This is a genomic window from Roseovarius faecimaris, assembly GCF_009762325.1.
GTDB classification, from domain to species: domain Bacteria; phylum Pseudomonadota; class Alphaproteobacteria; order Rhodobacterales; family Rhodobacteraceae; genus Roseovarius; species Roseovarius faecimaris.
Map to the genome: position 1 here is coordinate 1,486,959 of NZ_CP034348.1, position 54,970 is coordinate 1,541,928.

Annotated in this window: 59 protein-coding genes and 1 pseudogene (2 of these 60 only partly in view); 25 read left to right on the plus strand and 35 right to left on the minus strand. The window is 63.5% G+C overall.

Features of this window, described 5'->3' with window-relative positions; genetic code table 11:
• A protein-coding gene (locus EI983_RS07690) for a beta-ketoacyl-[acyl-carrier-protein] synthase family protein (RefSeq protein WP_157706791.1) crosses the window boundary here: on the plus strand, window positions 1–289 show its end. It extends 920 nt beyond the left edge of the window; 289 of the gene's 1,209 nt are visible here — the last part of the coding sequence; its start codon lies beyond the left edge, outside the window; the stop codon is at window positions 287–289.
• Window positions 290–488: 199 nt separating this feature from the next.
• The gene (locus tag EI983_RS07695) at window positions 489–1,085 is read left to right on the plus strand and encodes a hypothetical protein (protein WP_198389395.1); all 597 of its coding nucleotides are present in this window, start codon (window positions 489–491) and stop codon (window positions 1,083–1,085) included.
• Window positions 1,086–1,438: 353 nt separating this feature from the next.
• On the opposite strand, the gene EI983_RS07700 is transcribed toward EI983_RS07695, so the two are convergent.
• The gene (locus EI983_RS07700; protein ID WP_157706793.1) at window positions 1,439–2,053 is read right to left on the minus strand and encodes an invasion associated locus B family protein; all 615 of its coding nucleotides are present in this window, start codon (window positions 2,051–2,053) and stop codon (window positions 1,439–1,441) included.
• 489 nt (window positions 2,054–2,542) lie between these two features.
• Between EI983_RS07700 and EI983_RS07705 the strand changes: the two genes are divergently transcribed.
• Entirely contained in the window at window positions 2,543–4,096 is a 1,554-nt protein-coding gene (locus EI983_RS07705; RefSeq protein WP_157706794.1) for a helicase HerA-like domain-containing protein, read from the plus strand.
• A gap of 40 nt (window positions 4,097–4,136) precedes the next feature.
• On the opposite strand, the gene EI983_RS07710 is transcribed toward EI983_RS07705, so the two are convergent.
• Window positions 4,137–5,093 (minus strand): phosphotransferase, encoded by a 957-nt coding sequence (locus tag EI983_RS07710; protein ID WP_157706795.1) that lies wholly within the window; start codon window positions 5,091–5,093, stop codon window positions 4,137–4,139.
• Between the two features lie 103 nt (window positions 5,094–5,196).
• On the opposite strand from EI983_RS07710, the gene EI983_RS07715 reads away from it, so the two are divergent.
• Genes EI983_RS07715 through dxs form a run of 3 tightly spaced genes read left to right on the plus strand, consistent with a single transcriptional unit; the run spans window position 5,197 to window position 8,264 of the window.
• Window positions 5,197–5,439, plus strand: coding sequence for an exodeoxyribonuclease VII small subunit (locus EI983_RS07715; RefSeq protein ID WP_157706796.1), 243 nt, complete (start codon window positions 5,197–5,199; stop codon window positions 5,437–5,439).
• Window positions 5,440–5,444: 5 nt separating this feature from the next.
• Window positions 5,445–6,311, plus strand: coding sequence for a polyprenyl synthetase family protein (locus EI983_RS07720; RefSeq protein WP_425500900.1), 867 nt, complete (start codon window positions 5,445–5,447; stop codon window positions 6,309–6,311).
• 24 nt (window positions 6,312–6,335) lie between these two features.
• A complete protein-coding gene (gene dxs / locus EI983_RS07725; protein ID WP_157706797.1) occupies window positions 6,336–8,264 on the plus strand; it encodes a 1-deoxy-D-xylulose-5-phosphate synthase in 1,929 nt (642 codons plus the stop codon).
• A gap of 65 nt (window positions 8,265–8,329) precedes the next feature.
• Here dxs and mnmA read toward each other — a convergent pair whose 3' ends face one another.
• Window positions 8,330–9,469: a tRNA 2-thiouridine(34) synthase MnmA gene (gene mnmA / locus EI983_RS07730; RefSeq protein ID WP_157706798.1), complete on the minus strand. Its 1,140-nt coding sequence runs from the start codon at window positions 9,467–9,469 to the stop codon at window positions 8,330–8,332.
• A 174-nt stretch (window positions 9,470–9,643) separates the two neighbouring features.
• Between mnmA and sciP the strand changes: the two genes are divergently transcribed.
• The 5 genes and pseudogenes from sciP (at window position 9,644) to EI983_RS19430 (ending at window position 15,533) form a co-directional block, all read left to right on the plus strand.
• Entirely contained in the window at window positions 9,644–9,922 is a 279-nt protein-coding gene (sciP, locus tag EI983_RS07735; protein WP_157706799.1) for a CtrA inhibitor SciP, read from the plus strand.
• A gap of 93 nt (window positions 9,923–10,015) precedes the next feature.
• Window positions 10,016–10,731: pseudogene (ctrA, locus tag EI983_RS07740) on the plus strand (response regulator transcription factor CtrA).
• A gap of 128 nt (window positions 10,732–10,859) precedes the next feature.
• Window positions 10,860–13,121 carry an NAD-dependent DNA ligase LigA gene (gene ligA, locus EI983_RS07745; protein WP_246162340.1) on the plus strand — a complete coding sequence of 754 codons (2,262 nt, stop codon included), beginning with the start codon at window positions 10,860–10,862 and terminating at the stop codon, window positions 13,119–13,121.
• Entirely contained in the window at window positions 13,118–15,208 is a 2,091-nt protein-coding gene (gene recG, locus EI983_RS07750; protein ID WP_157706801.1) for an ATP-dependent DNA helicase RecG, read from the plus strand. The genes ligA and recG overlap by 4 nt, the downstream gene beginning before the upstream one ends.
• A 202-nt stretch (window positions 15,209–15,410) precedes the next feature.
• Window positions 15,411–15,533: a hypothetical protein gene (locus tag EI983_RS19430; RefSeq protein ID WP_281356458.1), complete on the plus strand. Its 123-nt coding sequence runs from the start codon at window positions 15,411–15,413 to the stop codon at window positions 15,531–15,533.
• A gap of 210 nt (window positions 15,534–15,743) precedes the next feature.
• Here the strand turns inward: EI983_RS19430 and EI983_RS07755 are convergent, their stop codons facing one another.
• Entirely contained in the window at window positions 15,744–15,944 is a 201-nt protein-coding gene (locus tag EI983_RS07755) for a hypothetical protein (protein ID WP_157706802.1), read from the minus strand.
• Window positions 15,945–15,960: 16 nt separating this feature from the next.
• The gene (locus EI983_RS07760; RefSeq protein WP_157706803.1) at window positions 15,961–16,416 is read right to left on the minus strand and encodes an iron-sulfur cluster assembly scaffold protein; all 456 of its coding nucleotides are present in this window, start codon (window positions 16,414–16,416) and stop codon (window positions 15,961–15,963) included.
• 66 nt (window positions 16,417–16,482) lie between these two features.
• Here EI983_RS07760 and hisI point away from each other — a divergent pair, with 66 nt between their 5' ends.
• Complete coding sequence (hisI, locus tag EI983_RS07765; protein WP_198389396.1) at window positions 16,483–16,845, plus strand: phosphoribosyl-AMP cyclohydrolase; 363 nt, start codon at window positions 16,483–16,485, stop codon at window positions 16,843–16,845.
• Between the two features lie 23 nt (window positions 16,846–16,868).
• Here hisI and gluQRS read toward each other — a convergent pair whose 3' ends face one another.
• From gluQRS to EI983_RS07790, 5 genes are all read right to left on the minus strand, one after another.
• Window positions 16,869–17,723: a tRNA glutamyl-Q(34) synthetase GluQRS gene (gluQRS, locus tag EI983_RS07770; protein ID WP_157706805.1), complete on the minus strand. Its 855-nt coding sequence runs from the start codon at window positions 17,721–17,723 to the stop codon at window positions 16,869–16,871.
• A complete protein-coding gene (locus EI983_RS07775; protein WP_157706806.1) occupies window positions 17,720–18,334 on the minus strand; it encodes a class I SAM-dependent DNA methyltransferase in 615 nt (204 codons plus the stop codon). The genes gluQRS and EI983_RS07775 overlap by 4 nt, the downstream gene beginning before the upstream one ends.
• Before the next feature lie 13 nt (window positions 18,335–18,347).
• Complete coding sequence (gene trmFO, locus EI983_RS07780) at window positions 18,348–19,712, minus strand: methylenetetrahydrofolate--tRNA-(uracil(54)-C(5))-methyltransferase (FADH(2)-oxidizing) TrmFO (RefSeq protein ID WP_157706807.1); 1,365 nt, start codon at window positions 19,710–19,712, stop codon at window positions 18,348–18,350.
• An 80-nt stretch (window positions 19,713–19,792) separates the two neighbouring features.
• On the minus strand, window positions 19,793–21,106 hold the full coding sequence (locus EI983_RS07785) for a cytochrome-c peroxidase (RefSeq protein ID WP_157706808.1): 1,314 nt from the start codon (window positions 21,104–21,106) through the stop codon (window positions 19,793–19,795).
• A gap of 150 nt (window positions 21,107–21,256) precedes the next feature.
• Window positions 21,257–22,042: an enoyl-CoA hydratase gene (locus tag EI983_RS07790; RefSeq protein WP_157706809.1), complete on the minus strand. Its 786-nt coding sequence runs from the start codon at window positions 22,040–22,042 to the stop codon at window positions 21,257–21,259.
• Window positions 22,043–22,099: 57 nt separating this feature from the next.
• On the opposite strand from EI983_RS07790, the gene EI983_RS07795 reads away from it, so the two are divergent.
• Both EI983_RS07795 and EI983_RS07800 read left to right on the plus strand, forming a co-directional pair.
• Window positions 22,100–22,522, plus strand: a complete 423-nt coding sequence (locus EI983_RS07795; RefSeq protein WP_157706810.1) for a PaaI family thioesterase — start codon at window positions 22,100–22,102, stop codon at window positions 22,520–22,522.
• A complete protein-coding gene (locus tag EI983_RS07800; protein WP_157706811.1) occupies window positions 22,519–23,088 on the plus strand; it encodes a hypothetical protein in 570 nt (189 codons plus the stop codon). The genes EI983_RS07795 and EI983_RS07800 overlap by 4 nt, the downstream gene beginning before the upstream one ends.
• Here EI983_RS07800 and EI983_RS07805 read toward each other — a convergent pair.
• Both EI983_RS07805 and EI983_RS07810 read right to left on the minus strand, forming a co-directional pair.
• On the minus strand, window positions 23,075–23,623 hold the full coding sequence (locus EI983_RS07805; protein ID WP_157706812.1) for a GNAT family N-acetyltransferase: 549 nt from the start codon (window positions 23,621–23,623) through the stop codon (window positions 23,075–23,077). The two genes, EI983_RS07800 and EI983_RS07805, sit on opposite strands and share 14 nt — an antisense overlap.
• 70 nt (window positions 23,624–23,693) lie before the next feature.
• Window positions 23,694–23,930 (minus strand): DUF1127 domain-containing protein, encoded by a 237-nt coding sequence (locus EI983_RS07810; protein ID WP_157706813.1) that lies wholly within the window; start codon window positions 23,928–23,930, stop codon window positions 23,694–23,696.
• A 154-nt stretch (window positions 23,931–24,084) separates the two neighbouring features.
• Between EI983_RS07810 and EI983_RS07815 the strand changes: the two genes are divergently transcribed.
• Window positions 24,085–25,419: an aminotransferase-like domain-containing protein gene (locus EI983_RS07815; RefSeq protein ID WP_246162342.1), complete on the plus strand. Its 1,335-nt coding sequence runs from the start codon at window positions 24,085–24,087 to the stop codon at window positions 25,417–25,419.
• Window positions 25,420–25,425: 6 nt separating this feature from the next.
• Here the strand turns inward: EI983_RS07815 and EI983_RS07820 are convergent, their stop codons facing one another.
• Window positions 25,426–26,481 (minus strand): hypothetical protein, encoded by a 1,056-nt coding sequence (locus EI983_RS07820; protein WP_157706815.1) that lies wholly within the window; start codon window positions 26,479–26,481, stop codon window positions 25,426–25,428.
• Entirely contained in the window at window positions 26,481–26,795 is a 315-nt protein-coding gene (locus EI983_RS07825) for a hypothetical protein (RefSeq protein ID WP_157706816.1), read from the minus strand. Before EI983_RS07825 ends, EI983_RS07820 begins: the two co-directional genes overlap by 1 nt.
• 195 nt (window positions 26,796–26,990) lie before the next feature.
• On the opposite strand from EI983_RS07825, the gene rplM reads away from it, so the two are divergent.
• The 3 genes from rplM to EI983_RS07840 all read left to right on the plus strand — a co-directional run bounded on the left by rplM (window position 26,991) and on the right by EI983_RS07840 (window position 28,697).
• The gene (gene rplM, locus EI983_RS07830) at window positions 26,991–27,455 is read left to right on the plus strand and encodes a 50S ribosomal protein L13 (protein WP_157706817.1); all 465 of its coding nucleotides are present in this window, start codon (window positions 26,991–26,993) and stop codon (window positions 27,453–27,455) included.
• Window positions 27,455–27,949 (plus strand): 30S ribosomal protein S9, encoded by a 495-nt coding sequence (gene rpsI / locus EI983_RS07835; protein ID WP_157706818.1) that lies wholly within the window; start codon window positions 27,455–27,457, stop codon window positions 27,947–27,949. Before rplM ends, rpsI begins: the two co-directional genes overlap by 1 nt.
• A 124-nt stretch (window positions 27,950–28,073) precedes the next feature.
• Window positions 28,074–28,697: a CatB-related O-acetyltransferase gene (locus EI983_RS07840; RefSeq protein WP_157706819.1), complete on the plus strand. Its 624-nt coding sequence runs from the start codon at window positions 28,074–28,076 to the stop codon at window positions 28,695–28,697.
• Between the two features lie 3 nt (window positions 28,698–28,700).
• Here the strand turns inward: EI983_RS07840 and EI983_RS07845 are convergent, their stop codons facing one another.
• The 13 genes from EI983_RS07845 to EI983_RS07905 form a co-directional block, all read right to left on the minus strand.
• A complete protein-coding gene (locus EI983_RS07845) occupies window positions 28,701–29,033 on the minus strand; it encodes a hypothetical protein (RefSeq protein WP_157706820.1) in 333 nt (110 codons plus the stop codon).
• 42 nt (window positions 29,034–29,075) lie between these two features.
• Entirely contained in the window at window positions 29,076–29,693 is a 618-nt protein-coding gene (locus EI983_RS07850) for a TetR/AcrR family transcriptional regulator (RefSeq protein WP_157706821.1), read from the minus strand.
• The gene (gene ppk2, locus EI983_RS07855) at window positions 29,686–30,555 is read right to left on the minus strand and encodes a polyphosphate kinase 2 (protein ID WP_157706822.1); all 870 of its coding nucleotides are present in this window, start codon (window positions 30,553–30,555) and stop codon (window positions 29,686–29,688) included. The genes EI983_RS07850 and ppk2 overlap by 8 nt, the downstream gene beginning before the upstream one ends.
• A gap of 37 nt (window positions 30,556–30,592) precedes the next feature.
• Window positions 30,593–31,549 (minus strand): alpha/beta fold hydrolase, encoded by a 957-nt coding sequence (locus EI983_RS07860; protein ID WP_157706823.1) that lies wholly within the window; start codon window positions 31,547–31,549, stop codon window positions 30,593–30,595.
• Window positions 31,542–32,465 (minus strand): homoserine O-acetyltransferase MetA, encoded by a 924-nt coding sequence (gene metA / locus EI983_RS07865; RefSeq protein ID WP_157706824.1) that lies wholly within the window; start codon window positions 32,463–32,465, stop codon window positions 31,542–31,544. Before metA ends, EI983_RS07860 begins: the two co-directional genes overlap by 8 nt.
• Window positions 32,466–32,501: 36 nt before the next feature.
• Window positions 32,502–33,362 carry an ATPase gene (locus tag EI983_RS07870; protein ID WP_157706825.1) on the minus strand — a complete coding sequence of 287 codons (861 nt, stop codon included), beginning with the start codon at window positions 33,360–33,362 and terminating at the stop codon, window positions 32,502–32,504.
• A 100-nt stretch (window positions 33,363–33,462) separates the two neighbouring features.
• A complete protein-coding gene (locus EI983_RS07875) occupies window positions 33,463–33,954 on the minus strand; it encodes a P-loop nucleotide/nucleoside kinase family protein (RefSeq protein WP_157706826.1) in 492 nt (163 codons plus the stop codon).
• Window positions 33,955–33,966: 12 nt separating this feature from the next.
• On the minus strand, window positions 33,967–34,179 hold the full coding sequence (locus EI983_RS07880) for a hypothetical protein (RefSeq protein ID WP_157706827.1): 213 nt from the start codon (window positions 34,177–34,179) through the stop codon (window positions 33,967–33,969).
• Window positions 34,176–35,333: an aromatic ring-hydroxylating oxygenase subunit alpha gene (locus EI983_RS07885; protein WP_157706828.1), complete on the minus strand. Its 1,158-nt coding sequence runs from the start codon at window positions 35,331–35,333 to the stop codon at window positions 34,176–34,178. The genes EI983_RS07880 and EI983_RS07885 overlap by 4 nt, the downstream gene beginning before the upstream one ends.
• Window positions 35,334–35,524: 191 nt before the next feature.
• Entirely contained in the window at window positions 35,525–36,082 is a 558-nt protein-coding gene (gene ilvN, locus EI983_RS07890; RefSeq protein ID WP_157706829.1) for an acetolactate synthase small subunit, read from the minus strand.
• A 79-nt stretch (window positions 36,083–36,161) separates the two neighbouring features.
• Window positions 36,162–36,662: an OpgC domain-containing protein gene (gene opgC / locus EI983_RS07895; RefSeq protein WP_157706830.1), complete on the minus strand. Its 501-nt coding sequence runs from the start codon at window positions 36,660–36,662 to the stop codon at window positions 36,162–36,164.
• Between the two features lie 12 nt (window positions 36,663–36,674).
• Window positions 36,675–37,148 carry an acyltransferase family protein gene (locus tag EI983_RS07900; RefSeq protein WP_198389397.1) on the minus strand — a complete coding sequence of 158 codons (474 nt, stop codon included), beginning with the start codon at window positions 37,146–37,148 and terminating at the stop codon, window positions 36,675–36,677.
• 81 nt (window positions 37,149–37,229) lie between these two features.
• Window positions 37,230–38,984 (minus strand): acetolactate synthase 3 large subunit, encoded by a 1,755-nt coding sequence (locus tag EI983_RS07905; RefSeq protein ID WP_157706832.1) that lies wholly within the window; start codon window positions 38,982–38,984, stop codon window positions 37,230–37,232.
• A gap of 369 nt (window positions 38,985–39,353) precedes the next feature.
• On the opposite strand from EI983_RS07905, the gene EI983_RS07910 reads away from it, so the two are divergent.
• Window positions 39,354–41,243, plus strand: coding sequence for a PhoX family protein (locus EI983_RS07910; RefSeq protein ID WP_157706833.1), 1,890 nt, complete (start codon window positions 39,354–39,356; stop codon window positions 41,241–41,243).
• Window positions 41,244–41,255: 12 nt separating this feature from the next.
• On the opposite strand, the gene EI983_RS07915 is transcribed toward EI983_RS07910, so the two are convergent.
• The gene (locus EI983_RS07915; RefSeq protein WP_157706834.1) at window positions 41,256–42,035 is read right to left on the minus strand and encodes an ankyrin repeat domain-containing protein; all 780 of its coding nucleotides are present in this window, start codon (window positions 42,033–42,035) and stop codon (window positions 41,256–41,258) included.
• Window positions 42,036–42,268: 233 nt separating this feature from the next.
• On the opposite strand from EI983_RS07915, the gene EI983_RS07920 reads away from it, so the two are divergent.
• Window positions 42,269–43,096: a phytanoyl-CoA dioxygenase family protein gene (locus EI983_RS07920; RefSeq protein ID WP_157706835.1), complete on the plus strand. Its 828-nt coding sequence runs from the start codon at window positions 42,269–42,271 to the stop codon at window positions 43,094–43,096.
• Between the two features lie 39 nt (window positions 43,097–43,135).
• Here the strand turns inward: EI983_RS07920 and EI983_RS07925 are convergent, their stop codons facing one another.
• Entirely contained in the window at window positions 43,136–43,780 is a 645-nt protein-coding gene (locus EI983_RS07925; RefSeq protein ID WP_157706836.1) for a response regulator transcription factor, read from the minus strand.
• Window positions 43,777–45,210, minus strand: coding sequence for a cache domain-containing protein (locus EI983_RS07930; RefSeq protein ID WP_157706837.1), 1,434 nt, complete (start codon window positions 45,208–45,210; stop codon window positions 43,777–43,779). Before EI983_RS07930 ends, EI983_RS07925 begins: the two co-directional genes overlap by 4 nt.
• Before the next feature lie 250 nt (window positions 45,211–45,460).
• Here EI983_RS07930 and EI983_RS07935 point away from each other — a divergent pair, with 250 nt between their 5' ends.
• The 3 genes from EI983_RS07935 (at window position 45,461) to EI983_RS07945 (ending at window position 49,918) form a co-directional block, all read left to right on the plus strand.
• Window positions 45,461–46,543, plus strand: a complete 1,083-nt coding sequence (locus EI983_RS07935) for a TRAP transporter substrate-binding protein (protein WP_157706838.1) — start codon at window positions 45,461–45,463, stop codon at window positions 46,541–46,543.
• 109 nt (window positions 46,544–46,652) lie between these two features.
• Window positions 46,653–47,564, plus strand: a complete 912-nt coding sequence (locus EI983_RS07940; protein ID WP_157706839.1) for a TRAP transporter small permease subunit — start codon at window positions 46,653–46,655, stop codon at window positions 47,562–47,564.
• Complete coding sequence (locus tag EI983_RS07945) at window positions 47,564–49,918, plus strand: TRAP transporter large permease (protein ID WP_157706840.1); 2,355 nt, start codon at window positions 47,564–47,566, stop codon at window positions 49,916–49,918. Before EI983_RS07940 ends, EI983_RS07945 begins: the two co-directional genes overlap by 1 nt.
• A gap of 140 nt (window positions 49,919–50,058) precedes the next feature.
• On the opposite strand, the gene EI983_RS07950 is transcribed toward EI983_RS07945, so the two are convergent.
• From EI983_RS07950 to EI983_RS07970, 5 genes are all read right to left on the minus strand, one after another.
• Window positions 50,059–51,198 (minus strand): aromatic ring-hydroxylating oxygenase subunit alpha, encoded by a 1,140-nt coding sequence (locus EI983_RS07950; protein WP_157706841.1) that lies wholly within the window; start codon window positions 51,196–51,198, stop codon window positions 50,059–50,061.
• A gap of 111 nt (window positions 51,199–51,309) precedes the next feature.
• Entirely contained in the window at window positions 51,310–52,140 is an 831-nt protein-coding gene (locus EI983_RS07955) for an arginyltransferase (protein WP_157706842.1), read from the minus strand.
• 99 nt (window positions 52,141–52,239) lie between these two features.
• The gene (locus tag EI983_RS07960) at window positions 52,240–52,689 is read right to left on the minus strand and encodes an RDD family protein (RefSeq protein WP_157706843.1); all 450 of its coding nucleotides are present in this window, start codon (window positions 52,687–52,689) and stop codon (window positions 52,240–52,242) included.
• Between the two features lie 73 nt (window positions 52,690–52,762).
• Entirely contained in the window at window positions 52,763–53,200 is a 438-nt protein-coding gene (locus EI983_RS07965; protein WP_157706844.1) for a DUF2852 domain-containing protein, read from the minus strand.
• A 121-nt stretch (window positions 53,201–53,321) separates the two neighbouring features.
• The gene (locus EI983_RS07970; RefSeq protein WP_157706845.1) at window positions 53,322–53,789 is read right to left on the minus strand and encodes a YbaK/EbsC family protein; all 468 of its coding nucleotides are present in this window, start codon (window positions 53,787–53,789) and stop codon (window positions 53,322–53,324) included.
• A gap of 48 nt (window positions 53,790–53,837) precedes the next feature.
• Between EI983_RS07970 and EI983_RS07975 the strand changes: the two genes are divergently transcribed.
• Window positions 53,838–54,230: a nuclear transport factor 2 family protein gene (locus EI983_RS07975; RefSeq protein WP_157706846.1), complete on the plus strand. Its 393-nt coding sequence runs from the start codon at window positions 53,838–53,840 to the stop codon at window positions 54,228–54,230.
• 44 nt (window positions 54,231–54,274) lie between these two features.
• Window positions 54,275–54,970 carry the 5' end (the start) of a bifunctional [glutamine synthetase] adenylyltransferase/[glutamine synthetase]-adenylyl-L-tyrosine phosphorylase gene (locus tag EI983_RS07980; RefSeq protein WP_157706847.1) on the plus strand. 2,109 nt of this gene lie beyond the right edge of the window, so 696 of the gene's 2,805 nt are visible here — the first part of the coding sequence; it begins with the start codon at window positions 54,275–54,277; its stop codon lies off the right edge, out of view.

Sequence of the window (54,970 nt, forward strand, 5' to 3'; positions counted from 1 at the left end):
CGCCGTGGCGGATGTGTTCGGGGCGCATGCGGACAAGCTGATGATGTCGTCCACGAAGTCGATGCACGGGCATCTCATTGGCGGCACCGGGGCGGTGGAGCTGCTGGCCTGTATCATGGCGCTGCGCGACGGCGTGATCGCACCCACCATCGGCTATGAGGAGCCGGACCCGGAATGCGCGCTCGACGTGGTGCCCAACGAGGCGCGCGAGGCGCATGTCGAGGTGGCGCTGAGCAACGCCTTTGCCTTTGGCGGGCTCAATGCGGTTCTGGCGCTGAAGCGGGTTTGATGACCGGGTGACTGGCGGTTTTGAGCCCGACCCGGTCAGATGAGGCGGCTCATCAGAAATGCCTGAAGCCGGTCATCGCTGCGCGAGCAATACGCGGCTGCGAGCCCATTTCGCAGTTTTCTACTTTGCCGCCGATGTCAGCTTTTTGCGTCCTCAGAAAGTGGTTATACATACGGAAATCAATTTTCGGAGGCAGATCTTGTCGAAGACCGAACTGAGCCAATTGGCTGTCGCCAAAAAGCTGGCGGACGACAGCGGTCGCCATTTGACCGAGTGTATGGAAGACGCCGCGGAGATTGTCATTCGCAAACAACGCGAGCCCCGGCTTCCCAAGGTGCGGGCGCTTTATATAGCGTTGGCTTGCGGGTGTTCGGTTCTGGTTTTGAATGCCATTTTTGACATTTTGAATGTCGGAAGCGTGTTATCCCCTGTGCTCTCTTCTTGCCTGCTGGTTTTCGTGCTGGCGAGCTTGTTTTGGATCACACCGGAACTGCCGCTGATGTCGAAGCTTTGGACGCGCTGGAACACCCCGGCATTCATCGCGATGACGGTATTTTTCCTTTTCAGCAACCATCACCTTGTGCCTCTGGTGTACGATCTAGCACTCGTGTTGTTTTTCGGTGTTGCGATTGTGGCGGCTGTGAATGGATCAAGACACCCCGATCAGGCATTGGAAAAACGGCTCTACACAACGAAATATCTGTTTCACAGGCTCTCGGCCAACGATCAGGGCCGCATCTTTTTCTTGGCTCCCTGGCTCTCTCCTTTCGGTTTTCGTGCCAACCAACGGCGCTGATTCAGTTGGTTGGCAATACTCAAAACGGACATTCCTGTGATGGATTTCAACGGCTGCAAAACCCCGCGTTGCTGCCGGTGAAGGCACCCAGACCGTGCAGCTGCTCTCATTCAGACCGGACGTTCATGCGTATTGCAGCGATTGGCGGCAACGAGCCTTTGGCGGACCTTCGAGCGATGCACAACAGGCCGGTTAACAGCGCGAAGCGCCCGGCCCATCGCCAGCCCAGGTAGGGGGCTGGTCATGGGCCGCCTGTGGCGCGACGCTTGAACGGCAGCAAAGCCCCGCAAACCCGACATAAAAAAACCGCCCCGAAGAGGGGCGGCTCTTTCATGTCCGGCGATGGGAAAAATTCAGTTTTCCAGCACCGAGGCGTTTTCGAACGCGGCGGTGAAGCCCTTCAGCGATGCCTTGATCGTCACCTGCTGGTCAGGGGCCTGCGCCGGGACGATGGTCAGGTTGGCCGCGATACCGCGCCGGAAGGCGTCGAGGTCGGCCTTGGTCAGGCCGATGCGCGCGTAACAGCCCACAAGGCTGCAGAAGGAATAGGAATACCCCTTGGCCTTGCCGCTATCGACAGCGATCTTGAGCTGTTCGGTCAGAAGCGTGCCCAGCGGCACCACGATGGTGGCCCCGGCCACGGCCTGGCTGCCTTCGGGCAGGCGGAACAGGGAAAACTCGGCAATCGGGTTGCCGCTCTCTTCGCGCAGAAGCTGGAACATCTGGCAGGGGTCTTCCTCGGCCTCCGAGCGGAAGCATTTGAGTTGCCAGTCGCCGTACTCCGCTTTGATATAGGTCGGGTCTTCGACGACCTCCTGACCCATGTCGAGCCCGGTATCGGCCCCGGAGGTCTCAGTGCCTTCGGCAGCGGGTTCTTCGGTGGTTGCGGCGGTGTTGTCTTGCGCCTGCACGGCACCGGCGAGGCCCAGCAGGGCCAGCATCGGCAGGGTGTAAAGTAGTTTGGACATGGTCCCCTAATCCTATCGGTTCTGGTCAAATCGCGCTCTAACATGGCGCAGCAATTGAGTCAGGAGATAATCGCAGCCCCGCCCGGGGTTCAAGGCGGAATTCCGCTTTTCTTTGAGTCAGGTGGCGGCAACGCGCTGCGCCCCCAAAGCAAAAGAGGCCCAAGGGCCTCTTTCAATGAAGCGTTTGAAAACGCCGATGTTATCTCCCTGCCGGACTGGCCGACTTAGTCTTTGTATGCCGGACGCTATGACAGTTACCGGTAACCGTCAACAGGCAAAATTGGAAAAAGTCAGAAAAAGAATCATGAGCCTAAGATGCATGTAAACAAAGCAAAAAAAAGGCCGCACCCAGGGGCGCGGCCAGTCTGACAGGGAGGAAGTCACTTCAGGGCAAGAGGACATGCGCCCCGAAGCGATATTCATACTGGCGCGGAAATCTTAACTTTGTATGTTCAGACCGTGGAAAAAGTGAGACAGCGGAGCAAGCCCTTGGAAAATCAGGTATTTATTGGCGGCGGTGGGCCAGATTATGGTGAAAAGCAGGGGCTCAGGCTGAAATATGCCAATCGGCACGGGCTGATTGCGGGGGCCACGGGCACCGGCAAGACTGTGACCCTGCAGATTTTGGCCGAAGGGTTCTCGAAGGCGGGGGTGCCGGTGTTTCTGTCGGATGTGAAGGGCGATCTGTCGGGGCTGGCGGCCTCGGGCAGTGTCGGCTTCAAGCTGCATGACGCCTTCACCAAGCGCGCGGCCACCATCGGGTTCGACGATTACAGCTATGAGGCGTTTCCGGTCACCTTCTGGGATCTTTTCGGCGATCAGGGCCATCCGGTCCGCACCACGGTGGCCGAGATGGGCCCGCTTCTGCTGAGCCGCCTGATGGGGCTGACCGACGCGCAGGAGGGGGTGCTGAACATCGCCTTCCGCGTGGCCGATGAGGAGGGCATGCCGCTTCTGGATCTGAAGGATCTGCAGGCGCTGCTGGTCTGGGTCGGAGAGAACAACAAGGCGCTGGGGCTGCGCTATGGCAATGTCTCGGCGCAATCGGTGGGGGCCATTCAACGGCAGCTTCTGGTGCTGGAGAACCAGGGCGGCACGGAGATTTTCGGCGAGCCCGCACTGGCGCTGGACGACCTGATGCGCACCGCCGAGGACGGGCGCGGGATGGTCAACATCCTGGCCGCGGACAAGCTGATGGGCAGTCCGCGGCTTTACGCGACCTTCCTGTTGTGGCTTCTGAGCGAGCTTTTCGAGAACCTGCCGGAGGTGGGCGACCCGGACAAGCCCAAGCTGGTCTTCTTCTTCGACGAGGCGCATCTTCTGTTTGACGATGCGCCCGATGCGCTGGTCGACAAGGTCGAGCAGGTGGCGCGACTGATCCGGTCGAAGGGGGTCGGGGTCTTTTTCATCACCCAGAACCCCGATGACGTGCCCGAAGACATTCTCGGGCAGCTTGGCAACCGGGTGCAGCACGCCTTGCGCGCCTTCACCGCGCGGGATCAGAAGGCGCTGGCGCGGGCGGCCGAGACCTACCGTCCGAACCCGAGCTTCGACACGGCGCAGGCCATTCGCGAGGTGGGCGTAGGCGAGGCGGTAACCTCGATGCTGGAAGACAAGGGCGTGCCCGGCGTGGTGGAGCGCACGTTGATCCGGCCCCCGTCGTCGCAGCTTGGCCCGATCAGCCTGGCCGAGCGCCGCGCGGTGATGGCGGCCTCGCCCATGGCGGGGAAATATGACGAGGTGCTGGACCGCAGATCGGCCTATGAGATCCTGGCGGCACGGGCCGAGGAGGCGGCACGGCAGGCCGAGGCGGAAGAGGCGCGTATCGAAGAGGATGAGAGCCTGACCCCGGCGGAGCGCGAGTTCAATGCCGGGCGGCGCTACAGCGGCAAGAAGGTGACCCGCTCAACCTCGCGCAGCACGCGGCGGCGCGGCGACAGCTTTGGTGAGGCGATGACCAAGGTGGTGATCAAGGAGCTGAAGGGCACCACCGGGCGCCGGATCGTGCGGGGCATTCTGGGCGGTCTTTTCAAAGGCCGGTGAGCTTGGCGGAGAAAATTCGTACGAATTTTCTTGGCCCCGCTCAAAGCGTGTCGAGATCGGCAATCAGCCTGTCCGACATCTCCGCGGCGCGGCGCACCCGGCCGCGTTTGATCCCGGCATGTTCGACACGGATGAGCGCCTCGACCCCCAGCATGAAGGGCAGGATCAGGTCACGCTCTTGCGCGCTGAGCGAGAAGGCGCCGGCAAAGGCGTCGATCCCGCGTGCATCCACCCCGAACCGGGCCTCGCCCGAGGGGATCAGCCCGCGCCGGCCCATATGCATCAGGAACCGGGCCATGTCCTTGTAGATCGGGATCGTGGCGGAGCCGCCGAGATCGATGCCGGTCAGACGGTCCTCGCCGACGATCAGGTTGTTGGGGTGGAAATCGCCATGGCTGATCGCGTGGCGCCAGGGCAGGTCATCGCAAAGCGGGGCAAGGCGCTTAAGGTGCCGCAGGATCTTGCGCTCGCGGCGTTGCAGCTTGGGGTGGGGCTGTGTCGCGGCGGCGGCCGCGGCCTTCTGCAGCCAGACAGCGGCGCGCGGCTTGGCGGTGATCTCGGAATTCGCTGTATAGGCGCGCAGCCAGGCGGCGGCCTGCGGCAGGCAGGGCGCGCGGTCGGCGGGGTCCAGATGCCACATATGCTGCATCAGCGGCGTGCCGGGAATGTCCTCGATCACCAGCAGGCCGAACTCTTCGTTGACATGCAGCGGCTCGGCGATGCGCAGGGTCTTGCCCTGCATATGCGGCCAGGCGCGGGTCATCTCGGCCCATTCGTTTCCGGGGGCGTGTGAGGCGGGATCGAGATGCATGCGGAAGATCGCGGCGCGGCCCTGCCACCGGCCTGACAGCATCGCGCGCTTGCCCGGCACGAGGCGTTTGAGCTCATCAAGCTCGGCCTCGGCCAGCGCGGGATCGGCGGCGCGGGCCTCCTCGAAGCGGGCGACGATCTGCATCGTGCCGTCAAGCTCGGACAAGGGAGGGGTGGGGCCGGACATGCGGGGATGTTTAAGCAAGGGCGGACGGGCGTCAACCGAATTGAACCTCCCCGGCGGGGCGGTTAGGGTGGCCCCGTGCAACCGAGCTGAAGGACCGCCTGCGATGAGTGATGCCGCCATTTCCGAGATGTCGTTTGAAGAGGCCATGCGCGAGCTGGAGGCCGTGGTCGGCAAGCTGGAGCGGGGCGATGTGGCGCTGGAGGACAGCATCAAGCTGTATGAACGCGGGGCCGAGCTGAAGGCGCGGTGCGAGGCCAAGCTGAAAGAGGCCGAAGAGAAGGTCGCCGCGATCACGCTGGGCGCCGACGGCCAGCCGACGGGAACCACCCCGGTCGAGGGGATGTAACCCGCGTGCAGGAGAGACAGGCCGAGATCCGCCGCGCGGTCGACGCGCAGTTCGAGCGTGTGCTGGCCCCGTTCGGTGCAGGCGATGTGGCGCAGGCGATGCGCTATGCCACGCGCGGGGGCAAACGGGTTCGGGCGTTTCTGGTGATGGAGAGCGCGCGTCTGCACGACATCGCGCAGGCGCAGTCCATCTGGCCGGCCTGTGCGATCGAGGCGATGCACGCCTATTCCCTTGTCCACGACGATCTGCCCTGCATGGACGATGACGACATGCGCCGGGGCCAGCCGACGGTGCACCGCAAATGGGACGAGGCGACGGCGGTGCTGACGGGTGATGCCTTGCAGGCGCTGGCGTTCGAAATGGTGGCGCATCCGGACGTGTCCGCAAGCGGCGACGTGCGCGCGCATCTGGGCCTGACGCTGGCGCAGGCGGCGGGCGGGCAGGGGATGGTTCTGGGTCAGGCGCTAGATATCGCGGCGGAGACGGCGGACAGCCCCCTGACCCTGGACGAGATCACAACCCTGCAGGCGGGCAAGACCGGCGCTCTGATCCGCTGGGCCGCGCTGGCCGGGCCGCGCCTGGCCGAGGCCGACGAGAGCGCGCTTGCTTCCTATGCCGAGGCGCTGGGGCTGGCCTTCCAGATCCAGGATGACATCATCGACGTGACCGGCGATGCGCAGGCCGCGGGCAAGGCCGTGGGCAAGGATGCCGCCGCCGGCAAGGCCACATTCGTGTCGCTTCTGGGGTTGGAGGCGGCGAAACGCCGGGCGCAATCCCTTGTGGATCAGGCCTGTGACGCTATCTCTTGTTACGGAGACAAGGCCCAGAGCTTGCAGCGGCTGGCGCAGTTCGTTATCGCTCGCCAGACCTGAGAGGATCCCCGGGGAGGGGAAAATATGACCGACCGCCCAGAGACACCGCTTTTGGACCGGGTGACGACCCCTGCCGATCTCAAACAGTTCAGCGATGCAGAGCTGGTGCAGCTTGCCCATGAGCTGCGCGCCGAGACGATCTCGGCCGTTTCAGAGACGGGCGGGCATCTGGGGGCCGGGCTGGGCGTGGTCGAGCTGACCGTGGCGCTGCATCATGTCTGGGACGCCCCGCGCGACAAGATTATCTGGGATGTGAGCCACCAGTGCTATCCACACAAGATCCTGACCGGGCGGCGGGACCGCATCCGCACCTTGCGGCAGAAGGACGGGCTGAGCGGGTTCACCAAACGCTCGGAAAGCCCATATGACCCGTTCGGGGCGGCCCATAGCTCGACCTCGATCAGCGCCGCATTGGGATTTGCCGTTGCGCGCGATCTGGGTGGGCTGTGCGACACGGGCCACGGCGATGCGATTGCGGTGATCGGCGACGGGGCGATGTCAGCGGGCATGGCCTTTGAGGCGATGAACAACGCAGGCCATCTGAAAAAACGGCTGATCGTCATTCTGAACGACAATGAGATGAGCATTGCGCCGCCCGTGGGCGCGTTGTCATCGTATCTGTCGCGGCTTTACGCGGGCGAGCCGTTCCAGGAGCTGAAGGCCGCGGCCAAGGGGGCGGTGTCGCTGTTGCCGGGGCCGTTCCAGGAGGGGGCGAAACGGGCCAAGGAAATGCTCAAGGGCATGACCGTGGGCGGCACGCTGTTCGAGGAGCTGGGCTTTTCCTATGTCGGCCCGATCGACGGGCATGACATGGACCAGCTTCTGCCGGTGCTGCGCACGGTGAAGGCGCGGGCGACCGGGCCGATCCTCATTCACGTGACCACGACCAAGGGCAAGGGCTATGCGCCGGCCGAGGCCGCGCGCGACGGCGGCCATGCAACGGCGCGGTTCGACGTGCTGACCGGCAAGCAGATCAAGGCGCCGAGCAACGCGCCGAGCTATACCCGTGTCTTTGCCGATGCGCTGCTGGAAGAGGCCGCAAGGGATGACAAGATTTGCGCCATCACCGCCGCGATGCCGGATGGGACGGGGCTGAACCTTTTTGCCGAGCGCTATCCGAGCCGCTGCTTTGACGTGGGCATCGCCGAGCAGCACGCAGTGACCTTTTCCGCAGGGCTCGCGGCGGGCGGGATGAAGCCGTTTTGTGCGCTTTACTCCACCTTCCTGCAGCGCGGCTATGATCAGGTGGTGCATGATGTGGCGCTGCAGCGCCTGCCGGTGCGTTTTCCGATTGACCGGGCGGGTCTGGTGGGCGCCGATGGGGCAACCCATGCGGGGGCCTACGACATTGCCTATCTGGCGAACCTGCCGGGCTTTGTGGTCATGGCCGCCGCTGATGAGGCCGAGCTGAAGCATATGGTCGCCACCGCCGCCGCCCATGACGAGGGGCCGATTGCCTTCCGCTTCCCGCGTGGCGAGGGGCAGGGGGTAGAGATGCCCGAGCGCGGGCAGGTGCTTGATATCGGCAAGGGACGCATGGTGCAGGAGGGCGCGCGCGTCGCGATCCTGAGCTTCGGGACACGTCTGGGCGAGGTGCTGCGCGCCAGCGAGGCGCTGCGCGCACGCGGCGTGACACCCACGGTCGCGGATGCGCGTTTTGCCAAGCCGCTCGATGAGGCGCTGATCCTGGAGCTGGCCGCCAGTCACGAAGCGCTGATCACCATCGAAGAGGGGGCAGTGGGCGGCTTCGGCTCTCACGTGGCGCAGCTGCTGTCCGACCATGCGGTGTTCGACCGGGGGCTCAAATTCCGCTCCATGGTGCTGCCCGACATCTTTATCGACCAGGCGAGCCCGGCAGATATGTATGCGGTGGCAGGCATGAATGCCGCCGATATCGAGGCAAAGGTGCTAGACGTGCTGGGCGTGGCGCAGATCGGCGACAAGCGGGCGTGATGGTGCGTGAAATCACGCACCCTACGGGATAGGATGTAGGGTGTGTGCTTGCACGCACCTGCCGCTCAGTATCCGCGCCAGATCCAGCCGCCGCCATAGATGCGGGTGCCGCCGGTTTCGTAGAACACGCAGGCCTGTCCCGGAGAAACGCCCTCTTCGGGGGTGAGCAGTTCCACCTCGGCTTCGGTCGCCGAGAGCGGCCGGATGATGGCCTCGCGCGGGGGGCGGGTGGAGCGGACCTTGACCGAGACATGCCATTCGCTCTGGCTGTCGAACGGCGCGTCGCCCAGCCAGTTGATTTCGCGCACGGGGATGGTGCGCGTGCTGAGCATCTCCTTTGGTCCGACAATGACCTGCTTGGCGTCCACGTCGAGCTTGACCACATAGAGAGGGTCGGCCAGCCCGCCGATGCCAAGGCCGCGCCGCTGGCCGATCGTGTAGTGGATCACGCCGTCATGTTTGCCCAGTACGTTGCCGTCCACATCCACGATCTCGCCCGGCTCCGCCGCCCCGGGGCGCAGCTTTTCGATCACCGACGCATAGTTCCCGTTCGGCACGAAACAGATGTCCTGGCTGTCCGGCTTGTCGGCGACAACCAGCCCGTATTTGGCGGCAAGCACCCGGGTGGCGTCCTTCGATGGCAGGTGCCCCAGCGGGAAGCGCAGGAACGCCAGTTGCTCGGGCGTGGTCGAGAACAGGAAATAGGACTGGTCGCGGTTCGCATCCTCGGCGCAGTGCAGTTCGGGGCCGTTCGGGCCCTCCTTGCGCTGAATATAGTGCCCGGTGGCCATGCAATCGGCGTCCAGATCCCTCGCCGTCTCCAGCAGGTCCTTGAATTTCACCCGCTCGTTGCAGCGGATGCAGGGCACCGGCGTGGCCCCGGCCAGGTAGCTGTCGGCAAACTCGTCGATCACGGCATCCTTGAAGATGTTTTCGTAATCCAGCACGTAATGCGGAAAGCCCATATCCTCAGCCACGCGGCGCGCGTCATGGATATCGACACCCGCACAGCACGCGCCTTTCTTGGCCAGCGCCGCGCCATGATCGTAAAGCTGCAGGGTCACACCCACAACGTCATAGCCTTCCTCGGCCAGTTGCGCGGCCACGACAGAGCTGTCCACGCCACCCGACATCGCCACGACGACACGCGTCTCGGCGGGGGGCTTGGGCAGGCCAAGCGAGTTAAGGCTCTGATCCAGCGACATGCTGCGGCTCCTGCGGTTGCGAGGGGTATATAGGGCTTTCATCGCGGCGGGGAAAGTCATGGCGCGTGGATTATGGGCAGGGTTTAGGAAAATCCGAGATATCTAGGCGCCACGGTTTCACCCGGCGTTAAACTGATCCGCGCAGTCTGACGGCATCTTGAGAGGGTGAGAGCAATGTATCTCAAAAAAGTTCATGGGCCGCGCACCGTAACCCTGCCGGATGGAACGAGCTTCAGTCAGGCCGATCTGCCAGGCGCCGACACCGGGCGTTGGGTGGCCTCGCGCAAACTGGCGGTTGTGCGCGGGGTGCTCTACGGGCTGATCAGCCAGGAAGAGGCGCTGATGCGCTATCAGATCAGCCAGGATGAATTTCATGAATGGTTGCGTGCCGTTAGCCTGCATGGAGAGGAGGCGCTGAAGGTCACTGCGCTAAAAAACTATAAACAACCCTGAGTAGAAATCACAAAATGTTCTTCAGCGGTAACCAGTGATTAACCAATTTTCGCCAGTTTGATCGGCAACAGTATGCTCAAGCGGAGATTTCTAATGCGCGTTCTCTTGGTGGAAGACGATCCGACCACATCGAAAAGCATCGAACTGATGCTGACCCATGCCAATCTGAACGTGTATACCACGGACCTTGGTGAAGAAGGGATCGACCTCGCAAAGCTCTATGACTACGACCTGATCCTACTCGATCTTGGCCTGCCGGATATGAACGGGCATGACGTGCTGCGGCAGCTGCGCATGGCACGTGTGGAGACGCCGGTGCTGATCCTGTCGGGCTCGGACGACAACGAAAATAAGCTCAAGGGCTTTGGCTTTGGCGCGGATGATTACCTGACCAAGCCGTTCCACCGCGATGAGCTGGTGGCGCGCATTCACGCGATCATCCGGCGCTCGAAAGGGCATTCGCAATCGATCATCAAAACCGGGATGATCACGTCAATCTCGATGCCAAGACGGTGGATGTCGGCGGCAAGGCTGTGCACCTGACCGGCAAGGAATACCAGATGCTGGAGCTGCTCAGCCTGCGCAAGGGCACGACCCTCACCAAGGAGATGTTCCTCAACCATCTCTATGGCGGCATGGATGAGCCGGAACTGAAGATCATCGATGTGTTCATCTGCAAGCTGCGCAAGAAGCTGAGCGAGGCCACGGGTGGCAACAACTACATCGAGACGGTCTGGGGCCGGGGCTATGTCCTGCGCGACCCCACTCCGGAAGAACAGGATGAACAGCGGTTGGCCATCGGCGCCTGAACCTGGCATCTGCCGCTTCGCGAGGGCGCGGGCATGTGCTGCCTGCTCTGGACCTTGGCCCGTGTCGGCCCTATCACTCTGAGAGGTGACGGGGCCATGCGGGCCTCTGGCGTTTTGGGGGCATGCCGGTGTCGGAGAGCGATTTCAGCAAACTGGATGTGGCGGCTCTGACCGAGGCGCAGGCCGAGGCGGAACTGGCGCGGCTTGCGCAGGTTCTGGAGGCGGCCAATACCGCCTATCACCGCGACGACGCGCCCGACATATCCGATGCCGAGTATGATGCCCTCAAGGCCCGGAACCTGGCCATCGAGGCCCGGTTTCCCGCGCTCAAACGGGCCGACAGCCCAAGCGAACAGGTGGGCGGGGCGGTGGCCGAAGGGTTTTCCAAAGTGGCCCATGCGGTGCGCATGCTGTCGCTGGCCAACGCGTTTGACGACGCCGATATCACCGAGTTCGACGAGCGGATTCGCCGCTATCTCGGCCTCGCCCCGGACGCGCCGCTGGCCTATACATCGGAGCCCAAGATCGACGGGCTGAGCCTGAGCCTGCGCTACGAGAACGGTCAGCTCGTGCAGGCCGCCACGCGCGGCGACGGCTCGGTGGGCGAAAACGTGACCGCCAATGCGCGCACCATCGACGATATTCCGCAGCGCCTGACCGGCGCGCCCGATATTCTGGAGGTGCGCGGCGAGGTCTATATGAGCCACCCGGATTTCGAGGCGCTCAATGCGCGGCAGGCCGAAAGGGCTGACAAGCAATTCGCCAACCCGCGCAATGCCGCGGCAGGGTCGCTGCGCCAGCTTGATGCTTCGATCACGAAGGCGCGTCCGCTCCGGTTTTTCGCCTATGCCTGGGGCGAAACCTCCGAAGCGTTGTCCGACACCCAGATGGGCGCGATCGAACGGCTTGCCGCGCTGGGCTTTCAGACCAATCCGCTGACCGCCCTTTGCGACGGGCCGGACGACCTTTTAAAACAATACCTGCGTATCGAGCAGGCGCGGGCCACGCTGGGCTATGACATCGATGGCGTGGTCTACAAGGTCAATGACCTGGCGCTGCAGGCGCGGCTCGGGTTCCGGTCGACCACGCCGCGCTGGGCGATTGCGCATAAATTCCCGGCCGAGCTTGCCTGGACCCGGCTCGATGCGATCGACATTCAGGTGGGCCGCACCGGCGCGCTCAGCCCCGTGGCGCGGCTCAGCCCGGTCACGGTGGGCGGCGTGGTCGTCTCCAACGCGACGCTGCACAATGAGGATTACATCGCCGGGCGGGGCAATGACGGCGAGGTGATCCGCGACGGCAAGGACCTGCGCGTGGGCGATTGGGTGCAGGTCTACCGCGCGGGGGATGTGATCCCGAAAGTGGCGGATGTGGACCTGAGCAAACGGCCCGCCGATGCCGTACCCTATACCTTCCCCGAGACCTGCCCCGATTGCGGCTCGGACGCCATCCGCGAGGAAGGTGACGCCGTGCGCCGCTGCACCGGCGGGCTGATCTGCCCGGCGCAGGCGGTGGAAAAGCTCAAGCATTTCGTGTCGCGCGCGGCGTTTGACATCGAGGGGCTGGGGGCCAAACAGGTCGAGATGTTCTATCATGATGACCAGTTGCCGGTGCATGAACCTGCGGAGATTTTCACGCTGAAGCAGCGCGATGCCAAAAATCTCACCAGGCTGGCCAATCGCGATGGCTGGGGCGAGACCTCGGCGGGCAATCTGTTTCAGGCGATCGATGACAAGCGCCGGATCCCGCTGAAGCGGTTCCTCTTTTCGCTGGGGATCCGCCATGTGGGTGAGGTGGCCGCCGCCGATCTGGCGCGGCATTTCGGCCGCTATGAGACCCTGAGCGCCACGCTGGACGCCGCAGCCCCTGCCGCCGACCGGCATTTGCAGGCCGATGCGGCCGAGGCTGAAGAGCGCCGAAGCGCCATGGCCGAGGGCCGCCGTGCCCGGATCAAACCGGCACGCGATGCGGTCTGGGAGGGGCTGGATCCGGCCGCGAAGTCGGCCTGGGAGGAGCTGATCGGTATTGACGGGATCGGCGCGACCGTGGCGGTGGCACTGGTCACGAGCTTTCAGCAGGAGGCCGAGCGTGCCTCGATCAACCGGCTGATTGCCGAGCTGGAGATCGAGCCCGACGACACGCCTGCCGCCGCCGATAGCCCCGTGGCAGGCAAGACGGTGGTCTTTACCGGCACGCTGGAGAAGATGACCCGCGCCGAGGCCAAGGCGCGGGCCGAGGCACTGGGGGCCAAGGTGTCGGGCAGTGTGTCGGCCAAGACCGACCTTCTGGTCGCCGGGCCAGGAGCGGGCTCGAAGGCCAAGAAGGCCGCCGACCTGGGGGTCGAGACCATCGACGAGGATGCCTGGCTTGCCCTGATCGGTGACGCATGAGCACCCGGCCCGAAATCCTTTTTCCGCTTTTTGCGGATCTGGAAACGCTGGAGGGCGTGGGGCCGAAAACCGCCAAGACCCTGGCCGCACTCGATATCGAAAAGCCGCGCGACCTGCTCTTTACCCTGCCGCATTCCGGCGTGGACCGGCGCAAGCGCGCAACCGTGCAGGGGGCGGAACTGCCGGGGGTGGTGACGGTGGAAGTGACCGTGGGCCAGCACCGCGCGCCAAGCCGGAAAGGCGGGGCGTATCGCGTCAATGTGGAGGATGCGGCGACGAGCTTTGAACTCGTCTTTTTCCATGCGCGCGACGACTATCTGCGGCGTATCCTGCCCACCGGTGCGCGGCGGGTGGTGTCGGGCAAGGTGGAGCTGTTCGACGGGATCGCCAACATGGTCCATCCCGATCACATTCTGGAGCCCGCCGAGGCGGACGACATCCCCGATTTTGAGCCGACCTATCCCCTGACCGCCGGGGTGACGCAAAAGACCATGCGCAAGGCGGCAACGTCTGCCGTGGCCCGTGCGCCCGAGCTGGCGGAATGGATCGACCCGGTGCAGAAGGCCCAGGCGGGCTGGCCCGATTGGCAGGAGGCCGTGCGGGTCGCCCATGCGCCGGACGACACGCAGGATCTGGCGGCATCGCACCCGGCGCGGGCGCGGCTGGCCTATGACGAGTTCATGGCGCATCAGCTGACCCTGGCGCTCGCGCGCTCGAAGCTGCGCCGTGCCAAGGGCCGGGTGACGGTGGGCACGGGGGCGTTGCAGGCAAAGGTTCTGGAGGCGCTGCCCTATGCGCTGACCGGGGCGCAGACCCGCGCGATCGCCGAGATCGCCGCCGACATGGCCGAGCCGCACAAGATGTCCCGCCTGTTGCAGGGCGATGTGGGCGCGGGCAAGACGCTGGTCGCGTTCAAGGCGCTGCTGATTGCCGTGGAGGCGGGCGGGCAGGGGGTGATGATGGCCCCGACCGAAATCCTCGCACGGCAGCATCTGGAAGGGCTCAGGCCGCTGGCGGAAAGCGCGGGCGTGGTCCTCGAAATTCTGACCGGGCGCGACAAGGGCCGCGAGCGGCAGGCCAAGCTGGCAGCGTTGGCGGCGGGCAAGATCCAGATCCTCGTGGGCACCCATGCGGTGTTCCAGAAGGACGTGGAGTTTGCTGATCTGAGGCTGGCCATTGTCGATGAACAACACCGGTTCGGCGTGCGCCAGCGGCTGGAGCTGGGGCAGAAGGGCGACCGGGCCGATATGCTGGTGATGACGGCGACGCCGATCCCGCGCAGCCTGGAGCTGGCACAATATGGCGATCTGGATGTCAGCGTGCTGGATGAAAAGCCGCCGGGGCGCTTGCCGATCAAGACCGCGCTGGTCAACATGGACCGGATCGACGAGGTGGTGGACCATCTGCGCCGCGCCATTGACGAGGGGCGGCAGGCCTATTGGGTCTGTCCGCTGGTCGAGGACAGCGAGGCCGTGGACCTGAGCAGCGCCACAGACCGGTTCAAAAGGCTGCGCGCGGCCCTGGGCGAAGCCAAGGTGGGGCTGGTCCACGGGCAGATGCCACCCGACGAAAAAGACGCCGCGATGGCTGCGTTTCAGCGCGGAGAGACCTCCGTTCTGGTGGCGACGACGGTGATAGAGGTGGGTGTGGATGTGCCCAACGCGTCGATCATGGTGATCGAACGGGCCGAGCATTTCGGGCTGGCGCAACTGCACCAGCTCAGGGGCCGGGTGGGGCGCGGGGCCGAAGCCTCTACCTGCCTGCTGATGTATCAGGCCCCGCTGAGCGACGGCGGCACAAGGCGGCTGGAGACGATGCGCGAGACCGAGGACGGGTTCCGCATTGCCGAGGTCGATCTGCAGATGCGCGGGGCGGGCGACCTGATCGGTACGGCGCAATCGGGTCTGCCGCGGTTCCGGGTAGGCGATCTGGAAAGCCAGGCGGCGCTGATGGCGGTGGCGCAATCGGATGCGCGCAAATTGCTAGCCGAGGATGCGGAGCTGAAAAGCGCGCGGGGCCAGGCCGCGCGGGTGCTGTTGTGGCTGATGGAGCAGGATCGCGCGATCCGGCTGATCGGCGTCGGATAGAGCATGGTGCGTGAACCTGACGGCTTGCACCGTCAGAACCACGGCACCCTACGGAGAGTTCATAAAACAATCGTTTGTTGTCAGAGGGTTGCGGTAGATCAGCGCGTTTTGTTCACGAATGTTCTCAAAAAGTTCTTTACAGAACGTGAATAAAATGAGAACAAATAAGCAACAAGACAAGTCAAACCGAGGACGAGCCGCCATGCTGAACCAGATCAAAACCGCCGCCATCCGCAGCCAGGACACGATTCTTGCCGATGCTCTTGGCGCTGTGGTCCTGATGGGCACGCTGGTGGTTGGCCTCTACCTGCCCAGTCTTTTCTGACCCGTTTCTGCCTGCGACGTTCGCCGTGCCTCATGCGCGCCCACATCTCCTGTCCCCTTGATGTGATGCGACTTTGACACTGCCTGTCCCGCCTGTCCCCCGGGGCTCTGCCTCTTGCCCCGACTGGCACATGAGGACATCACGGCAACCGAGCATTTCCTGCCGCCGCCATCCCTGACCGGATGTGCGGCGGATTTTTTTGGAGGGGGATCAGTCGTCGTGGCCGGAGCGGTCGGGGCGGTGGACCCAGACCGGAATGAGAAAGACGATGCAGGCCACGAGGAAGGCGAGGCTGGCCAGAATACCAACCAGATCGCCCGCGTGCCAGGTTGTCCAGAGAAAGAGGCAGGCGGAGACGGTGAACAACAGCCAGCCGGTGAAGTTGAGCCGCCAGACGGTGCGCGCAGTCATTCGGGGCCTCGCCGGATCAGGCGCAGGAACTGGCGGCGGCGATCATGTCGAGCGCCTCGACCGAGGCGTCGAGCGTCAGCAGGATCGAGGCATGCCGGTTCTTGTAGTCGCGCGCGGGGCGCAGCACTTCGAGCCCGTCGAAGGGCGCGGGCGGGGTCGGGCCGTCGGATTTGAGCATGGCCTTGAGCGCATCGCGCGCGGTGCGGACCTCATCGGGTGTGCAGCCGACGATATTGGCGCCGACGATGCTGGCCGCGGCCTGGCCAAGCGCGCAGGCCTTGACCTCTTGGCCGTAACCGGTGACGCGCCCGTCGGCCACGGTCAGATCAACCGTCACGGTGGAGCCACAGAGCGGCGCGCGTTTCTTGACGGTGGCATCTGGGGCCTCCAGCCGTTCAAGCGCGGGCATATCGGCGGCCAGCGCCAGAATGCGCGAGGAATAGAGCTTGATCAGGTCGTTGTCGCCGCTCATGGCTTTTCCTTTCCGGTCCAGCCTCATAAATAGAGGCATGAGACAGGGATGCAAAGGGGGCATGTCATGGGGTTTGATCCATCCACGCTGCGCTATAATGAAGCGGGGCTGATCCCGGCGATCGCGCAGGAGGCGGAGACGGGCGAGGTGCTGATGATGGCCTGGATGAACGCCGAGGCCGTGGTGCGCACCCTGGAGACGGGGCGGGTGACCTATTGGAGCCGCTCGCGACAGGCCTTCTGGGTGAAGGGCGAAAGCTCGGGCCATGTGCAGGCGCTGGTCGAATTGCGGGTGGATTGTGACCGGGATTGCCTGTTGTGCCTGGTCCGCCAGACCGGGCCGGCCTGCCATACGAACCGCCGTAGCTGTTTTTACACGGCGGTCCAGGACGGGGTCGAAGTCGAGCTGATGGCGCCGATGGAAGATTGAGTATTTATAGAAAAATGAATAGGTTATAGGCCGATCTTCATGCGAATATCGGCTTGCGTGCAGCCTTCGGCGCGATAGGTGGCGATGGCGCGGGCGTCGTCACGTTTGGCCAGGCGCTTGCCTGTGTCGTCACGGATCAGGCGATGATGGTGATAGGCCGGTGTGGGCTGGTTCAGCAGGCGTTGCAGCAGCACGTGGATTTGCGTGGCGTCAAAGAGATCCCGGCCCCGGATCACATGGGTGATGGCCTGATCGGCATCGTCGATCACGACCGACAGGTGATAGGACGCGCCCATGTCGCGCCGGGCGAGCACGACATCGCCAACGGTTTGAAGCATGTCCAGCGGGTGGATCTCGCCGGTGGTGCCGTCTGGGCCTGCGCCGGTTTCATGAAAGCAAAGCGGATGGGTGAGCCGGGCGAGGGCGCGCGCCATGTCGAGGCGCATAACCGCATCGGGCATGGGCCCGGAAGGCGGTGAAGCCGGACGGCAGGTGCCGGGGTAGACCAGCCCGTCGGGCCCATGCAGCGGCGCACCCTCCTGGGGGGCGGAGGCGGCGGCACGGATATCGGCGCGGCTGCAGGAACACGGGTAGAGAAGGCCCTGATCCCAAAGGGTTTTCAGCGCATCACGATAGCGCGGTACCCGGTCGGACTGGCGCAGGACGGGGCTGGGCCAGGAGAGGCCGAGCCAGCTCAGATCATCAAAGATCTGCGCCTCCCATTCGGGGCGCGCGCGGCTTTGATCGATATCGTCGATACGCAGGTGAAAAACCCCGTTCGCCGCGCGGGCCATGTCATAGGCAAGCAGCGCCGAATAGGCATGACCCAGATGCAAAGGGCCGGTGGGCGACGGGGCGAATCGGGTCGTGAAAGTCACGCTTTTTCAATGATGTAGACGTTGGACTTGATGTTCTGAGCGGGCAGGTGCGGGCCATACTCCTTGACCAGCAGCCGCGCGGCGCCGGTGTCGAGCCATTGGCAAAGTGCCGCCTCATAAACCTTTTCGCGGAGCGCGTGGTCATTGAGGCTCAGCCCCAAGAGGCCACCCCTGGGCAAGGCGCGCAGCAACATGTCGATGGTAGAGGCGGGGGCGGCCCCGATGCCGATGACGCCAATCGCCGTGATCAGATCATAGGCGCCCTTCGGCACCGGTGAAGGATCGGCGATGTCGATCTCGGTCAGGGTGCGGTAGGTGCTCTTTTCGCGGGCGATATTGAGCATCTGCGCGCTGGGGTCCATCCCGTCGAGCGTGGTGAACCCCGCGAGTTGCAGGGCGAGTCCCGACAGCCCGGTGCCGCAGCCGAAATCGAGCAGGGGGCGGGAGGTGTCCGACACATGTTTGGCCATCGCCTTGGCCAGGCGGCCCGGCGTGGCATAGCCGTTTTCCGAAATCTCGGCCTCGTAGGTCGCTGCCCAGGCATCATAGAGCGCCTGCGTTTCGGCGGGCGCCATCTTGCCATAGACTCGGTTCAGAAATTTTTCTCCCATGCGGAAAAGCAAATCACGAGGACTGCGTTCCGTCCAGCGAAGAATGCGACAGCCAGCCCTGCCAGGCCTCCTTGGCACGGTCGGTATAGGCCTTGTAACGGTCGCGGCGGCCCCGGCGGCCCCCTTTCAGGCCGTCAACCGGGCGAAAGAGGCCGAAATTGACGTTCATCGGCTGGAAGGTCTTGGCCTCGGCGCCGCCGGTGATGTGGTGAATGAGCGCGCCCATGGCGCTGTCCTGTGGCACCTCCGGCAAGGAGCGGCCCAGGATTTCGGCGGCGGCGAGGCGTCCGGCAAGCAGGCCCATCGCGGCCGATTCCACATAGCCCTCGACCCCGGTGATCTGCCCGGCAAAGCGAATATGAGGCCGCGAGCGCAGGCGCATATCCGCAGTCAGAAGCGTCGGCGAATTGAGGAAAGTGTTACGGTGAATGCCGCCCAGCCGGGCAAATTGCGCCTGTTCCAGACCGGGGATCATGCGGAGCACGTCCGCCTGCGCCCCGTATTTCATTTTTGTCTGAAATCCGACGATGTTATAGAGCGTTCCTAATGCATTGTCGCGGCGCAGCTGCACCACCGCCCAGGGCTTTACGTCGGGGGCATGGGGGTTGGTCAGGCCGACGGGTTTCATCGGCCCGTGACGCAGGGTTTCGCGGCCGCGTTCGGCCATGACCTCGATCGGCAGGCAGCCGTCGAAATACTGCGCCGTCTCGCCCTCGCGGAACTCCGTCTTGTCGGCGGCCAGAAGCGCGTCGATGAAGGCCTCGTACTGGGCCTTGTCCATCGGGCAGTTTAGGTAGGCCGTGCGCTCTTCCTCGGTGTCGCCCTTGTCATAGCGCGACTGCATCCAGGCGCGGGACATGTCGATACTGTCGAAATAGACAATGGGGGCGATGGCATCGAAAAAGGCCAGCGCCTCAGCGCCCGTTTCGGCGGCGATGGCCCGGCTGAGCGCGTCAGAGGTCAGCGGGCCGGTGGCGATGATCCAGTGACCATTCTCGGGCAGGGCGGTGATTTCCTCGTAGGAGACCGAGATATTCGGGTGCGAGGTGAGGGCCGCTGTGACCGATTGCGCGAACGGATCGCGGTCCACCGCCAGAGCACCGCCCGCAGGCAGGCGGTGGCGGTCGGCCATCTGCATGATCAGCCCGTTCGCCGCGCGCATTTCCCAATGCAGCAGCCCCACGGCGTTCTGTTCGTCATCATCGGAGCGGAAGGAATTGGAGCAGACCATCTCGGCCAGATCGCCGGTGCGGTGGGCGAAGGTTTCGACCTTGGGGCGCATCTCGTGGAGGACCACCTCAACGCCCATATGCGCGGCCTGCCAGGCGGCTTCGGACCCGGCCATGCCGCCGCCGACGATATGGAGTGTGTTGCTCATGCGGAGCCACATAGGCGAGGGCGCGCGCGATGGGAAGGGTGGGATGTGAGTATTTTCGCCACGAAGAACAGCAGGCGGGATCAGGAGGGCGGTGCAGCGCTGTCGAGGGGCAGGCCGGAGGGCAGGCGGTCAGGAGGGCCTAGGCGGCCCGACGGGCTATGCGGATCGGTCAGCGCGTTGAGAAAGCTGATGAGGGAGGCGATTTCGCTGTCCGAGAGCGGCGGTGAGCTGCCACCGGTCGCGGCGGCGATGTTGAGTACCTCGTCGAAATCGTTCATCGCGCCCAGTTCGGCCTCTGGCGGGCCCGTTTGCGGCAGCAGCGCCGCCTCGCCGGTGTATTCGGCCAGAAAGGTCATCGGGTCCGTGTGATGGCGGATCATCGCGTCAAGTGTCGGATAAGCCCCGGTATGGCCATAGGGAGAGGTGAGCGACACGTTGCGCAGGGAGGGTGTGCGAAAGCGGTACCGATCGCCGTCCAAGCCGGTGAGCGCGCCGCGCCCGTGATCGGCAAAACCGGGCCCGTGACCCTTGCCGGGACCGATCTGAGGCAAGCCGAGCGCGTGAAAGCCGTGGTCGGTCTGGAACGGGCCGGAATGGCATTCCGCGCAGCCTGCCTTGCCATGAAACAGGGCCATGCCGCGCAGGGCATCGTTGCTCAGCGCCTGGTCATTGCCGCGCAGGAAGGCATCGAACGGGCTGTCGGTGGCGCGGAACTCAAAAGCGATGAAATCGGCCAGAACACGGGCGATGTCGGTGGCATGCAGCGGCTCGTCATGGCCCAGAAGCCAGGTGAAGCGCTGGCGATACTCGGGCACGTCCTCCACCCGGCGGGCGATCAGATCCCACGCGCCGCTGAGCCCGGTGATACGGCCCTGGGCCACGGCGTCGGCGATGGGGTTCTCGCCCGGCTGACCGGCCATCTGTTCGGCGGACACCAGAGGCAGGAGCGCCTGCGCGGCCAGGGTCGAGGGCAGCGGGCGTTCCAGGAACATGCCGTCGGGCAGGGTGATGCCAAAACGCGCCTCCGGATCGGCAAAGACCCGTCCGTCATGGCCAAGCGTGGTAAACTCCCGCGCGCCGAGGTTGAAGAGCGCGGGCGTGTGCCGGGCCAGCCGCGCGCCGTCACCGCGCCGGGCCATGCCGCGCCCGGTCGCGCCTTCGCCCAGGCTGAGCGAGACCGCGTCCGATGTGCCCAGATCCGGATCATGGCAGGAGGCGCAGGCAATGTTGCGATTGCCCGACAGGATCGGGTCGAAAAACAGGTCGCGCCCGAGCAGAACCGAGGTGGCCCCGGGCAGGGGAAAATCCCCCGGCGCAACCGCGCGCGGCAGATCGGCGGCCATTGCCGCCTTGGCCAGAAGCCATGCCAGACATGTCAGGAGCCAGCCGCGCATTTCCCCCACCGCGTGCTATTCCGAGTACCGCACCAGGATAGACGGCAGGGCCGCCGCGGAAAATGCGGCGGGTGGAAAATCTCTGACAACGGGCCGGAAACAGACAGCTCTATTGCCCCGTGCCGATGCCTCAATCAGCGTGGTCGGGGGCTATTGTTTCCACTCGGGCGGGCGTTTTTCGATAAAGGCCTGGATGCCTTCCTCGGTGTCGCGGTTGAGCATGTTCTCGACCATCACATCGCGGGTGTAGTCATAGGCATCGTTCAGCCCCATTTCGAGCTGCGAATAGAAGGCCTGTTTGCCGATCTTGACGGCCGATCCAAGCTTGTCCGCGATGGTGGAGGCCAGTTCGGTCGCGGCGGCGTCCAGGTCTTCATGCGGCACGGCGCGGTTGATCAGGCCCAGCTCGCGCGCACGGCCGGTTTCGATGAACTCGCCGGTGGTGAGCATTTCAAACGCCTGTTTGCGCGGGATATTGCGCGACAGCGCGACCATCGGCGTGGAACAGAAGAGGCCGATATTCACCCCGTTGACGCCAAAGCGGGTGCCTTCGGCCGCCACGGCCAGATCGCAGGAGGCGACAAGCTGACAGCCTGCCGCGGTGGCAATCCCGTGCGGCGCGGCGATGACCGGCTGGGGCAGGGTGCGCAGCGAGGTCATCACCCGGGCGCAGCGGGTGAAGAGATCGGAGAAATAGGCGGCCCCGCCATCCTCGGCCTGACGGCCCGCGGTCATCTCCTTGAGGTCATGGCCCGCGCAGAACGCCTTGCCCGCGCCTTTGAGGATCACGGCGCGAATCCCCTTGTCTTCGCGCAGCGCGTCAAACTCGGCCTGAAGCGCGGCCAGCATGGCATCGCTCAGCGCGTTGAGTTTTTCCGGGGCGTTGAGGGTCAGCCGGGCAATGGCTCCGTCATCTTCGCGTTCGAGGATTGGCATCTTGTCTCTCCCTTTCGTTTGTGGCCTTTTTAGCGGCGAATGACGGGGGAGGAAAGCATGGTGAAACTGACCGCCGGGGAGCTGATGAGCTATCTCGACGAAGTGTTCCCGCAGATGAGGGGCGAGTTTGCCATCGAGGATCTGGGCGATATGCGCATTCGCACGCGGCTGCATGTCACCGAGCGGCATTTGCGCCCCGGCGGCACGGTCAGCGGGCCGTCGATCTTTGCCCTGGCGGATGTGTCGGTCTATATGGCGGTGCTGGCCATGATCGGGCGCGAGGCGCTGGCGGTGACCACCAATTGCAGCATTGATTTCATGCGCAAGCCCGCAGCAGGGGCGGACCTGATCGCCGAATGCCGCCTGCTCAAGCTGGGGCGTGTTCTGGCGGTGGGAGAGGTGCTGATCTTTTCAGAGGGGGGGGATCAGCCGGTGGCGCGCGCGTCGATGACCTATTCGATCCCGCCGGTGAAGTCATGATCCGGCTTGTTTTCGCCTTGCTGATGCTGCCCGGGGCGGCGCTGGCCTGTGCCTGCTGTGCCGAACGGGGCGAGCGCTATGCCTATCAGGTAGAGATGGGCGGTTATGAGAGGGCGGAACTGGCCCGGTTGAGGGCCGATGGCGCGGCAAAGCTGTTTGTGACCGCCTGCGGGCTGGACTGCGTGACCGGGCTGACCGATCCGCAGCTTGATTATGGCGTGGAGATCTCGGTGGACGAGGGCGGTGTGACATTTGGCTTCGCCGATGCACAGGGCCGCGCGCGCGGCGGGCTGGAGATGGCCTGGCCGGAGGGGTACGTGCTTTCGGGGGTGGATACCGATCCGCTGTCAGACGCGCCGGATGCGCAGCTTTATACAGAGATGCGCCTTACAGGCACGGCGCGGGGCACCGGCGATTTCGCATCCGATGGACCGCTGAGCGCCACGCTGATCTATGCCGGGCGCGGCAATATGTGTCTTCAGGCGGCAGGGCTGACCCATTGGTCAATTGATGTGGCGGGCGAGGGTGTGAACTATCGCCTGTTTGGCGGGCTTACCGCGCGCTAGGCGGCCAGTCCCGGGCGCGCGCGACCCAGACCAGCCCGTGCCAGGTGCCAAGCACCGGGTCAGGCTCGGCAAAGTCGCGGTCGGGCTGGCGGGTGAGACCCAGGCGGGCCATCACCGCCTGGGACCGGGTGTTGTCGGCGGCGGTATAGGCAAGGATCTCGGTCAGGGCCGTGGCGGCAAAGGCATGGGGCAGGGCCGCGCGGGCGGCCTCGGTGGCATAGCCCTTGCCCCAGGCGCGGGGCAGAAGCCGCCAGCCGATCTCGGCATGGGCGCCGATCGGGTGCTCCGGGGGGTGACAGCAGATGCCGACATAGCCGATGAACCCGGCCGCGTCCGAGACATGCAGACGGCCGATTCCGTCGCGGGTCCGGCCGTCGAGATAGCGAGAAAGCTTATCCCGGGCGTCCGCGCGCGATATCGGGCCGCCCAGATCGGCCATCGCAGCAGGATCAGCATGAAGCGCTGCGAAATCCGCCAGATCGTTGTCGGTGAAGTCGCGCAAGCGCAGGCGCGCGGTGGTCAGGGCATCGGACATGAGGACAGTGTGAAACAAAAAAGGGCCGGAGGAAACTCCGGCCCAGTAGGAAGAGGTCTGAACGGGGACGTCACGACCTCCAGAACCATTTGCTGCATTCATCCGTGGCCTGCCGCGGCGTAAGGCCGATATCTTTCAGCTGGGCATCAGAGAGGTCGCGCAGCGTATTGCGGGTGCGGCTGCGCTGCGACCACAGCACGATCCAATAGGCCACCTTGATCGCCACGCGCGAGGCCATCGGCAGGGTCGTGCGCGCCGAAAGCTGCGCCAGAGCCGTATGGTCGGGGGTGGTGGTCAGGGTGCTCATTGTTCTCGTCTCCTGTGATATTGTATTGATACAATTTGCATGTTTGCGTATGACATTGATACGAATCTCCTGATTGAGTCGCTAGGAAAACATTGTGACTGATACAATTTGGCCGCCGGATTTTGCCGATACCGCAGATGCAAAGTATATTGTATTGATACAATCCTTGCGCGCGGCCATCCGCTCGGGAGAGCTGGAGACCGGTTTCAAACTGCCTCCGGTGCGGGAACTGGCCTGGCAGCTCGGGATCACGCCCGGCACGGTGGCGCGGGCCTACAAGCTTGCGGCCGAGGAAGGGTTGGTCAGCACCGGCGTCGGGCGCGGTACCTTCGTGGCCGGGCAGGCGACCCCGGGATTTGCGGTGCCCGACGCGCTGATCAACACGGTGCAGCCCGATGCCATTGACCTGCGCGCGGCACGCACGCCCGATGTGGGGCAGGATGCGGTGATCCGACAGGTGATGGCCGACCTCGCGCGGGGCCACACGCACAGCTATCTGGATTACCCCAACAGCGAGACGAAACACCCCGCACGGGCCGCCGCCGCCGCCTGGATCGGGCCGGACCGGGTTGGGCGGATCACACCCGATGATGTGGTGATGGGGCTGGGCGCGCAGCAGACGGTGATCATGGCGCTTCAGACGGTCCTCTATGGCACAACGCCGGTGATCCTGACCGAAGAGCTGGCCTATCCCGGTGTGCGGCACGCGGCCCGGCTGCTCAGGGCGCAGCTTATCGGGGTAGAGATGGACGCCGATGGCATCCGCCCCGACCGGCTGGAAGAGGCGCTGCGCAGGCATGGCGGGCAGGTGCTGCTGCTGGCCGCAGAGGTGCACAGCCCGACCACCACCCGCACTAGCCTGGAGCGGCGTCAGCAGATCGCCGCTCTGGCGCGCAAATACAACCTGCAGATCATCGAGGATGACTGCCATTGCATCACCCGGCCCGAGGACCCGGCCTTGCGCGCGCTGTGTCCCGAGCGGGCCTGGTATATCTCTTCGCTGACCAAATCGGTCTCGGCCTCGCTGCGCTTCGGCTATGCGGTGGCCCCGCGCGGACAGGCGGATATGGCGCGGCAGGTGGCGCAGTCGAGTTTCTACGGCCTGCCGCAGCCGGTTCTCGATATCTGCGCCGAGCTTTTGTCCTCCGGCGAGGCGGAGCGCATCCGGCAGAAGGTGGAGCGGCGCGTGGCCGAACAGGTGAAGGGCGCGGTCAATGCCCTGGGCAAATGGGATGTAAGCTGGCGGCGGGATGTGCCGTTTGTCTGGCTGAAGCTGCCGCAGGGCTGGCGCGGATCAAGCTTTGCCAGCGCCTGCGAGATGGAGAAGATCCGCATCAAGGCGGCGGATGAGTTCGCGCTGCCCGATGGGGCGGCCCCGCATGCGGTGCGCCTGGCGCTGAACGCGAATATTTCCGCCGCGCGCTATGAGGGCGCGCTGGCGCGTCTGTCGGAGATGCTGGCCCGCCCGCCGGCCGCCGTTGATTTCTGAGGCCCGTCAGAGCAGCCCGGCAGCCCCCCAGAGCAACCCGAAGGCAATGACGGCCGCGCTGGCCAGCCCGGAATAGGCGGCAAGCTTGATATTGGAGAACGGCCGCTCGCCAAAGCTGCGCCCGTCGATGCCCGACACGACCACCTTGTAGGGCTTGCCGCGATAGGCATAGTGCAAAATCCACACCGGAAGCAGGATGCGCCGGTAATGGATGCCCGACGTATCCGTGCGGTAGCGAATGGAATGCACCCCCCCGCGCGCGGCATGGCGCTTGATCCGGTTGCGGATCAGCAGATCCTTGTCTTCGGCATTGGCATGCAACCCGTTCTTGACGCTCTGGTGATGCCTCTCGGCGGCAAACCCGGCAAGATAGCCCGCGCGATAGGGGCGCAGCCGGTCGGGCTTGAAATCATGCAGGATGCCGTCGCGGATCAGCGGCGTGACATGGGGGGAGGCGGGCACCAGAAGGTCGTCGAACTCGATCCGCATCTTGCCCGAGATCGATTTGTGGCGCCGGTTCTTGCCCGAGCCCGTGGTGTATTTGGCCCAGTATTGCACCGCCTCATCGCTGTCGAAGGTCCAGAACGGCGCATAGAGCCCGGCGACGCGCGCATCGCTGATGCGCGCGGCCAGATCGGAGGGCGCTGCGAGGCGCTTGCCGACCCAGAGATGCGCGTTTTCCTGGGCGATGGCCTCCGCAACCCGGAACGGCACGAGCGCCATGGTGTCATAGCCATCCTCGGGCTGGGTCAGGACCACGGGCCCGTCGCAATAGGGGCAATGTTCGGACAATTGCGCACCGGTGAAGATCACCCGCCCGCCGCAGGTCTGGCATTGATGCTCCAGTTCCGCCGGGCGCGAGGCGGGCTCGTCCTCGGGCACGGACGGGTCATAGGCATATTCGATCCGCGCCTCGTGATCGTTGGGCAGTTTGAGATCCTGCACATGGCCGCAGCTCTGGCAGGTCAGGCCGCGCTCTTTCGGGTCGTAAAGGCACTGGCCTCCGCAGTTGGGGCAGAGCAGAGCCGCCTGGATGGCATTGGGAGGCGCGGCGGCGGGCATCAGTCGTGCTCCGCCAGGGCGGCCGCAATCTCCAGCAGGATGCGCAGGCGCAGCCAGGCCCGGTCCATCGCGCCTTCCAGATTGCCCGTGACCCCCCAGTCGCCGATCACCGTCGCGATGAACCACACGGCCATGGCCCAGAAGGCCACGATGGACCAGCCGGAGATCGAGCGGATAAAACCCGCCGAGCCATGTTTGAGCTCTCGCTTGGCTTCGTGGATCCGGATCATCTTTCTGATCTGTGCCATGCCGAGCAGGGTCGAGACGGCCATCAGCACGAGGGCGGACAGGATGGGGGCGCTCAGATCAGCCATTACGGGCAGTCTGGAAAGCGCCGCACGCCGCGCATGACGACACGCGGCGGGATGGAGGGGGGAATGTGTGGGGTAATATGATACCTAATTTTTAAACAATTGATTTTGAACATTTAAATCAGACCAGGCGCCCTTGACTGTGCTGTGGGATGCAGTAAAAGCCACGGATCGAACGATACCCCAAAGGGATGAAATATGAAAACCTATTCTGCAACACCGGCAGATATCGACAAGAAGTGGATCCTGATCGACGCCGAGGGCGTGGTTCTGGGCCGTCTTGCCGCTATCGTGGCCACCCGCCTGCGCGGCAAGCACAAAGCCTCGTTCACACCGCACATGGATATGGGCGACAACGTGATCGTGATCAATGCCGACAAGGTGCAACTGACCGGCAACAAGCGCGAAAAGCCCAATTACTGGCACACCGGCCATCCGGGCGGGATCAAGTCGCGCACCAACGCACAGATCCTCGAAGGCGCCTATCCTGAGCGTGTCGTCACGCAGGCCGTCAAGCGCATGCTGCCGGGCAACCGCCTGAGCCGTCGCCAGATGACCAACCTGCGCGTCTATGCCGGCGCTGAGCATCCGCACGAGGCGCAAAGCCCCGAAGTGCTGGATGTGAAATCCATGAACAAGAAAAACACGCGGGTATCTGTCTGATGGCTGAAGAAATCAAATCCCTCGAAGGCCTGGAAGCCGTGGCCGAAGGCACCGACGCCGCTGTTGTGGCAGATGTGGACATCAACCGCGAGCCGGTTCGTGACGAACTGGGCCGCTCCTATGCCACCGGCAAGCGGAAGGACGCGGTCAGCCGTGTCTGGATCAAGCCCGGCTCGGGCAAGGTGACCGTGAACGGCAAGGAGATGGACAAGTATTTTGCCCGTCCCGTGCTGCAGATGATCCTGCGCCAGCCCTTCACCGTGGCCGGTGTCGAAGATCAGTTCGACGTGATGGCGACCGTCAAGGGCGGTGGCCTTTCGGGTCAGGCCGGTGCCGTGAAGCACGGTATCTCGAAAGCGCTGCAGCTTTACGATCCGTCCCTGCGTGGCGCGCTGAAAGCCGCCGGGTTCCTGACCCGCGACAGCCGCGTGGTGGAACGCAAGAAATACGGTAAGCGCAAGGCGCGCCGGAGCTTCCAGTTCTCCAAGCGCTAAAGAGTTTTCTGCAAAAATTCCGGGGAAGGGCTGCCAGCGGGCGGCCCTTTTTCATTGGCGGCCCGATATGGGCTGGTCAGGGCGCGCGACGGGGGTAAACTGGACGCAAGTGGGAGAGCGGGCGATGAAACGCATCTGGGGCGGGCAGGACAATCGGCTCAGGCTGGGAAAGCCGGGTGAGACCAAGCAGCAGACCATTGGGTCAAGCCGCGTGAGCGTGGGCCGCTTCACCTATGGCTATGAGCATGCGGAGGTTTACCAATGGGGCGAGGGGGCGGACCTTGAGATTGGCAGTTTCTGTTCCATTGGCGGCGGGTTGCGGGTCTATCTGGGCGGCAATCACCGCACCGACTGGGTGACGACTTTTCCCTTTGGGCATGTGTTCCGCGACAGCCTGGGCGAGTTCGATATCGAGGGGCATCCGGGCTCCAAGGGGGATGTGATCATTGGCCATGATGTGTGGATCGGCGCGAATGTGACGCTGTTGTCCGGTGCGCGGATCGGCCATGGCGCGGTGATCGGGACCAATGCCACCGTCGCGGGCGAGGTGGGGACCTATGAGATTGTCGGTGGAAATCCGGCGCGGCATCTGAAGCACCGCTTTGACGAGGCGATACGCCAGCGTCTGTTGGAGCTGGCCTGGTGGGATCAGCCGTTGGAGGTGATCCGGCGGATCGCGCCGATGCTGTCGGTGGCGCCTGATCTTGAAATGCTGGACCGGGTGGCGGATGTGATCGCGCAGGGATAGCCCTCAGAAGGTGATCATGCCGGTAAGCCAGAGGATGAACACCAGAAGCGCGCCATTGGCACCCCAGCCCAAAAAGACCAGCAGACGTTCGCGGCCAAAGGGGGCCTCAGGCAGAAACCGGCGAGTGCCGCGCCAGCCGATATAGCCCGAGAGCGAGAAGATGCAGACCAGCAGGAGCGTGGTGTTGTCACCGGCCTCATCCCCCGGGGCCGGAAAGGCCGCACTGATAAGCTGATAGCCCGCGCCGAGCGCGAGAAAGGCCAGCGCCTGCCAGTGGGTGCGCAGCGCCAGATAGCCAAGGAAGAACAGCAGGCAGAGCAGGATGGTCATCGTCAAGGGTTTATGCCTCCGGCGGGACTACTTAAGCCAAGAAAAAGATCACTCATCGGGTGGCACCAGCCCAAGGCCACGCAAGTAAACACCGATACCGCTTTCCAGCAGATCCTCGGGTGAAAACGGCGAGGAGGTGCCGGGCGAGTTGCGGGCAAAAAGCTCGACCACGCCGTGGCTGAGCGCCCAGACATGGGCCGAAAACATCGAGGCGGGCGGGCGCTTCTCTGGCGGAATGTGCTGGCTGAGTTCGGCGGCCGCACGCTCCAGCACGGCGCGGGCGCGGCCCGAGACGGCGGCAAGCTCGGGCGTGCGGTTGACGGAAATGCCGCTCTCGAACATGGCGATGTAATGGCCGGGATATTTGCGGGCAAAGGCGAGATAGGCGCGGCCCGTGGCCTCAAAGCTGGCCAGGGCCGAAGGCTGGCCCTTGTCATAGGCGTATTGCATCACATCGGCGAAGATCTCGTAGCCCTGGCGCGCGGCCTCGGCGATCAGGTCCTCGCGGCCTTCGAAATGGCGATAGACCGCCGCCGGGGTGACACCCGCCTGCTTTGCGGCCTCCGACAGGGTGAAGCCGGTCGGGCCCTTGGCCTCGATCAGCTCAAGTGCTGCCTCGACCAGGGCCTGGCGCAGGTTGCCGTGATGGTAGCCGCGTTTAGGCATCCCAGATCTCGGGGCCGCCGGACACGGCCGTGTCGATCTGGCCAAGTGCGCGGGCATCCTTGCGGGTGTAGTCCAGCGCGCTCAGCACCCGGCGCAGGGCGGCAAGGCGCGCACGGCGCTTGTCATCTGAGCGGATCACGGTCCAGGGGGCGTGATCGGTATGGGTGCGCTCGAACGTTTCCTGAATGGCGGCGCTGTAGGCGTCCCATTTTTTCAGGCCCTCGACGTCGATCCAGCTCAGCTTCCATTGCTTGAGCGGGTCGCTTTCCCGCGCGAGGAAGCGGCGGAGCTGTTCGGCGCGCCCTACGTTGAGCCAGAATTTGAAAAGGTGAATGCCCTCATCCACCAGCATGTTTTCGAACTCGGGCGTCTGGTGGAAGAAATGTTCGCATTGGTCATCGGTGCAGAAGCCGAACACTTTTTCGACCACGCCGCGATTATACCAGGAGCGGTCGAAAAACGTGATCTCGCCACCGCTTGGCAGATGGTCGATGTAACGCTGAAAATACCACTGGGTCTTTTCCACGTCCGACGGTTTCGACAGCGCCACGACCCGCGCGCCGCGAGGATTAAGATTTTCCCGGAAGCGTTTGATCGTGCCGCCTTTTCCGGCGGCATCGCGCCCTTCAAAGACAATCGCGATGCGCGCGCCGGTCTCCTTGGCCCAGGCCTGCATCTTCACCAGTTCGATCTGGAGGCTGAGCAGCTCTTTCTCATAAGCCTTGCGCGGCATGCGCTCGGAATGGGGGTAGGCGGTGGAGAGGATATCGCCTTTTTCCGAGCGCTTGATCGCATTGCGGATCTCGGCCGGCGCCTCTTCGTTGAAAAACTGGCTGATCGCGCCGTCAAATGGCAGCTCCATGGGGCCTCTCCGTTGTTTTTCAGGGCAGTATGCGGGGTTATTCGGCGGGGCGCAATCCGGCGCGCTCTGCGGCGCGGTGGATGGCGTCGATCACCTCGTCCTGGGCGGCATGCTGGGGCATGTGGCCGATGCCGGGCAGGCGGGTGAGCACCGCACCGGGGATCTGGTTGACCAGTTTTTCGGAATGGATCGGCAGGCCCACGGTCAGGTCCGCATCGCCGTGGACGATCTCGGTCGGCACGCGGACCTGATCGTAAAGCGGGACCATCTGCCTGATCTCGCCCAGAAGGTTGCGCCGTTGCAGGGCGTTGGCGCGTAAGGAGTCGCGGCGCAGGGTCAGGCCCGCGCCAAAATGATCGAGATAGCCCTCGGGCACCGGGTCAGGGTCGAACACGCCGGCCACGGATTGCTCGACCCGTTCATCCGGCACGAATGCGGTCAGTGCGGGGTTCACCAGCGGCGCGGTCAGCGCATGCGCGGTCAGCTTGTAATAGGTGGGCAGGGCGCTTTCCCAAGGGTTCGAGGGCGCGGCCAGCGGGATAAGGGCTGCGATATGCTCGGGCTCGTAGACGGCCCAGGCCAGCGCCACAGCACCGCCATAGCTATGGCCCAGCACGATGGGTTTCTCGGCCCCGAGACGGCGCGCCGCGGCGGAGAGGAGGGCCGCCTGTTGCCGGATCGTGGCGCCGGTGTTGTTGATCCGTTCAGTATAGCCGTGCCCGGGCCGGTCGAGCAGGATCACGCGGTAGGAGCCTGCCAGTTCGGGTGCAAGCGAGAGGGTCAGATCGCGGATATTGCCACCCGAGCCGTGCAGCAGCACAAGGTCCGGACCCTCGCCCATGACCAAGGCGTGAACCTTGTGACCGTCGATCTCGATGATCTGGCCCTTGGGCGGAAACTCGGCCTCGGCGCGGGCCTCATGGCGCGCGGCGCGCTGCAGCACCCAGACCCAGACACAGGCCAGAACGAGAACTGCGATAACCGCCTTAAGCACCGATCTCGGCCATGTCGAATGGGGTGGTCTGATAGATCTCGTTCACCCAGTTGCCATAGAGCAGATGCGCATGGCTGCGCCAGCGGTTCTGCGGCGGCTGCGAGGGGTCATCGCCGGGATAGTAATTGCAGGGCACGTTGATCGGCGTGCCATTGGCGATGTCGCGGTCATATTCCTGTTTGAGCGTGCCGCTATCATATTCCAGATGGTTGAAAATATAGAGCGCGCGGTGCGTGTCGTCCTGCACCAGGCAGGGGCCGACCTCGTCGGAATGCAGCAGCGTCGTGAGGCCCGGGGCCGCGTCGATCTCGTCCTTGCGCATCTCTGTCCAGCGGCTGACGGGGATCACGCATTCATCCGAAAACCCGCGCAGATAGGGCGAGGCCGGGGCCATGTTGCGGTGACGGAAACAGCCGAACGCCTTGTGATCCAGCATATGTTTCTTCACGCCATGAAAATGGTTGATCATCGCCATGCCGCCCCAGCAGACGCCGAAGGTGGAATGCACGTGGGTCTGGGTCCAGTCGAAGACCTGTTTCAGCTCGTCCCAATAGGTCACGTCGGTGAAATCCAGATGCTCGATCGGCGCGCCGGTGATGATCAGCCCGTCAAATTTTTCACCCGATTTGAGCACGTCGCGGAACGGGCGGTAAAAGCTTTTCATATGCTCCGCGGCGGTGTTGCGGGTCTTGTGCTCGGTCATGCGGATCAGCGACAGCTCGATCTGCAGCGGCGTCGCGCCGATCAGCCGGGCGAACTGGTTCTCGGTCTGGATTTTCTTGGGCATCAGGTTGAGAAGGCCGATGTGCAGCGGGCGGATATCCTGACGGGCGGCGTGATCCTCGTCCATCACCATCACGCCTTCGCGCGTCAGCACGTCATAGGCGGGCAGGTTGGCGGGGATCTTGATAGGCATGGTCTTTGTCCTTTGGGGTCTGGGACAGATAAGCGATCAGCCGCGGCGTGCAAGGGCCGAGGCGATGAGAGCGTCGAAACCGGGCGCGTCGGACACGGTGGCAATCTCGTCTGCGGTCACGGCGATGCCCCAGCGCTCCATCGCGGCATAGCGGGGCGCGCGGTGGGCCAGCGCGCGGGCATAGGCCCAGCGGATGAACGCGTCGGGATCGACCTGGGTTTCCTGCTGACCGGTCTCGGTGAGGTAATCGGCCCATGCGGCATCCAGAAACTCGGGCTGATAGGCCATCGGTTTCGGCGCCTTGTCGAAGCGGCGGATCAGCTCCTGGGTATGCGCCTCGGAGCCGCGGATATGCACCAGCAGGCAGTGGCGCGCGAGCTCTTGCAGCAAATCGTCGTCATCGTCGGTGCCATCGACCCATTCACAGATCGACCCGCCGGTGTCGCAGATGAAATTCGGGTATCCATAGAGCGTCCGGGCGCGGTCGATGAAATAGCCGGTGTCGCGCAGAGCATAGATCTCGGCCTGGCGGAACATGGCCTGACGCTTGCGGTATTCGTCAATCGGCAGGCCGCCCTTGGCCACGTCGCCGGGCTTGCCCAGCCAGGTGGAAACGGGCGTGAGATTGTTGAAGGTGATGTTGGAGCCGATATAGATCGAATCCGACATCAGCAGATCGCGCAGAAAGGGCACCTTCATGGCGTGCGCCTTGGCATTGTCGGCGATGCGCTCGCCCAGGTAATGCGTGCCGATGCGGTAGTCGATGGAATAGTGAAACCAGGAGCCGCTGGCGCGCAGCATGTTCGAGACATGCGTCTTGCCCAGGCCGGACATGCCGTAGAACAGCACGCGTTTGTTGGGGGCGTTCAGCCAGTCATCGGGGGTGGCGTAGATCATGGGCCGGATCCTCCTGGTCCGATGTTGGTACAAAGCCCGCGCGGCGAGAGAAAGAGTTTTATGCCTCCGACCGGAGTATTTTTGCCAGGAAGAAGGGGGATCACGCCTGAGGGTGACGGAGGATGGTGAAGCCTTCGTCGGGGGTGGGGGGCGCAAAGTGGCGCGTGACCGCGTGAAACTGGGCTTCGGTGGCGGCGAAGGGATGCGCGCCTTCGGCGTTGCGGGCCTGCAGACGCGCGAGGCAGAGCGCATCGGTTGCGTCAAGCAGGTGAAGCTGATGAGCAGCGGAGGTGGCGTCGAGAATGGAGCGCATCCAGCGGCGGGCCTCCACGGTGTTGGCCTGAAAGTCGAGCACGACCGAGAGACCCGCGTTGAGCAGGGCGGCCACATGCGGGCCCATGATGCCCTGCAGTTTTGCGGAGCAGCGCAGGAAATCACGGGGGGTGTGCATCTGATCTCCGAAGAGGGCGGCAAGCCAGGCGTCTTCGGCAATGAGCACGGTGCCGGGGGGCTTGGCCAACTCGGTGGCAAGCGTGGATTTGCCCGAGGCGATTTTGCCGCAGAGCAGGTGGAGCGTGGGTGTGTTGGTCATCTCGCGGGCAGATTAGGCCTCGCGCCCGTGTTTGACCAGCCGCGCATGCAGCCCCGACGCCTCGGGCGCGCCGGCCTCCAGCGCGAAGATATAGGCGTGGGTCAGGAAAAAGCAGGCGGCGTCGAGGTCGTTCGCCTCATCCGCTGCCTGCGTGTAGAGCCGGATCAGCGCCGCCTGATCGTGCGCCGCGTGGGCGGCGATCATGGCGGCATCGAGCGCGCTCATTCCGCCGCCTGGGCGGCCCCGCGATGCGCCATCACCTTGCCCGCGACCCAGTCATGGAAGCAATGGGTGGGGCTGTCCATCACCGGCGAGAAACGCCCGCCGTCGAAGCCCGGAACGTGACGGCCTTTCTGCATGCCTTCCACGACGAAGATATCCTCTTCGAACACGGTTTTCCAAAGCTGGGCGTTGCGCGCGCGCAGCCCCTCATCGGTGCCGGGCTGCGCATAGTAGAGATGCACATGCTCGGCGGTTTTCTCACAGCCTTTCGGCTCCAGGATGATGGCAAAGGCATGGTCACGGTGCACACCCAAGAGCACATTGGGATAGACGGCGATATACTCGGCCTGTTCGTTCCATTTTGCGCCCACCTCTTCGAAATCGGGGAAGGTGGCATCGTTCTCGTCGCGCAGCTGGCGATAGACGAGGGTACCCTGGCCGGAATACTCGCCCGGGTTTTCGATGTGGTAATGATCTTCGAGCCGCGAATAGCTGTTCAGGCCCGGATGCACCCAGGGCAGGTGATAGCTTTCGCAGTAGTTTTCGACCGCGAGTTTCCAGTTGGTGTTCACTTCCAGCGTGAAGGCGCTGTCGGGGCCGCCATGATAGAGCGGCTTGTCGAACTCGGCCCAGCGGGAGATCACGTCCGACATGGCGTCCTCGAACGCGGGCGCGTCGCCCGAGACGTTGATCCAGACCACATCGCGCCAGATATGCGAGCGCACTTCGTTCAGGCCCAGATCGTTGCGCTTGATCGCGTCATGGGTGTTGTGGCCGGGCCCGCCGACATGGGGCGTGCTGACCAGCTTGCCCTTGGTGGAGTAGCACCAGGAATGGTAGGGGCAGCGAATGGCCCCTTCGATCTTGCGCGGCTCTTCGACCAGGATCATGCCGCGGTGACGGCAGATGTTCTGGAACACGCGCACATCGCCGTCCTTGTCGCGGATCAGCAGAAGCGGCATGCCGAGGAATTCGATCGGTTTGGCGTCGCCCGGCTCGGGCACGTCGGCGGCAACCGCCAGACCGGCCCATTGCGAGAACAAAAGCGCGTGCTTTTCTTCCTGATAAACGGCCTCATCTACGTAATGGGCGTTGGGCAGGCCGTTGGCGACCTCAACAGAGGTGCGGACATTGCTGAGATCGGTGAGAGGGGGCATGGCAGACACTCCAGAATCGTTTGACATGGAGTAGCGAGCCGATGGTGGAAGGGCATGCCAGTTGGCGACGCGACTTATCTGCAGGCGACATCAATGCGCGCGGCAATGTCGGAATCTAAGGCATGGCTGCGCCGGGACATGGCCCGTCGCCTTGTCTTTTGCTGCCAGGGATCTGCTGCTGACCTGCCGGGTTATCCCCGGGGCAGCGCCGCCACGCCGGTGCGCGCCATGTCGACAAGGCCCAGCGGGCGCATCAGATCGGCGAAGGCATCCACCTTCTCGGGCGTGCCGGTGATCTCGAAGACAAAGCTGTCAAGCGTGCTGTCGACCACGTTGGCGCGGAAGATATCCGCCAGACGCAGCGCCTCGACCCGCTTTTCACCGGTCCCTTCGACTTTCAGGAGTGCCAGCTCGCGCTCAACGGCGCGGCCTTCGACGGTCAGGTCGTGCACGTCATGGACCACGACGATCCGGCCCAGCTGCGCCTTGATCTGCTCGATCACCTGCGGCGTGCCGGTGGTGACGATTGTGATGCGCGAGAAATGCCCTTCATGGTCCACCTCGGCCACGGTCAGGCTGTCGATATTGTAGCCACGCCCGGAGAATAGGCCGATGACCCGCGCCAGAACGCCCGGCTCGTTGTCCACGATCACGGCGAGCGTGTGCCGTTCGACCATGTCCGAGAAATTCGGGCGCAGGTTGTAGGCGGAATGCTTGTTGGAGCCTTTTTTGATCTTGAGGGCAGACATGGGTCGGGTCCTTATCGAAATCGGGTTGGGGAAGGTATGCCTGTGCGGCGCGGGAAGAGCAAGAGCGGGCAGCGCATCGTCAGATCCCCAGCAGGCGGCGGGTGCCGGTGCGCCTGGCCACCCAGAGCAGCGCAAGCGGGCCGAGGATGCCGATGGCGGTGCCCAGCAGGACATGCAGCGGCAGGCTGGTGATGTCGAGCTTTTGCAGAACCGCGCGCAGGGGCGCGGAAAAGAAGGTATGCGCAAGATAGATCGCCATCGAGGCCGCGCCCAGGGCGGTCAGCGCGGTCAGACGCGCATGTTCGGCGGCCCAGCGGCAGAGGGCCATGACCGCGAGGGCACAAACGATGGCCAGAAGGGCGGTGACGGGCAGAGGCGGCTTGATCAGGAGATAGACCGCCTGCGCCAGCGTGAATCCGGCGAGCGCCCAGACCGGTGAGATGACCGGCAACTCAGGCAGATGGCGCAGCATCACGCCGAAAAAGAAGTAAGGCGCAAAGAGCAGAGCGGACCGCAGGAAAGGATCGGCCACCCCGAAGGTGCCGCCGAATGTGTAGATCAGAATTGCTGCAATGCTCATCCCGCCCCAATGTCAATGGGTCAGCCGCAGGTTCCCCGCATCTGCCGCGCGCGTCAGGCACCAGAGCACAAGCTGATGCAGGAAAAGCGCCCAGAGAAACCAGAATTGCCATTGCGGCGGCAAGGGCGACCAGTTGAAGCTGTCCCAGGTGACCGGCTCGTTTGCGAGCCCGCCCATGGCAAGCTTGCCGGCGTTCATCAGATACGTCCAGAGCACCATGGGCCAAAGCAGCAGGAGCGCGCGCGAGGCCATGAAGCGGGGGAAGGGCAGGGCGCCAAGCCGCTGCGTGAGCAGGCCCGAGACCACGAAGAAGAGCGGCATGTGAAATAGATAGATACTGTCGCGCATGACAAGAGAGAGTGGCTCGTTCGGGATCAGACCGGCGCCGTGCAGCCCGATCCAGCAATGACCGAACACCACAAGGGTGATGGCCACGCCCTTTGCGGCGTCGATCCACGCAAGGCGGTCTGAAGTCATGACGGACATGAAGCGGCTCGTAACTGGTTAAAAAGCAGGGCGGCACATCTACGCGCCGCCCTTACACAACTGTTTCAGGGGCAGGGCGGGCTAGACGAGCACCGCACCTTTGGAGCCGATGGCGTCCTTGGTCGAGGATTCGCCCAGCAACATCTTGTTATGCGGCTCGCCCGACGGGATCATGGGGAAACAATTCTCATGTTTCTCCACCAGGCAATCGAAGATCACCGGGCCGTCGTGGTTGATCATCTCCATGATCGCGTCATCGAGATCGGCCGGATCCTTGCACAGGATGCCCTTGGCGCCGAAGGCTTCGGCCAGTTTCACGAAATCGGGCAGCGCTTCGGACCAGCTATGCGAATAGCGCTCGCCATGCAGAAGCTCCTGCCACTGGCGGACCATGCCCAGCCGCTCGTTGTTGAGGATGAACTGCTTCACCGGCAGGCGGAACTGCACCGCGGTGCCCATCTCCTGCATGTTCATCAGCCATGACGCCTCGCCCGCCACGTTGATCACCAAAGCGTCCGGGTGGGCCATCTGCACCCCGATGGAGGCGGGAAAGCCATAACCCATCGTGCCAAGCCCGCCCGAGGTCATCCAGCGGTTCGGATCCTCAAAGCCCATATATTGCGCGGCCCACATCTGATGCTGGCCCACCTCGGTGCAGATATAGCGGTCATGGTCCTTGGTCAGGGCTTCAAGCCGGGCCAGCGCGTGCTGCGGTTTGATCGTCTTGCCCTCCTGGGTGAAGGCGAGGCAGTCGACCGTCTTCCACTCGGCGATCTGGGTGGTCCATTTCTGAATGCCCTCGCGGTTGACCTTGCGGCCCCGCGATTTCCACACCTTCAGCACATCTTCGAGCACATGAGCGATATCGCCGACGATGGGGATATCGGTCTTGATCACCTTGTTGATCGAGCTGGGGTCGATGTCGATATGCGCTTTCTTCGAGCCCGGAGAGAAGGCGTCGAGCCGCCCGGTGATCCGGTCGTCGAAGCGCGCCCCGATATTGATCATCAGATCGCAATCATGCATCGCCATATTGGCCTCATAAAGCCCGTGCATGCCCAGCATCCCGATCCAGTGCTTGCCCGAAGCCGGGTAGGCGCCGAGGCCCATGAGCGTGGAGGTGATCGGAATGCCCGTGGCCTCGACCAGTTCGCGCAGAAGCTGGCTTGCCGCGGGGCCCGAGTTGATCACACCGCCGCCGGTGTAGAAGATCGGACGCTTGGCGGTTTCCATCGCTTCGACGAGCTCGGTGATCGCCTCCATATCGCCTTTGACCTGCGGTTGATAATGGCTCACCCGGGCCTTTTGCGGCGGCGTGTACTCAGCCGAGGCAAACTGCACATCCTTGGGGATGTCGACCAGCACCGGGCCCGGACGGCCCGAGGTGGCGACGTGGAAGGCCTGGTGCAGTGTATCCGACAGCGACGCCGTGTCCGACACCAGCCAGTTATGCTTGGTGCATGGGCGGGTGATGCCCACGGTGTCGGCCTCCTGAAAGGCATCGGTGCCGATCATGAAGGTCGGAACCTGGCCGGTCAGCACGACGATCGGAATACTGTCCATCAGCGCGTCGGTGATGCCGGTCACGGCATTCGTCGCCCCGGGGCCGGAGGTCACAAGGCACACGCCCGGCTTGCCGGTCGAGCGGGCATAGCCCTCGGCGGCATGCACGGCACCCTGTTCATGGCGCACCAGGATGTGACGAATATCGTTTTGCTGAAAGATCTCGTCATAAATCGGTAGAACGGCCCCGCCAGGGTATCCGAACACGACGTCCACACCCTGATCCTTCAGGGCCTGAACCACCATTTTCGCTCCGGTCATCTGACGTGTCATCTGCTTGCTCCGTTCATGACATTTCTCTTCGTCTCTTGCGCATAAAAAAGCCCCGGGTCAGACCGGGGCGCATGGGGAACCATTATGGTGTCCGTTACCGGCCCATGCGCCATTTTCCTACGATTACGACTAGGGTGGTCAAGACCACGACTCCTCATGCTGCGTGCGCGAGACATTAGGAGCGGCAAGACAGGGCGTCAACCGTGTTTGGCGGAGAAAATGTCGTATGCCGCGAGAAATCTTTGCGAATATTGCGCGAAATCCCCCAAACCGGACCAGTTTCCCAACTTTATCCGCTATGTTGCGGGGGTGTTACAGGAATCAGCCATGCCGCGAGGCAGTGCAATCCGATCCTGAGGGAGACTGTCGATGACCACGCGAGACCTTAGCAAACTGAGCGCCGACGACTGGGACGAAGCCGTCAATCCACGTCCTGAGACCTGCGATTTCGACCGCGTGGTGGACGCGGCGCTGAGCCGCCGCAGCTTTTTGGGAGGGGTGATGGCCTTTGGTTCGGGCGCGGCCGCGATGGGGGGGCTGCCGACAGCGGCGCGTGCGCAAGGGTCACGCTTCGCATTCGAGCCGATCGCGATCGGGACCGACAACAGCGTACATGTCCCGCCGGGCTATGAGTGGGAGGTGCTGGTGCGCTGGGGCGACCCATTGTTTTCGGACGCGCCGGAGTTTGACCACGTCACCGGCGGCGATGCGACCGGCGCGGACCGGGTGTTTGGCGAGAATACGGACGGGATGGAAAGCTTTGTGATCGACGGGCGGCAGGTGCTGGCCATCAATCACGAATATGCCAACCGCAGGACCAACCTGCCGCAGAGCGCTGACGGGCGTCCCGAGGGCGCCGAGGATGTGGAGAAGCTTCAGAAGCTGCAGGGCGTGTCGGTGATGGAAATCCGCGATGGTGTGGCGGGATGGGAGGTGGTGCTCGACAGCCCGGTGAACCGCCGGATCACCCATCTGACGCCGATACGCCTCAGTGGCCCTGCGGCGGGGCATGCCCTGATGCAGACCGAAGCCGACCCGTCAGGTGCGCAAAGCCTTGGCACCCTCAACAATTGCGGCGCAGGCAAGACGCCCTGGGGCACCTATCTGACCTGCGAGGAAAATTTCAACGGCTATTTTGGGTCAACCGATCCGTTCGCCGACTATGCGCCGCAGGTGCAGGCAGGCTATGAGCGCTATGGCATCGGCCCCGATGGATGGCGTTATGACTATCATCTGTGGGACGCGCGGTTCGACACCAGCCAGACCCCGAACGAGCCGCACCGCGCGGGCTGGGTGGTCGAGATCGACCCGAGTGATCCGACAAGCGCGCCGGTCAAGCATACCGGGCTTGGCCGGTTCAAGCATGAGAATGCCGAGGTGGTGCTGGCGCCGGATGGCCGCGTGGTGGTCTATATGGGCGATGAAGAGCGCGGCGAGTTTCTCTATCGTTTCGTTTCGGACGGGGTTTATGCGCCGGGCAAGGACACAACCGGCTTGCTCGACGAGGGAACGCTCTATGCCGCGAGGTTCCACGAAGATGGCAGCGGCGAGTGGCGCGCGCTGACGCCCGAGACGACCGGAATGGACAGCCTGGCCGAAGTGCTTATCTTTGCGCGGATGGCGGCCTCGAAAGTGGGGGCAACGACGATGGACCGGCCCGAATGGGTCGCCGCCAACCCGCAGCGTGCTGAGGCCTATTGCTGTCTGACCAACAACAAGCACCGGGGCGCGCGCGCCAACAAAGGGGGCGATGATATGGGTGTGAATGGCCCAAACCCGCGCGAAACCAATCGATACGGCCAGATCGTGCGCTGGCGGCCCGAGGGCGAAGACCATGCCGCAGACCGCTTTACCTGGGATCTCTACGTGATGGCGGGCAATCCGGAGGTCTATGACAATGCCTATGGCGGAAGTCCGAACATCACACCGGGCAATATGTTCAACTCGCCCGATGGCATGGCGTTCGGCAGCACCGGTCTGGTCTGGATCCAGACCGATGGCGATGACAGCAACGACGGCGAATTTGCGGGCATGGGCAACAATCAGATGCTGGTGGGCGACCCGGTGACGGGCGAGATCGCACGCTTTCTGACCGGGCCCAAGGGGTGTGAAGTGACCGGGCTCTGCTGGTCGGCGGACCGGCGCGCGATGTTTGTGGGTATCCAGCACCCGGATGCGCCGTTTCCCGACGGTGAGGGAAAGCTGCCGCGCTCGTCCATCGTGGTGGTGCGGCGCAAGGATGGGGCGCCGATGGGCTGAGGCTGCGCGGGGCTATTGCGGCGAAAGATGACGCCGGAGCACGGCAAGGGTGGCCGCATCACCTTCGGCGAAGGCGAGCACATCGGAATTGGCATAGCAAACGCCTTCCACATCGCCAGATTTCGCTCCGATATCGGCCCCGGCCAATAGCAGCGCCTCGGTGGCCACCGGGTTCCACTCGGACACGGCGGTGATCAACGGCGTCCATCGCAGTTTGTCCGAGCGCTGCTCGATATCCGCGCCAAGATCGACACAGCGGCGGATGATCTCGGCCAGGGCTTCGGGCGCGATGCCGTTGAGATTGGCAAAGCCCAGCCCATGCAGCACGTTGGTGTCTCCCAGCCCCTTGCGCGGGTCGGCCCCGGCATCGAGCAGCAGGGTGATCACCTCAAGCGAGACGCCGAACATGCAGGACATGGCGCGATAAAGGGCGGTCTGGTCAAACTCGCCCACCTGCGTGTTGATCTCCCATGAAGCGAGAGCGGCGCGCACCGCCTCCGGGTCAGCATCATCGATGGCCTCAAAGATGACGGGGTGCGGCGGGGCTGGATTGGTTTGCGCCTCGAGAAGGCTCTTTGCCGTGTCCGGGTCGGACAGGGTGCGCAGCATCACCGCAAGGGTTTCGGCCATTTCGCGCAGCTCTGGTGTGGCATCGCGGGACTGGGCCGCGTCCGAGAGGTCAGCAAGCAGAACGCGCAGCTCTGGCGAGGGTCCGGGGACGCCATCGGGGCCAATCACCACCATGTTCCGCATCAGCTCTGCAAGGCGGGTTTCAAAGCTGGATATGTCCATGACGGATGGCTCCTTGACCGGGTTTTCATATGCCAGTGACGGAAAAGCTGGGCCAAACTGGGCCGATTTCACGACAAACCGAAAGAACCTGGCTGGTTTCCCGCTATGGGCGGCCCGCTCCGAAAGGCGCTTGCGAAGGTCTGTTTGCGACATGATTTTGACGCATAACTTGGGGTAACGCGCTGAAATGCTTTCAAACTGGTCCTGAAGCAGGAACCAGGAAGGACAGCGCCATGCCAAAAATTTTGACCGACGCGCAGATCGACGCCTATCACCGCGACGGGTTTCTGGCCCCGGTGGATATCTTCACCGAGGACGAGGCCGCCGAACTGAGGGCGGAACTGGAGGTGGCGGAGGCGAGATGGCCCGAAGCCTTCGACGGCGCGGCGCGGAACAATGCGCATCTCAATATCATGTGCCTTGACCGGATCGTGCATGAGCCGCGCCTTCTGGATGCGATGGAGGATCTGCTGGGGCCGAACCTTCTGAACTACGGCACGGTGCTGTTCATCAAGGAACCGCAGGATCCCGGCTTTGTCAGCTGGCACCAGGACGCGCGTTACATGGGGCTGGAGCCCTATTCGGGGGTTACCGCCTGGGTGGCCTTGTCCCCGGCGACGCAGGAAAGCGGCTGTATGATGATGATCCCGGGCAGTCATGACCGGCTGCGCGACCACGAAGACACCTATGGCGAGACCAATATCCTCACGCGTGGGCAGGAGGTGCAGGATGTGGATGAAAGCCTTGCCGTTGCGACCGAACTGCGCCCCGGGCAGGCCTCGTTTCACTCCGCGACGGTGATCCATGCCTCGCAACCCAACCGCAGCAACGACCGGCGGATCGGCTTCGTGATCCAGTCCTATATGCCCCCCGATGTGCGCCAGGTGATCAAGCCAACCGGCGCACAGCTTGTGCGGGGCGAGGATACGCATGGCAATTTCTACAGGCTCGGGCGGCCGACACGCGACATGGACCCCGAGGATGTGCGGATGCGCGACAAGGTCAACGCCGAATGGTCCGACATCCTGTATCACGGGGCGGAGAAGCGCCGGAATTACTGAGCCGGCACCGCGCCCGGCCCTTGTTCCGGCACGGGTGGCTCAGAGCTTGACCCCGGTGCCCTGCAACACGCCGTGCTCCATTGCATAGCGGGTCAGGCCCGCGGTAGAGGAGATGCCCAGCTTGCGCTTGATGTTCTTGCGGTGGGTCTCGACCGTTCGCACGGAAATATCCAGCGCCTCGGCCACGTCGCGGTTGGACTTGCCCTGCGCCAGTTGCAGAAGGATCGTCTGTTCGCGGTTGGTAAGCTGCTCGCGATTGCTGTCGTCAAAGGGCTCGAGCGAGCCTTTCGCCCCGGTGCAGAGATACCGCTCGCCCGCCATCACCCGGTCGATCGCGGTCTTGATTTCATCCGTGGGCACGTCCTTGAGCACATAGCCCATGGCGCCATGGCTGAGTGCCGAGGAAATATATTCGGGGCTGTCATGCATGCTGAGGATCAGGATGCGCGTCTCGGGGTGCTGTTCCAGCAGGATCTCGGTTGTCGACAACCCGCCAAGTCCGGGCATGTTGAGATCCAGCAGGATCACATCCGGGGCGAGGGCGGTCACCTGGTCGAGTATCTGCTGACCGTCTGACAAAGTGGCGACAACTTCGACATCGTCATAGCTTTCCAGGATCGACTGGATGCCTTCAGCGACCATGGGGTGATCATCGACAATAGCGACACGGATTTTGGGGGTCATGCGCTGGCCTTTGTTGAGAGGTCTGAGGGCGGTGAGGGCGGGCTGTCCTGCGGTGGCAGCATATGCGACAAAGGCACCGACGCTTCAATCACCGTGCCGCTGCGGCTGGACAGGACACGCAATGTGCCGTCGAGCTGCTCCACCCGTTCCTGCATGTTGCGCAGGCCCAGACCCGCACCGCGCGTGCCCGACAGGTCAATGCCGCGCCCGTTATCGGTGACGCGCAGGGTGGCGCCCTTGGCGTGTCCGCGCACGTCGATACTGACCTTGGTGGCGGAGGAATGGCGCTCCACATTGGTCAGCGCCTCCTGGGCGATACGGTAGAGCGCGATCTTGGCGTCATCGGCCAGCCGGTTGCGGAAGACGACGGTTTCAAAAGCGGTTTCGATGCCGGTGCGGGCCGCGAATTCCTCGGCCAGAGTCTTGAGCGCTGGGCCAAGGCCCAGATCATCGAGCGTGCCGGGGCGCAGATCGCGGCTGATCCGGCGGACTTCCTGGATCGCGGTGGACAGCGTGTCGATCCCGCGATCAAGATGCGCTTCCGCCTTGGCATCTCCGGCCTTGAGCCGCCGCCGCGCGGTATCGAGGGCAAACCGGATGCCGACGAGGATCTGGCTGATCCCGTCATGCAGCTCGCGCGCGACGCGGCCGCGTTCTTCCTCTTGCGCATCGAAGACGCGCTGGGTCAGCTTCTTGAGCTTGGCATCGGCGAGGCGGCGTTCGCGGATGGTGATGAACATGCCCGAGGTGAAGACCAGCAACAGCGCTGCCAGGGTGATCGCCCCGATATAGAGGAAGGTGCGCCGCATGCGCGTCTCCACCTCGGCGCGCGACGCCGCCACCGCGGCCACCACATCGTCAATAAAAACGCCCGTGCCGACGGCCCACCGCCAATCCTGAAGTCCGATCACATAGGTGACCACGCGCGCGGGCTGTCCGGTCGACGGCTTGATCCCTTCATAGGAATGATAACCGCCACCGGATCGCGCAAGGCGAATGAGTTCATCGGTGATAGGTTTGCCGGCCGGGTCGGCGGCCCCTGACCAGTTTCGCCCGATCAGCTCGGTCCGGCGCGGGCTGACAAGGTTATTGCCGTCATAATCATAGACGAAGAAATACCCGTCCTGCCCGTAGAGCATCGACGACAGGATCTGTGTGACGGTCAGCTTGGCGTTTGCGTCATCGGGCGCGGCGCGACCGTAGATGTTGATAAAGGCAGTGCGGGCGATTGACAGATAGTTCTTCAGCTCATCGCGCTTGGCGGCGATCAGCTGCGCCTCGAGATTGTGGATCTCGCGTTCGGCCATCTGCCGGGATTGCAGCGTGACCAGAACCGAGATGACCACAGCCGCGAGGATCACGGGAAGCGTGGCCAGAAGAAAGATCTTCTGACCGTAATTCAGCCGAAAATGTCGGATCAGACCGGACATGCCGAATCGTTAGGACGAATCGGGCGCGAATCCCAGTGTCTTGGCTCAATTTCTGTGCGGATCATGTCCGGAACGGGTCGCGGGGTGCCCGAAATCGGTTTGCTATCCTGACCAAAAGCCTCATTTCTACGTAGTAGTCGGTATTCCAATGCGCCGGACAGCGCGCTAGGGTCTGCCCACTTGCAACGATCCGCGCCAGGAGGTTTTGCCTGCCTGTGCGCTATCCATATGAATTGGGAGGAGATACCACATGGATCGTCGTTCTTTTCTGAAGAATTCCGCACTGGGCGCAGGCGCCGCTGCCGCTACCACTCTGGCAGCACCGGCCTATGCTCAGGGCAAACGCACGCTGACCATGGTCACCAGCTGGGGTCGGGGTCTGGCGGGCGTGTTTGATGCCGCGCAACAGTGTGCAGACAACATCAATGCCATGTCCGACGGCACCCTGACGATCGACGTCAAGGCCGCAGGCGAACTGGTTGGCGCGTTCGAGGTGTTCGACGCCGTGACCGCCGGTCAGGCGGACATGTATCACGCCGCTGACTACTATTTCGTCAACCAGCATCCGGGCTTTGCCTTCTTCACCGGCGTGCCCTTCGGCATGACCGCGACCGAGCTGAACAACTGGTACTACCATGGCAACGGCATGGCGCTGCACCACAAGCTGGGTGAAATCTTTGGCATCAAGTCGTTCCTGGGCGGCAACACCGGCACGCAGGCCGGTGGCTGGTTCGCCAAGGAAATCAAGGGGCCGGAAGACTTCAACGGTCTGAAGTTCCGTATGCCGGGCCTGGGCGGCAAGGCGCTGGGCCACATGGGTGCGTCGATCCAGAACCTGCCGGGCGCCGAAGTGTACCAGGCGCTGGCCTCGGGTGCGATTGACGGCACCGAGTGGATCGGCCCCTGGGCCGACGAAAAGGCCGGTTTCCAGGAAATCACCAAGTTCTACTACACCGCCGGTTTCCACGAGCCGTCGGCGGGCCTGAGCCTTGTGACCAACCTGGATGTGTTCAACGATCTTTCGCCGACGCATCAGTCGATCATCGAGATCGCCGCAGGCCATGCCAACGTGTGGAACCTCAGCCAGTTCCTGATGAACAACGGTGCCGCTCTTGAGCGCCTGAAAGCCGGTGGCGTGCAGGTCCTCGAATTCCCCGACAGCGTCTGGGATGCAATGGGTGCCGCGAGCCAGAAGGTCTATGACGAGTTCATGGGCGACGAGCTCTTCGCGGAAATCTACCAGGATTACGTGGCGTCGATGAAAGCGTCGTCGGGCTGGCTGACCCAGTCGATCAGCGCCTACCGCAACCAGCGCGACCGCGTTCTGGGCTAAGGTCTGAGCCAATCGAATGGCAGGCCCCTGGCATTGCCCGGGGCCTGCCGCAGCTATCTGACAGGTAAAGCCGGGCCGAAGAGGCCCGCAAACCGGGGGCGCGGGGCACATGCTCGACGGCATCGTCTGGGCTTTCCAGAATATTGGAATGGCCTTTTACAATTTCTTCTATGCGTTGACACATCCAAGCCTGTGGCTTGACTGGATGGTGTGGACCAACAGCACGGAAGACAAGGAATCGCTCATGCGCTTCGTCTATTACGGCGGATCGGTTGAGTTCTTCTTTGCGGTGTTCACCATTTTCATCCTCGTGACCGCCATCGGTCTGTGGCGCAACAGCTTCATGTGGGGCTGCGTCTGGGTGCTGGAAGGCTTTGCCAACACGGTGGGCCGCTTCTTTGCCTGGGCCGGCCTGCTGATGGTGCTGCAACAGATCATCATCGTGTTCATTCAGCGGATCTTTACCCGGCCGGACATCGCCTTCGGCTTTGGTATCCCGCTGCAGATGGATATCAGCTGGTGGGCGGAAGAGCTGAAGCTCTACAACGCCATGGTGGTTTGCCTGTGCTGCACCTACACCTTCGTTCAGGGCGGGCATGTTCGGGTGGACCTCGTTTATTCCGCCGTGAAGTTCCGCACCAAGCGCGTGATCGACATGGTCGGTTCCATGCTTTTCATGATGCCGGTGGCGATCATCACCTGGATGTATGGCTGGTACTTCATGTGGCGTCACCTGATCACGCCGAAGCCGTCGGCCTCGGATTCGCTCGACCGGCTGGTGCTCAAGGCCCGCGCGGTGCGCTGGAATGTGGAGACCATCGGCTTCAGCCCGAACGGCTTCAACGGGTACTTCCTGTTCAAGGTGCTGCTCGTGTTCTTCGCCGGGATGGTCTTCCTGCACTCGATCGCCTTCTTCTACCGCTCCTATCTGGAGTGGAAGGAAGGGATCGACAGCGAAAACAAGTACCTCGACAAGGACAGCCTTGGCGACGGGGAAGAAGCCTATGAGGGGACCCACTGATGTTGTTTGGACTTGATGGCGTCGAGGTCGGCTTGATCATCGTATTCCTCTGCCTTTTCGGCGGTATTCTCTCAGGCTTCCCGGTGGCCTTCGCCATCGGCGGGGCAGGGGTGATCTCATTCGCGATCATCGCGGCACTCGACAGCGCCGGGCTGCTTATTCACCAGGCGATCGACACCGGCTCGGACGCGTTTAACGCCATTGTCGCGTCGGGTGTGAAGGCTGAGACGATATCGGTATTCCGATACCCCGAGCTTCCACGGATAGAAGTGCCGGTCTTCCCCAATGGCTGGGAGCAGGCGCTTGATCGTAACGTGAGTTTCATCGTCAACCGCATCAACGAGCGGGTGCTGGCCGGGCAGTCCATTGAGACGCTGCTGGCCGTGCTGATGTTCGTCCTGATGGGCATCACGCTGGAGCGCTCGAAGATTGCCAATGATCTGCTGACCACGATGGCGCGCGTCTTCGGCCCGCTGCCGGGCGGTCTGGCGGTGTCGGTGGTGGTCGTGGGCGCGTTCCTGGCGGCGTCGACGGGGATCGTGGGCGCCACGGTGGTGACCATGGGCCTGCTGAGCCTGCCCACCATGCTGCGCAACAATTACAGCCCCGAGATCGCCACGGGTGTCATCGCGGCATCGGGCACGCTGGGGCAGATCATCCCGCCCTCGATCGTGATCGTGCTTCTTGGCACACTGGCCGGGGACCTCTATTCGGTCGCGCAGGAAACCCGCGCGCAGGAGGCCGGATGCTCTGATGCGCTGACCTATCTGGGCGAACCCGCGGTGGTTTCGGTGGGGACGCTTTTCCAGGCCGCCCTGCTGCCGGGCATCCTGCTGGCGCTGCTCTATGCGCTCTATGCGTTCGGCTATGCGCTGTTCAACCCGACCAAGGCCCCGGCGGTGCAGATGGAGCATACCAGCCATGCGGTGATCACCCGTAGCGAGGCGTTCACCTGGTTCCTCGGGGTGCCTGTGGCGCTGATTGCCGGGACGATGCTGCTGGGTCAGCTCAACGTGGTTGGCTCGCAATCGCTGGTGGTCAACAGCTACTCGGCCCAGGGCGAGACGGCCTCGCTCAGGACCAATGTTAGCCCGGCTTGTCAGGAAGCGATGATCGAGCTGCACGGGCAGGAGGCTTGGGATGCCGCCGTGGCCGAGCAGGAGGCGATTGACGCCGCAGGCGGTGTCGAGCAATCGCACCAGCTGACCGAGGAGGAGCTGGAGACAGCCCTCGCCGATAAGATCGCCAACGCGGCGCCCATCGGCACCGGTGTGGCTGTCATCTTCCTGATGCTGGCGCTGATCCTGGCGGTGGCGCGCGGTATCCAGCCCTCGGCTGATGCACGGCCGCTGATCATAGGGGCTGTCGGGATCGTTCTCGGGCTGCTTGCCGATATAGCCATCATCGGCCCTCAGATGAGCCCGGGCGTGACCATCCTGATCCTGGCGATCCCGCTGGCTATGGCCCTTTATGGCTGTTCACATGCCGCCGGACGATTGGCCAAGAACGAGCTTATTCGCGTGGTCTTCCCGCCGCTGGTTCTGATCGTCGCGGTGCTGGGCTCGATCCTGGGCGGCATCACCAACCCGACGCCGGCCGCGGCGCTTGGCGCAGGTGGCGCGATCATGCTGGCGGCCTACCGCAAGCTGATGGACGAGGAACGCTCCGGCAAGATCATCATCATGGCCACTTTCGCCATCATCGTGGCGATCCTGATGGGCGTGAATTTCGATCTGCGGATCAATGTGGAGTCAGTCAGCTTTGAGACCTGGGTGGCCTTCGCGGTGGCCAAGGCGGCCTATCTCTTCTCGCTCTTTGGGTTGCTCTTTGCCTGCTGGGTGCTGTTCACAGGCGGTGTGCTGTCGCCGGTGGTGAGGGAAACCGCCAAGGTGACGAGCATGGTGTTTACCATCCTTATCGGCTCACAGCTTCTGAACCTGGTGGTGATCAGCTTCGGCGGGGAACATTATATCCAGCAGTTCCTGAAGAGCTTCGATAACGAGTTCAAGGTCTTCCTGATCGTGATGCTCGTGCTCTTCATCCTCGGCTTCGTGCTCGATTTCCTAGAGATCATCTATATCGTGATCCCGATCGTGGGGCCGGTGATCTATGGCGGCACGTTCGATCCGAAATGGGTGACGATCATGATCGCGGTGAACCTGCAGACCTCGTTCCTGACCCCACCCTTCGGCTTTGCGCTCTTCTACCTGCGAGGGGTGGCGCCGAAGGAGGTGACGACCGGACATATCTATCGCGGTGTGGCACCTTTCGTTCTGATCCAGGTGGTGGGTCTGGCGATCCTGTGGTTCTTCCCGGCGATCGTGACCATCGTGCCGAACCTGATCCCCAATTGATGTCGGTCTGACATGACAACAAGGGGCCGTCCGATGAGGCGGCCCCTTTTGATTTTGCGCTGTCAGAATTTGTCCAAATTCTGAATTAGAAAATGATCATTTTCTAATCCGTTTTCTGAGACAGAAAACGGGGCCGGGCGTCACGAGTTGCTCTGCATGCGGCGGGCATACCATCGTGCAAAACCGGCCACGCTGGGCTCCAGATCAGGTTGAAAGCGCCCCGCGCGCGCGTCCGGGCAGGCGAAGCCGCGCTGCTGATTTTCCAGCGCCGGAACATCTTCGGCAAGGGCCGCATCCATCCGGTCGAGATAGACGGCGGACTTCTCGGCAAAATACGGCAGTGCCATGCTTTCGGGGGGAAAGCAGGAGCTTTGCACGACTTTGCAGCGGTCCGGGCCAAGAGGGTAGGCCTCATAGCACCAGAGCGCGTCGGTGTTGGCGGCAAAGGCCATGTTCGGAAAGACCCAGGTGTAGCGCGCGCCCGAAGCAGCCCGCCCCGTCATTCCCGGGATCGGGGGCAGGGCGAAGCTCTGCGTGTCTTCCAGCAGACCGCCCGTGCCCTCTGTTGCGCCGAACTGGGTGGCAAAGGCCCCTGCGACCTCTTCAGGGGCATCGGGCGGGGCATAGACGCTGTCAATGCTGTCGGGATGCACGAAGGGCAGGTGATAATACTCGTTGAACACCTCCAGAAAGGCCTTCCAGTTGCACGCCACCTCCAGCTCCTGACGCCGTATGGTCACGAGCCTGTCCAGGGGCCAGGGCGCGTGGATCTCCGCGAACCCGTCCAGATCTGCATCGAGTGGCGGTGCGTCGGCGGCAAGACAGACAAAGGCAAAGCCAAAGCGCTCTTCGCAGGCATAGGCGTGCAGGCCGTGGTCGGATTTCTCGAACCCCTCGGCGGCGTCCATCCTGGGGGCCGAGACAAGTCGCCCGTCCAACCCATAGAACCAAGAATGAAACGGGCAGCGCAGGCCCTTGCAACGTCCCTCACCATCCACCAGCCGCGCGGCGCGATGTCGGCAGCTATTGGCGTATGCCCGCAAAACGCCCTCCGTATCGCGCAGCAGGATCAGGGACTGCCCCGCAAAATCGAGCGCGATGTAATCGCCCGGACCCGTCACCATGTCGCTGCGCCCGACACAGAGCCAGCTTTGTCGGAACAGGCGGGCGATCTCGGCCTCGCATATCTCGGGCGAGGTGTAGCAGACCGGCGGCAGGCAGGAGGCCTGAGCGGCAGGCAGTCTGACCTGGCTGAGATCAAGATCGGAAGGGGTTGTCATGGCGCGCTCGCTTTATGGTGTCGCATCCCCCGCAATGTCCGTCGAAGCGGAACTGGCGCACAACTCCAAAAACACCGCGGATGTTCGGAAAGCGACGCGGTTTTGTGCGCCTCAGCGGGTCTGCGTGCGCAGGGGCCGCCCATCGGGCAGCGAGATCTCGGCCACCTGTTCGGCAATCGGGTCATTGCTGAGCGGGTGCAGTTGGGTGTCGAACTCCGACGGATCGGTCATCGGCTGCCAGACGCCGCCGACATACACCTCCAGCCCCGAGAACTGCGCCTTGTACCCCATCTTGTCGCTGCCGGGCACCCAATAGCCAAGATAGACATATGGCAGCCCCGCCTCGCGCGCGATTTCGATATGGTCGAGGATGATATAGGTTCCAAGGCTGAGCCGCGCCTGATCGGGGTCGAAGAAGGAATAGACCATGCTCACCCCGTCATCGAGGATGTCGGTCAGGCAGGTGGCGGTAAGCGTATTGGTCTGCGGATCGGTATATTCGACCACACGGGTGCGGATCGGGGTTTCTTCGATCATCGCGGCGAATTCGAACGCATCCATATCGGCCATCCCGCCGGTCGCGTGGCGGTCGCCCAGATAACGGCGGAAAAGGTCGAACTGCTCTTCCGTGGCCCAGGGCGACGTGGCCCGGCGGTCCAGATGCCGCGCGCGCTTATGTACGCGTTTCTGGCTCTTCGAAGGGGTGAAGGCGGCGACATTGATCCGCGCCGACAGACAGGCGGCACAATCGGCGCAGGACGGGCGATAGAGCACGTTCTGCGATCGGCGAAAGCCCTGCTTGGACAGCCCGTCATTGAGCCGCTGCGCCCCTTCGCCCTGAAGCGCCGTGAACAGCTTGCGCTCCATCCGGCCCTCAAGATAGGGGCAGGGCTGCGGAGCCGTAACATAGAATTGCGGCGCGATGGGAAGCGTGTGGCGCATATGGTCGTCAGAATGGTTTGTGTTGAGGGAACGATAGCAACGATGTGCGCCTGCGCCAAGGGGGCATTCCGGCACGTCGTTAAGCCTCTGCGACGCCGGTCAGCGGGCGGCGGGCCGGTTGATCGCAACGGTCCCGAGCAGTAGGTCGCTCAGCCCCTGCGCGCGCGGTGTGGTCATCATCATCACACAGGATGCCAGCTGAATCAGGGGAAACAGGAAAGAGCCGGTCAGCATCGCGGTATGCAGCGCCGCCATGGGCAGATCGAACCGCTCCCCTCGCAGTGTCCGGAACTCGATCGCAAAAAGTTGCATGCCGGGCGTTGCGGACCGGTTCGCGATGGTCACCGTCCGGTAGGCAAAGCCCACGGCCAGCATCAGCATCGGAAAGAAGAAAAGCCCGATAAACGCTGTGAAAAGCACAATCAGCAGACAGATCGCCAGGATGATCCCGGTATCGACCAGCCAGGCCAGAAGGCGCTTCACCGGAACATCCGCATAGAATTCGGGTTGCGTTTCGGGGTCGGGGATATGCCAGCTATAATCACTCATCTGTGTCGGCCATCATAGAAGGGCTGACGGCCCGGGACCAGCCCGGACCTGTCGGTGATGCAAGGATGTGCGCTCAGGCGCGGTCCGGCTCGTCCTCGGCGCGCGGCTGCGATGCGGCCCGGGCGCGTTCGTCCATGAACTGATCGAACTCGGCCTTGTCGCGGGCGTCGCGGAGGCGTTGGAGGAAGGCTTCGAAATTGTGCTGCTCTTCTTCCAGGCGGCGCAACGTGTCGGCCTTGTAGCTGTCGAAGGCGGAGTTGCCGCTTGACGTGTGGACGGTTGATTTTCTGCTCCAGCCGCAGGACCGGCTGTTCGACGTGCTGCTGCAAAACATTTTCTTGCTCCAGATCATATAGGCGAGAAGGGCGAGGCCCACGGGCCAGAAGACGATGAACGAGATGACCATGGCGGCGATCCAGGCGCCTTTGCCTTTGTCGTCAAGCCAGGCCTCTGCGCGGGCAAACCAGCCGGTGTGGGAGGCGGCAGGGCCGGAATGGGCGAGGGTAGACATGGGCTTTCAGTCCTTTCGGGGTTGGTTTTGGGTGTATGTGAATGTCTTTCACATTGCCAAGATTGGGTCTCGGGGCGCGGGCTGCAAGGGGCAATGTGAAAGATTTTTACATTAGCTGTTTTCAGGACGTGAAATCAGTAACTTGCGCGCCGGATATTTGCGCCAGGCGGGCCGGATCGGAGGCAAAGACATGGCGTGGTGTGCCGGCGGCGGCCCAGACCTCGGTAAAATCCAGTAGGCGCGGGTCGAAAAAGGCGCGTGGCCCTGTGAGATGGCCGATGGGGGCGACGCCGCCAATGGCAAAGCCCGTCTGCGCCCGGATCAGGGCGGCATCGGCCTTGCCCAGAGATTCGCCCGCCAGCGCGCTTGCCTTCGCGGAACAGACCTGATTGCCGCCCGCTGTGATGAACAGCACGGCCTCGCCGCTCACCTGGCCCTGAAAGATGATCGACTTGGCGATCTGGTCCACCTCGCAGCCCACCAGATCAGCGGCCATTTGGGCGGTGGTCGCCTGACCCACCTCCACCGGCGTGCTATCGACCCCGGCTTCGCCGAGGGCGCGGATCACACGTTTGAGGCTTTTCGACATGGGGCATCTCCGGTTGACGTCGCCGCGCAACCTGAAACACTGCGCGCCATGACACAAGACCAAACCGATCCGTTGCTCGTCACGCTCCTGACCCTTGAACGCCAGGTCTGGGAGGCGCTGCGCCGGGGCGATGCTGCGGCCGATGCGGCATTGCTGAGCGCCGATTTCCTTGGGGTCTATCCCAGTGGATTTGCCGGGCGCGCCGATCATGCGGAGCAGTTGGAAGACGGGCCCAGCGTGGCCGGGTACCGCCTGACCGAGGCCCGTTGCCTGCCCGTGGGCGAGGCGCATGCGATGCTGTGCTACCGGGCGGAATACCGGCGGCCCGGGCAGGCGGAGGAGGAGGCGATGTATGTCAGCTCGCTCTGGCAGCGCGAGGCGGCGGGTTGGCGCAACATCTTCAGCCAGGACACGCCGGTAAGCGATGCCGTTTTGCCCTGAGCATTCGGATTGACGCCATCCGGCCCGCGCCGCATGGTCAGCCCATGAGTTTTGCCGCCCGGATCACCCGTTGCCCCCAACCTTTCGACCCCGAACAGGGGGCGGAGGCGCGCGCGCTGCTGCCCGGGTTGTCCGCCCCTCTGTCTGACCTGATCGCGGGCGCGGGCGGATGCAGCCCATATCTCAAACACCTGATGGAGCGCGAGGCGGATTGGCTGCCTGCCGCGCTTGAGGCCCCGGAAGACGCGGTCGATGCGGTCTGTGCCGCGTTGCGAGAGGTGCCGCCCGATGCGCTGGAACAGGCGTTGCGCCAGGCCAAGCGGCGTGTGGCGCTCATTACCGGGCTGGCGGACCTTGCCGGGGTCTGGCCGTTGGAACTGGTCACCGGCACGCTTACGGCCTTTGCCGATCTGGCCTGCGCGCTGGCCTTGCGCGCCACGGTCGGCGCGGAAATCCGTCGCGGCAAACTGCCGGGGATGAGCGAGGACGATCTTGACACGGCGGGCGGCATGGTCGTGCTGGCGATGGGCAAGATGGGCGCGCATGAGCTGAATTACAGCTCGGATATCGACCTGATCTGCCTCTTTGACGAAACCCGGTTTGACCCCGACGATTATCTTGACGCGCGCGCCAGCTTTGTGCGGGCCACGCGGCGGATGAGCGCCATGCTCAATGACCGCACCGCCGAGGGCTATGTCTTTCGCACTGATCTGCGCCTGCGCCCCGATCCGCAGGTGACG

Bases quoted from the DNA above. Each gene is read 5' to 3' on its own strand.
- EI983_RS07700 (WP_157706793.1), bottom strand. From the start codon at position 2,053: ATGTCCAAACTACTTTACACCCTGCCGATGCTGGCCCTGCTGGGCCTC.
- EI983_RS07710 (WP_157706795.1), bottom strand. From the start codon at position 5,093: ATGTCCGGCCCCACCCCTCCCTTGTCCGAGCTTGACGGCACGATGCAG.
- EI983_RS07715 (WP_157706796.1), top strand. From the start codon at position 5,197: ATGAGTGATGCCGCCATTTCCGAGATGTCGTTTGAAGAGGCCATGCGC.
- dxs (WP_157706797.1), top strand. From the start codon at position 6,336: ATGACCGACCGCCCAGAGACACCGCTTTTGGACCGGGTGACGACCCCT.
- mnmA (WP_157706798.1), bottom strand. From the start codon at position 9,469: ATGTCGCTGGATCAGAGCCTTAACTCGCTTGGCCTGCCCAAGCCCCCC.
- sciP (WP_157706799.1), top strand. From the start codon at position 9,644: ATGTATCTCAAAAAAGTTCATGGGCCGCGCACCGTAACCCTGCCGGAT.
- recG (WP_157706801.1), top strand. From the start codon at position 13,118: ATGAGCACCCGGCCCGAAATCCTTTTTCCGCTTTTTGCGGATCTGGAA.
- EI983_RS19430 (WP_281356458.1), top strand. From the start codon at position 15,411: ATGCTGAACCAGATCAAAACCGCCGCCATCCGCAGCCAGGACACGATT.
- EI983_RS07755 (WP_157706802.1), bottom strand. From the start codon at position 15,944: ATGACTGCGCGCACCGTCTGGCGGCTCAACTTCACCGGCTGGCTGTTG.
- EI983_RS07760 (WP_157706803.1), bottom strand. From the start codon at position 16,416: ATGAGCGGCGACAACGACCTGATCAAGCTCTATTCCTCGCGCATTCTG.
- hisI (WP_198389396.1), top strand. From the start codon at position 16,483: ATGGGGTTTGATCCATCCACGCTGCGCTATAATGAAGCGGGGCTGATC.
- EI983_RS07775 (WP_157706806.1), bottom strand. From the start codon at position 18,334: ATGGGAGAAAAATTTCTGAACCGAGTCTATGGCAAGATGGCGCCCGCC.
- trmFO (WP_157706807.1), bottom strand. From the start codon at position 19,712: ATGAGCAACACACTCCATATCGTCGGCGGCGGCATGGCCGGGTCCGAA.
- EI983_RS07785 (WP_157706808.1), bottom strand. From the start codon at position 21,106: ATGCGCGGCTGGCTCCTGACATGTCTGGCATGGCTTCTGGCCAAGGCG.
- EI983_RS07790 (WP_157706809.1), bottom strand. From the start codon at position 22,042: ATGCCAATCCTCGAACGCGAAGATGACGGAGCCATTGCCCGGCTGACC.
- EI983_RS07795 (WP_157706810.1), top strand. From the start codon at position 22,100: ATGGTGAAACTGACCGCCGGGGAGCTGATGAGCTATCTCGACGAAGTG.
- EI983_RS07800 (WP_157706811.1), top strand. From the start codon at position 22,519: ATGATCCGGCTTGTTTTCGCCTTGCTGATGCTGCCCGGGGCGGCGCTG.
- EI983_RS07805 (WP_157706812.1), bottom strand. From the start codon at position 23,623: ATGTCCGATGCCCTGACCACCGCGCGCCTGCGCTTGCGCGACTTCACC.
- EI983_RS07810 (WP_157706813.1), bottom strand. From the start codon at position 23,930: ATGAGCACCCTGACCACCACCCCCGACCATACGGCTCTGGCGCAGCTT.
- EI983_RS07820 (WP_157706815.1), bottom strand. From the start codon at position 26,481: ATGCCCGCCGCCGCGCCTCCCAATGCCATCCAGGCGGCTCTGCTCTGC.
- EI983_RS07825 (WP_157706816.1), bottom strand. From the start codon at position 26,795: ATGGCTGATCTGAGCGCCCCCATCCTGTCCGCCCTCGTGCTGATGGCC.
- rplM (WP_157706817.1), top strand. From the start codon at position 26,991: ATGAAAACCTATTCTGCAACACCGGCAGATATCGACAAGAAGTGGATC.
- rpsI (WP_157706818.1), top strand. From the start codon at position 27,455: ATGGCTGAAGAAATCAAATCCCTCGAAGGCCTGGAAGCCGTGGCCGAA.
- EI983_RS07840 (WP_157706819.1), top strand. From the start codon at position 28,074: ATGAAACGCATCTGGGGCGGGCAGGACAATCGGCTCAGGCTGGGAAAG.
- EI983_RS07850 (WP_157706821.1), bottom strand. From the start codon at position 29,693: ATGCCTAAACGCGGCTACCATCACGGCAACCTGCGCCAGGCCCTGGTC.
- ppk2 (WP_157706822.1), bottom strand. From the start codon at position 30,555: ATGGAGCTGCCATTTGACGGCGCGATCAGCCAGTTTTTCAACGAAGAG.
- metA (WP_157706824.1), bottom strand. From the start codon at position 32,465: ATGCCTATCAAGATCCCCGCCAACCTGCCCGCCTATGACGTGCTGACG.
- EI983_RS07870 (WP_157706825.1), bottom strand. From the start codon at position 33,362: ATGATCTACGCCACCCCCGATGACTGGCTGAACGCCCCCAACAAACGC.
- EI983_RS07875 (WP_157706826.1), bottom strand. From the start codon at position 33,954: ATGACCAACACACCCACGCTCCACCTGCTCTGCGGCAAAATCGCCTCG.
- EI983_RS07880 (WP_157706827.1), bottom strand. From the start codon at position 34,179: ATGAGCGCGCTCGATGCCGCCATGATCGCCGCCCACGCGGCGCACGAT.
- EI983_RS07885 (WP_157706828.1), bottom strand. From the start codon at position 35,333: ATGCCCCCTCTCACCGATCTCAGCAATGTCCGCACCTCTGTTGAGGTC.
- ilvN (WP_157706829.1), bottom strand. From the start codon at position 36,082: ATGTCTGCCCTCAAGATCAAAAAAGGCTCCAACAAGCATTCCGCCTAC.
- opgC (WP_157706830.1), bottom strand. From the start codon at position 36,662: ATGAGCATTGCAGCAATTCTGATCTACACATTCGGCGGCACCTTCGGG.
- EI983_RS07900 (WP_198389397.1), bottom strand. From the start codon at position 37,148: ATGTCCGTCATGACTTCAGACCGCCTTGCGTGGATCGACGCCGCAAAG.
- EI983_RS07905 (WP_157706832.1), bottom strand. From the start codon at position 38,984: ATGACACGTCAGATGACCGGAGCGAAAATGGTGGTTCAGGCCCTGAAG.
- EI983_RS07910 (WP_157706833.1), top strand. From the start codon at position 39,354: ATGACCACGCGAGACCTTAGCAAACTGAGCGCCGACGACTGGGACGAA.
- EI983_RS07915 (WP_157706834.1), bottom strand. From the start codon at position 42,035: ATGGACATATCCAGCTTTGAAACCCGCCTTGCAGAGCTGATGCGGAAC.
- EI983_RS07920 (WP_157706835.1), top strand. From the start codon at position 42,269: ATGCCAAAAATTTTGACCGACGCGCAGATCGACGCCTATCACCGCGAC.
- EI983_RS07925 (WP_157706836.1), bottom strand. From the start codon at position 43,780: ATGACCCCCAAAATCCGTGTCGCTATTGTCGATGATCACCCCATGGTC.
- EI983_RS07930 (WP_157706837.1), bottom strand. From the start codon at position 45,210: ATGTCCGGTCTGATCCGACATTTTCGGCTGAATTACGGTCAGAAGATC.
- EI983_RS07935 (WP_157706838.1), top strand. From the start codon at position 45,461: ATGGATCGTCGTTCTTTTCTGAAGAATTCCGCACTGGGCGCAGGCGCC.
- EI983_RS07940 (WP_157706839.1), top strand. From the start codon at position 46,653: ATGCTCGACGGCATCGTCTGGGCTTTCCAGAATATTGGAATGGCCTTT.
- EI983_RS07945 (WP_157706840.1), top strand. From the start codon at position 47,564: ATGTTGTTTGGACTTGATGGCGTCGAGGTCGGCTTGATCATCGTATTC.
- EI983_RS07950 (WP_157706841.1), bottom strand. From the start codon at position 51,198: ATGACAACCCCTTCCGATCTTGATCTCAGCCAGGTCAGACTGCCTGCC.
- EI983_RS07955 (WP_157706842.1), bottom strand. From the start codon at position 52,140: ATGCGCCACACGCTTCCCATCGCGCCGCAATTCTATGTTACGGCTCCG.
- EI983_RS07960 (WP_157706843.1), bottom strand. From the start codon at position 52,689: ATGAGTGATTATAGCTGGCATATCCCCGACCCCGAAACGCAACCCGAA.
- EI983_RS07965 (WP_157706844.1), bottom strand. From the start codon at position 53,200: ATGTCTACCCTCGCCCATTCCGGCCCTGCCGCCTCCCACACCGGCTGG.
- EI983_RS07970 (WP_157706845.1), bottom strand. From the start codon at position 53,789: ATGTCGAAAAGCCTCAAACGTGTGATCCGCGCCCTCGGCGAAGCCGGG.
- EI983_RS07975 (WP_157706846.1), top strand. From the start codon at position 53,838: ATGACACAAGACCAAACCGATCCGTTGCTCGTCACGCTCCTGACCCTT.